The 57,671-nt window shown below is 37.2% G+C and carries 53 protein-coding genes and 1 tRNA gene (1 of these 54 running past the window's edge); 32 read left to right on the forward strand and 22 right to left on the reverse strand.

Annotated elements, in window-relative coordinates; translation table 11 throughout:
- Positions 1-68: 68 nt before the first annotated feature.
- The 5 genes from PN471_RS19855 to PN471_RS19875 form a co-directional block, all read right to left on the reverse strand.
- Positions 69-1,535 (reverse strand): leucine-rich repeat domain-containing protein, encoded by a 1,467-nt coding sequence (locus PN471_RS19855; protein ID WP_271778306.1) that lies wholly within the window; start codon positions 1,533-1,535, stop codon positions 69-71.
- A gap of 773 nt (positions 1,536-2,308) precedes the next feature.
- Positions 2,309-3,109: a hypothetical protein gene (locus tag PN471_RS19860; RefSeq protein WP_271778307.1), complete on the reverse strand. Its 801-nt coding sequence runs from the start codon at positions 3,107-3,109 to the stop codon at positions 2,309-2,311.
- Between the two features lie 452 nt (positions 3,110-3,561).
- Complete coding sequence (locus tag PN471_RS19865; protein WP_271778308.1) at positions 3,562-4,374, reverse strand: S1 family peptidase; 813 nt, start codon at positions 4,372-4,374, stop codon at positions 3,562-3,564.
- Between the two features lie 23 nt (positions 4,375-4,397).
- The gene (locus PN471_RS19870; RefSeq protein WP_271778309.1) at positions 4,398-4,964 is read right to left on the reverse strand and encodes a COP23 domain-containing protein; all 567 of its coding nucleotides are present in this window, start codon (positions 4,962-4,964) and stop codon (positions 4,398-4,400) included.
- A 112-nt stretch (positions 4,965-5,076) separates the two neighbouring features.
- Entirely contained in the window at positions 5,077-6,636 is a 1,560-nt protein-coding gene (locus PN471_RS19875; RefSeq protein ID WP_271778310.1) for a serine/threonine-protein kinase, read from the reverse strand.
- Between the two features lie 190 nt (positions 6,637-6,826).
- Between PN471_RS19875 and PN471_RS19880 the strand changes: the two genes are divergently transcribed.
- The 5 genes from PN471_RS19880 to PN471_RS19900 all read left to right on the forward strand — a co-directional run bounded on the left by PN471_RS19880 (position 6,827) and on the right by PN471_RS19900 (position 10,375).
- Positions 6,827-7,405: a Uma2 family endonuclease gene (locus PN471_RS19880; RefSeq protein WP_271778311.1), complete on the forward strand. Its 579-nt coding sequence runs from the start codon at positions 6,827-6,829 to the stop codon at positions 7,403-7,405.
- Positions 7,406-7,626: 221 nt separating this feature from the next.
- On the forward strand, positions 7,627-8,316 hold the full coding sequence (locus PN471_RS19885) for an ATP-dependent Clp protease proteolytic subunit (protein WP_271778312.1): 690 nt from the start codon (positions 7,627-7,629) through the stop codon (positions 8,314-8,316).
- A gap of 39 nt (positions 8,317-8,355) precedes the next feature.
- Complete coding sequence (locus PN471_RS19890) at positions 8,356-9,009, forward strand: ATP-dependent Clp protease proteolytic subunit (protein WP_271778313.1); 654 nt, start codon at positions 8,356-8,358, stop codon at positions 9,007-9,009.
- 86 nt (positions 9,010-9,095) lie between these two features.
- Positions 9,096-9,689, forward strand: coding sequence for an ATP-dependent Clp protease proteolytic subunit (locus PN471_RS19895; RefSeq protein WP_271778314.1), 594 nt, complete (start codon positions 9,096-9,098; stop codon positions 9,687-9,689).
- A gap of 104 nt (positions 9,690-9,793) precedes the next feature.
- Positions 9,794-10,375: a J domain-containing protein gene (locus PN471_RS19900; protein WP_271778315.1), complete on the forward strand. Its 582-nt coding sequence runs from the start codon at positions 9,794-9,796 to the stop codon at positions 10,373-10,375.
- Positions 10,376-10,450: 75 nt separating this feature from the next.
- Here the strand turns inward: PN471_RS19900 and PN471_RS19905 are convergent, their stop codons facing one another.
- Positions 10,451-11,782, reverse strand: coding sequence for an aromatic ring-hydroxylating dioxygenase subunit alpha (locus tag PN471_RS19905; RefSeq protein WP_271778316.1), 1,332 nt, complete (start codon positions 11,780-11,782; stop codon positions 10,451-10,453).
- A 96-nt stretch (positions 11,783-11,878) separates the two neighbouring features.
- On the opposite strand from PN471_RS19905, the gene PN471_RS19910 reads away from it, so the two are divergent.
- From PN471_RS19910 to PN471_RS19940, 7 genes are all read left to right on the forward strand, one after another.
- Complete coding sequence (locus PN471_RS19910; RefSeq protein WP_271778317.1) at positions 11,879-13,144, forward strand: ATP-binding protein; 1,266 nt, start codon at positions 11,879-11,881, stop codon at positions 13,142-13,144.
- A 94-nt stretch (positions 13,145-13,238) separates the two neighbouring features.
- Positions 13,239-16,391, forward strand: a complete 3,153-nt coding sequence (locus PN471_RS19915) for an ABC transporter substrate-binding protein (protein ID WP_271778318.1) — start codon at positions 13,239-13,241, stop codon at positions 16,389-16,391.
- Between the two features lie 43 nt (positions 16,392-16,434).
- Positions 16,435-19,143: an ABC transporter substrate-binding protein gene (locus PN471_RS19920; RefSeq protein WP_271778319.1), complete on the forward strand. Its 2,709-nt coding sequence runs from the start codon at positions 16,435-16,437 to the stop codon at positions 19,141-19,143.
- Between the two features lie 26 nt (positions 19,144-19,169).
- A complete protein-coding gene (locus PN471_RS19925; RefSeq protein ID WP_271778320.1) occupies positions 19,170-19,427 on the forward strand; it encodes a MoaD/ThiS family protein in 258 nt (85 codons plus the stop codon).
- Positions 19,428-19,464: 37 nt separating this feature from the next.
- Entirely contained in the window at positions 19,465-19,872 is a 408-nt protein-coding gene (locus PN471_RS19930) for a hypothetical protein (protein WP_271778321.1), read from the forward strand.
- A 370-nt stretch (positions 19,873-20,242) separates the two neighbouring features.
- Entirely contained in the window at positions 20,243-20,548 is a 306-nt protein-coding gene (locus PN471_RS19935) for a hypothetical protein (RefSeq protein ID WP_271778322.1), read from the forward strand.
- 183 nt (positions 20,549-20,731) lie between these two features.
- Positions 20,732-21,223, forward strand: coding sequence for a hypothetical protein (locus PN471_RS19940; RefSeq protein ID WP_271778323.1), 492 nt, complete (start codon positions 20,732-20,734; stop codon positions 21,221-21,223).
- A gap of 226 nt (positions 21,224-21,449) precedes the next feature.
- Here the strand turns inward: PN471_RS19940 and PN471_RS19945 are convergent, their stop codons facing one another.
- Together PN471_RS19945 and cysH are read right to left on the reverse strand one after the other, a co-directional pair.
- Positions 21,450-22,697 (reverse strand): exonuclease SbcCD subunit D, encoded by a 1,248-nt coding sequence (locus PN471_RS19945; protein WP_271778324.1) that lies wholly within the window; start codon positions 22,695-22,697, stop codon positions 21,450-21,452.
- 503 nt (positions 22,698-23,200) lie between these two features.
- Positions 23,201-23,905 carry a phosphoadenosine phosphosulfate reductase gene (gene cysH / locus PN471_RS19950; RefSeq protein WP_271778325.1) on the reverse strand — a complete coding sequence of 235 codons (705 nt, stop codon included), beginning with the start codon at positions 23,903-23,905 and terminating at the stop codon, positions 23,201-23,203.
- Positions 23,906-24,085: 180 nt separating this feature from the next.
- On the opposite strand from cysH, the gene psb32 reads away from it, so the two are divergent.
- From psb32 to PN471_RS19985, 7 genes are all read left to right on the forward strand, one after another.
- Positions 24,086-24,829, forward strand: a complete 744-nt coding sequence (psb32, locus tag PN471_RS19955; protein WP_271778326.1) for a photosystem II repair protein Psb32 — start codon at positions 24,086-24,088, stop codon at positions 24,827-24,829.
- 488 nt (positions 24,830-25,317) lie between these two features.
- Positions 25,318-25,491, forward strand: a complete 174-nt coding sequence (locus PN471_RS19960; RefSeq protein WP_193890849.1) for a hypothetical protein — start codon at positions 25,318-25,320, stop codon at positions 25,489-25,491.
- A complete protein-coding gene (locus PN471_RS19965) occupies positions 25,488-27,560 on the forward strand; it encodes an AAA family ATPase (RefSeq protein WP_271778327.1) in 2,073 nt (690 codons plus the stop codon). The genes PN471_RS19960 and PN471_RS19965 overlap by 4 nt, the downstream gene beginning before the upstream one ends.
- A gap of 43 nt (positions 27,561-27,603) precedes the next feature.
- On the forward strand, positions 27,604-28,242 hold the full coding sequence (locus tag PN471_RS19970; protein ID WP_271778328.1) for a Uma2 family endonuclease: 639 nt from the start codon (positions 27,604-27,606) through the stop codon (positions 28,240-28,242).
- A 32-nt stretch (positions 28,243-28,274) separates the two neighbouring features.
- On the forward strand, positions 28,275-28,835 hold the full coding sequence (locus tag PN471_RS19975) for a Uma2 family endonuclease (RefSeq protein ID WP_271778329.1): 561 nt from the start codon (positions 28,275-28,277) through the stop codon (positions 28,833-28,835).
- A gap of 104 nt (positions 28,836-28,939) precedes the next feature.
- On the forward strand, positions 28,940-29,413 hold the full coding sequence (locus PN471_RS19980) for a DNA phosphorothioation-associated protein 4 (RefSeq protein WP_271778330.1): 474 nt from the start codon (positions 28,940-28,942) through the stop codon (positions 29,411-29,413).
- Positions 29,414-29,449: 36 nt separating this feature from the next.
- Complete coding sequence (locus tag PN471_RS19985; RefSeq protein WP_271778331.1) at positions 29,450-30,388, forward strand: HNH endonuclease; 939 nt, start codon at positions 29,450-29,452, stop codon at positions 30,386-30,388.
- Here the strand turns inward: PN471_RS19985 and PN471_RS19990 are convergent, their stop codons facing one another.
- Positions 30,389-31,987 carry a DGQHR domain-containing protein gene (locus tag PN471_RS19990; protein ID WP_271778332.1) on the reverse strand — a complete coding sequence of 533 codons (1,599 nt, stop codon included), beginning with the start codon at positions 31,985-31,987 and terminating at the stop codon, positions 30,389-30,391.
- A 180-nt stretch (positions 31,988-32,167) separates the two neighbouring features.
- Here PN471_RS19990 and dndC point away from each other — a divergent pair, with 180 nt between their 5' ends.
- The 10 genes from dndC to PN471_RS20040 all read left to right on the forward strand — a co-directional run bounded on the left by dndC (position 32,168) and on the right by PN471_RS20040 (position 40,946).
- Positions 32,168-33,784 carry a DNA phosphorothioation system sulfurtransferase DndC gene (gene dndC / locus PN471_RS19995; RefSeq protein ID WP_271778333.1) on the forward strand — a complete coding sequence of 539 codons (1,617 nt, stop codon included), beginning with the start codon at positions 32,168-32,170 and terminating at the stop codon, positions 33,782-33,784.
- A gap of 100 nt (positions 33,785-33,884) precedes the next feature.
- Positions 33,885-34,313, forward strand: a complete 429-nt coding sequence (gene tnpA / locus PN471_RS20000; protein WP_271778334.1) for an IS200/IS605 family transposase — start codon at positions 33,885-33,887, stop codon at positions 34,311-34,313.
- Positions 34,314-34,660: 347 nt separating this feature from the next.
- Positions 34,661-36,649, forward strand: a complete 1,989-nt coding sequence (dndD, locus tag PN471_RS20005) for a DNA sulfur modification protein DndD (RefSeq protein WP_271778335.1) — start codon at positions 34,661-34,663, stop codon at positions 36,647-36,649.
- Between the two features lie 30 nt (positions 36,650-36,679).
- Positions 36,680-36,892 carry a hypothetical protein gene (locus PN471_RS20010; RefSeq protein WP_442867170.1) on the forward strand — a complete coding sequence of 71 codons (213 nt, stop codon included), beginning with the start codon at positions 36,680-36,682 and terminating at the stop codon, positions 36,890-36,892.
- A gap of 134 nt (positions 36,893-37,026) precedes the next feature.
- Positions 37,027-37,422 (forward strand): DNA sulfur modification protein DndE, encoded by a 396-nt coding sequence (gene dndE / locus PN471_RS20015; RefSeq protein ID WP_271778336.1) that lies wholly within the window; start codon positions 37,027-37,029, stop codon positions 37,420-37,422.
- Positions 37,423-37,459: 37 nt separating this feature from the next.
- Positions 37,460-38,965, forward strand: a complete 1,506-nt coding sequence (locus PN471_RS20020; protein ID WP_271778337.1) for an AmpG family muropeptide MFS transporter — start codon at positions 37,460-37,462, stop codon at positions 38,963-38,965.
- Positions 38,950-39,351 carry an ABC transporter permease gene (locus tag PN471_RS20025; protein WP_271778338.1) on the forward strand — a complete coding sequence of 134 codons (402 nt, stop codon included), beginning with the start codon at positions 38,950-38,952 and terminating at the stop codon, positions 39,349-39,351. The genes PN471_RS20020 and PN471_RS20025 overlap by 16 nt, the downstream gene beginning before the upstream one ends.
- 108 nt (positions 39,352-39,459) lie before the next feature.
- Complete coding sequence (locus PN471_RS20030; protein ID WP_168466401.1) at positions 39,460-39,597, forward strand: hypothetical protein; 138 nt, start codon at positions 39,460-39,462, stop codon at positions 39,595-39,597.
- Positions 39,598-39,615: 18 nt separating this feature from the next.
- Positions 39,616-40,152: a GNAT family N-acetyltransferase gene (locus PN471_RS20035; RefSeq protein ID WP_271778339.1), complete on the forward strand. Its 537-nt coding sequence runs from the start codon at positions 39,616-39,618 to the stop codon at positions 40,150-40,152.
- A 35-nt stretch (positions 40,153-40,187) separates the two neighbouring features.
- Entirely contained in the window at positions 40,188-40,946 is a 759-nt protein-coding gene (locus tag PN471_RS20040; RefSeq protein WP_271778340.1) for a HEAT repeat domain-containing protein, read from the forward strand.
- Between the two features lie 75 nt (positions 40,947-41,021).
- Here the strand turns inward: PN471_RS20040 and PN471_RS20045 are convergent, their stop codons facing one another.
- The 6 genes from PN471_RS20045 to PN471_RS20070 form a co-directional block, all read right to left on the reverse strand.
- The gene (locus tag PN471_RS20045; RefSeq protein WP_271778341.1) at positions 41,022-41,450 is read right to left on the reverse strand and encodes a type II toxin-antitoxin system VapC family toxin; all 429 of its coding nucleotides are present in this window, start codon (positions 41,448-41,450) and stop codon (positions 41,022-41,024) included.
- 3 nt (positions 41,451-41,453) lie between these two features.
- Positions 41,454-41,702, reverse strand: coding sequence for a FitA-like ribbon-helix-helix domain-containing protein (locus PN471_RS20050; RefSeq protein ID WP_271778342.1), 249 nt, complete (start codon positions 41,700-41,702; stop codon positions 41,454-41,456).
- A gap of 99 nt (positions 41,703-41,801) precedes the next feature.
- Entirely contained in the window at positions 41,802-42,179 is a 378-nt protein-coding gene (locus PN471_RS20055; RefSeq protein ID WP_271778343.1) for a toxin-antitoxin system TumE family protein, read from the reverse strand.
- Positions 42,176-42,475: a hypothetical protein gene (locus tag PN471_RS20060; protein ID WP_168505039.1), complete on the reverse strand. Its 300-nt coding sequence runs from the start codon at positions 42,473-42,475 to the stop codon at positions 42,176-42,178. The genes PN471_RS20055 and PN471_RS20060 overlap by 4 nt, the downstream gene beginning before the upstream one ends.
- 105 nt (positions 42,476-42,580) lie before the next feature.
- Complete coding sequence (locus PN471_RS20065; RefSeq protein ID WP_271778344.1) at positions 42,581-43,033, reverse strand: HNH endonuclease; 453 nt, start codon at positions 43,031-43,033, stop codon at positions 42,581-42,583.
- Positions 43,030-43,269, reverse strand: coding sequence for a hypothetical protein (locus tag PN471_RS20070; protein WP_026103943.1), 240 nt, complete (start codon positions 43,267-43,269; stop codon positions 43,030-43,032). Before PN471_RS20070 ends, PN471_RS20065 begins: the two co-directional genes overlap by 4 nt.
- A gap of 714 nt (positions 43,270-43,983) precedes the next feature.
- On the opposite strand from PN471_RS20070, the gene PN471_RS20075 reads away from it, so the two are divergent.
- On the forward strand, positions 43,984-45,666 hold the full coding sequence (locus PN471_RS20075; RefSeq protein ID WP_271778345.1) for an ATP-dependent nuclease: 1,683 nt from the start codon (positions 43,984-43,986) through the stop codon (positions 45,664-45,666).
- 121 nt (positions 45,667-45,787) lie between these two features.
- Here the strand turns inward: PN471_RS20075 and gcvP are convergent, their stop codons facing one another.
- On the reverse strand, positions 45,788-48,658 hold the full coding sequence (gcvP, locus tag PN471_RS20080; RefSeq protein ID WP_271778346.1) for an aminomethyl-transferring glycine dehydrogenase: 2,871 nt from the start codon (positions 48,656-48,658) through the stop codon (positions 45,788-45,790).
- A gap of 124 nt (positions 48,659-48,782) precedes the next feature.
- Entirely contained in the window at positions 48,783-49,685 is a 903-nt protein-coding gene (gene trhO / locus PN471_RS20085) for an oxygen-dependent tRNA uridine(34) hydroxylase TrhO (protein ID WP_271778347.1), read from the reverse strand.
- Positions 49,686-49,764: 79 nt separating this feature from the next.
- Here trhO and PN471_RS20090 point away from each other — a divergent pair.
- A tRNA-Ala gene (locus PN471_RS20090) sits at positions 49,765-49,837 on the forward strand.
- 67 nt (positions 49,838-49,904) lie between these two features.
- Here the strand turns inward: PN471_RS20090 and PN471_RS20095 are convergent.
- Entirely contained in the window at positions 49,905-50,537 is a 633-nt protein-coding gene (locus PN471_RS20095) for a DUF938 domain-containing protein (protein ID WP_271778348.1), read from the reverse strand.
- Positions 50,538-50,641: 104 nt separating this feature from the next.
- On the opposite strand from PN471_RS20095, the gene PN471_RS20100 reads away from it, so the two are divergent.
- On the forward strand, positions 50,642-52,051 hold the full coding sequence (locus PN471_RS20100; RefSeq protein ID WP_271778349.1) for a lysophospholipid acyltransferase family protein: 1,410 nt from the start codon (positions 50,642-50,644) through the stop codon (positions 52,049-52,051).
- Positions 52,052-52,098: 47 nt separating this feature from the next.
- Here the strand turns inward: PN471_RS20100 and PN471_RS20105 are convergent, their stop codons facing one another.
- The 4 genes from PN471_RS20105 to PN471_RS20120 all read right to left on the reverse strand — a co-directional run.
- Positions 52,099-52,539 carry a type II toxin-antitoxin system VapC family toxin gene (locus PN471_RS20105; protein WP_271778350.1) on the reverse strand — a complete coding sequence of 147 codons (441 nt, stop codon included), beginning with the start codon at positions 52,537-52,539 and terminating at the stop codon, positions 52,099-52,101.
- Entirely contained in the window at positions 52,536-54,515 is a 1,980-nt protein-coding gene (locus PN471_RS20110; protein ID WP_271778351.1) for a DUF4209 domain-containing protein, read from the reverse strand. The genes PN471_RS20105 and PN471_RS20110 overlap by 4 nt, the downstream gene beginning before the upstream one ends.
- Positions 54,516-54,754: 239 nt before the next feature.
- Positions 54,755-55,174: a hypothetical protein gene (locus PN471_RS20115; protein ID WP_271778352.1), complete on the reverse strand. Its 420-nt coding sequence runs from the start codon at positions 55,172-55,174 to the stop codon at positions 54,755-54,757.
- 187 nt (positions 55,175-55,361) lie between these two features.
- Positions 55,362-57,671: the 3' portion of a valine--tRNA ligase gene (locus PN471_RS20120; protein WP_271778353.1), read on the reverse strand. Its footprint extends 714 nt past the window's final position; 2,310 of the gene's 3,024 nt are visible here — the last part of the coding sequence; its start codon lies beyond the right edge, outside the window; its stop codon occupies positions 55,362-55,364.

Consider the following 57,671-nt stretch of genomic DNA (forward strand, 5'->3'; position numbering starts at 1 on the left):
AACCGTGGGGCGCACGGTCTTAAAGCTCAGTTAATGTCCTCATAGAGGAGTCACTGAGAAGCCCACACTCACCTGAAAGGGAGTGTGTGGAGTACGTCACAGACAAGTGGATTTCCCTCAAGGGAAAGCTCAGTCAAATTAGTCAGATTAGACAAAGGTTTGATATCGCTAATTTGATTTCTCTGAAGCCAAAGCGTAGTCAAATTAGTCAGATTAGACAAAGGTTTGATATCGCTGATTTGATTTTCCTCAAGGTAAAGAGAAGTCAATTTAGTCAGATTAGACAAAGGTTTGATATCGCTGATTTGATTTTCCTGAAGCAAAAGCCTAGTCAATTTAGTCAGATTAGACAAAGGTTTGATATCGCTGATTTGATTTTCCTGAAGTCCTAGGAAAGTCAATTTAGTCAGATTAGACAAAGGTTTGATATCGCTAATTTGATTTCCCTTAAGTCCTAGGAAAGTCAATTTAGTCAGATTAGACAAAGGTTTGATATCGCTAATTTGATTTCCCTCAAGAGAAAGGGTAGTCAAATTAGTCAGATTAGATAAAGGTTTGATATCGCTAATTTGATTTCCCTCAAGGTCAAGCCAAGTCAAATTAGTCAGATTAGACAAAGGTTTGATATCGCTAATTTGAGTTCCGTTAAGGTTAAGCTCAGTCAAATTAGTCAGATTAGACAAAGGTTTGATATCGCTAATTTGATTTCCGTTAAGGTTAAGCTCAGTCAAATTAGTCAGCGTTTGATTAGCTTGATCACAATTTTGGGTTTTAGCAACTTGTAGTAATACTTCTACCGTTCTTCTTCTCTGTTGAGATAAATTGGCTTTTTGTTGACACCATTCTGTAAAAGTTTGAGCAATCAAATAACCTGGCCACTTTTCCGTCGGTATTCCCTGAACACCATCTCTTGCTAACGCTGATTCACTTCTGCCAAATTCAGCCTTACCATAAATACCAATTACTTCCCCCTGGTCGTTTAATATTGGTCCCCCACTCATCCCTGGTCTTGGACTCCCACTCAAAAATAAATCATATCCCAGATTTTCTCCCCTTCCTCTAGCTGTGATTTGGGATGTTAAAAAGAAGTAATTTCGCTGTTGACTATTAGAAATAGAAGGAATAGGAAATCCAGAGTTATATACTGTTGCACCTTCTTTAACTGTGCGAGAATCAGCAATATTAGCAAGGGGATAATTTTTAGAACTGGTAAATCTGACTAGGGCTAAATCTAATTTTCCCAGAATTTGAGCTTTGTTTTCCATCGGGTATTTTTGCCCGTCATGGGTGATAATCTCATAAATACCATATCCCGCTTTTTCAACCACATGATTGGCTGTCAGCACAGTGTAGGTATTACCATTTTTGTCAATAATTACTCCTGAACCTTTTCCATCTAGTCCACCAATCATCACGGTGATTGGTTTAGCGATATCATTAACCTCTACAGCAGTTAAAGCAGATACGGATTGGTATTGTAGTAAAGCTAGGGTTGTTGTCCCTAGAATTACGCCTAATCCCTGGGAAAATTTCATAGTCCTTTGTCTGTTATAATACTATTTTTTATAGTAGTCTTTCTTTGTACTTCACGCAAAGATATAAGACAGCCAGACAGCCAGGGAATAAATTCCCTGTCTGAAAGCTCAAGTCGGTTAAAACCGACTGAGGATTTGATTGGGGAGCGCTTATAGCAAATTGTCATCAAACCCGGAACAAAAACCCCAACCCCCTCCCCGCAAGCCATGAGGGGGCTAAGATGTAACTTGTGTGATTGGAAATTGCTGTAATTATCGCCAATGGGTTTTCAAGAAATATTATACTAGTATCTTCAAATCTGATCAAGGTTGTGGCAGACAAGATGCCCGCACTACAAGAAATAAAAATATTAGGAACATTGGATCTAGCTGCATAAAAGCTTACCTCTGTGTCCTCTGTGTCTCTGTGGTTCGTTAAAAAAACTTATTTTCCTAAGCTGTTGTGCATTTAACTTGTATAATTCTTGCAGACAAGATGCCCGCACTACAAGAAATAAAAATATTAGGAACATTGGATCTAGCTGCATAAAAGCTTACCTCTGTGTCCTCTGTGTCTCTGTGGTTCGTTAAAAAAACTTATTTTCCTAAGCTGTTGTGCATTTAATTTGTATAATTCTTGCAGACAAGATGCCCGCACTACAAGAAAATCCAGTAATCTGAGGGTCTATGTTGGGTTAAGGTAGGAAACCCAACCTACTTCTTCAGATTATTGGATTTTTATTTTCATACCTTGATTTAGCAACCCCGAAATTAGACACCCTGTAAGGGTGTCTCTACCTACGCCACTGCTCACTCCAGGCACCAGTCACCTGAAAACCACCGGGGGTAGGGGTGAATGTCAGAGAACCGTAACCGAAATTATTACAGCTTGGTCCAAAGCCATTTCCACATATATCTCCAGCGCCATACCCATTGTTTCCGCGAGTCCCCAAGTGAGAATAAGGATTCCCATTCCAATTCCCGTTCCCAAACCAGGTTGTATTTGCCTGACCAACTTTAAGCATACAGCGCAGACCTGCTCCGGGACGGCCACCACCCAAATCAGATACCCTGTATTGATCAAAATAGCCACCACAGGTTTGAGGACGGGGTAGGGGTCTATAACTAGTTGAGGAAACTGAACGCCACTCCTCATTCCAGGCACCAGTCACCTGAATCACTGTCCAGTCAGGTGTAGTTTGTCGGACTGTTAGATTACGTGGAAAATTGTTGTTGGTACACTCACCATTACCATGAAAATCCGACGCAGACCCAACCAGCATCCTACCTTCGTAAAATGCGTGTCCCAGATGGCGGTAGGTACACCCTCCCCAGGCACCTTCCCCGTACCACGCCAGACGGGGAATACTAGCGCCGCCTGCTCCTCCTTCACTAAATTTGACGCAGCGAATCCCGGTTCCTGCCCGGTTATCTAGTGAGCGAACTACGTAAGTTTTTAGGTGAGGACCGCAAGTGAAGCTAGTAGCCTGAGTCAGATGAATAGGACTAGTATTAAATTGAGCCAGTGTAGAGGTGGTTGTTGCCAGCACACCTATAGTGCCTAAAGCAACAATCTTAACAGAGTGCATATTCATAACTTTCTCCGAAGATTTGGAAATTATTGTTTGCTTTCTATTTACGCTTTACATAGCAACGGAAAATTTTTGTCTAGTTGAACTTAGCCACCATCAGTAACCTTGGAACTTGCAAAAATTTATTATACTATACGGTATTTTTAGTCACAAATCAACGAATTATATCCCACATTCGGCACCCTGAACTGGCACAAGTCAAAAAAGCCTACCAAGTCCGTAGGGTGTGTTAGCGATAGCGTAACGCACTATTATCAATGATGGGGTGCGTTACGGATTTCATCCTAACGCACCCTACAATACTATATTTTTATATACAGCAGATTTGAGGTAAATGAGGTACACTATCAACAGGCAAGATGCCTGTGTTACAAGGATTTGATCATTAACATTTGTACCTGATAATCACGGAAACTGCTGTATTATATTTTTTGTTTCACCCAAAATTAGAAGCATCAAGGCTTACTTTTGGCAAACAATAACTGCTTGACTGTTTCTAAGGGAATACCCCAGCTATATTGACTTATTTGTTCTCGCTGTGCGTCTGTTGGGTAAGAACCATCTTCAAAAACATAAGGATCACCCCAAATTGGGTTAGCATGAAGTCCATTAATTGCCACTAATTCCCCCGCGCGATTCAATAGGGGTCCGCCACTCATCCCTTTTTCTACGTCATTGGTAGAGCCAATTCGGTATCCTCCCTCTAGGGCTTTATCCAATACCAATTCAATGTTACCGGGTTTAATCACAAACCCCCGATATTTGCTTTGGCTATTTTTGAGGGGAAAACCTGCGGCTATTACTCCATCTCCAATGGCGGCTGGTTGATTTGATTTGGTGGTAATCTTGTATTCTGAGTCAGCTACAAATTCTAATAAGGCTAAATCATTTCCCCTCAGTTGTTTTTTCCGCACCACAGAGTTAGCACGGTGTGTTTTTCCGTCAGGAGTTTGAATAAAATAGGGAGCTTCACCTGCTTGTAAAACATGATTATTGGTAATTACTCCATAGGTTGAGGTGAAGTGATTTTTATGATCTTTATAAAATAGTACACCAGAACCTAATGAGCGATCGCGCTTTTGTTTAGGGATACTTAAAATCCTAACTGTGATTAAACGGGCTGCTTGTTCAAGTTGAATTTGTTCTTGGCCAGACCGCAAATTAACCGTTGAAAAAGGGGGTTTTTGAACTGACGACACTGGAGTTGCCAAAGGCAAAACAGAACCAGTTAGTGCAAAAACAGCGACCATTCCTCTGCGCCAACTCATGATTTCCCCCCATAATTTCCAATTTACCAGATCGGCTCACTCTTACTGTTAATCACTTGATTAATATCAACGCTGGCAGTTCCATCACGGTTGATTGTTGGTTTAATGTGTCCCGCTTGGTCGCCACTGAGGTAAACAGCCCCACCTGCGGACCCCCGGGTATTCAACAGTTGTTCGAGAACCTGCTTGGGGTCACGATCCTTGGTCATGGTCAGTAAAACATTTTTGTTATTACAAGCTCCCTGATTAGTTCCTAAACCACAGATAACAGATTGACCGTTAACTGTTCCCGTTTTCAGGATTTTCAGTTGACCTTGATTGTGTAGTTTCTGGAAACGATCTGATACTTTTTGACAACGTTTTTCAGGTGTCCATGTATCATTAATCTGACTTGTGTTTGTCCACACAATTAAGGCCACACTACCTCTGGCTGGGTGACGAACCACGGTTGCTGGATAGTTATCACTCAAACCACAACTAAATTGACGGCTTTGAGCTTGGCTGGGTTGATTACTGGCTAAAGTGACACTCAAGGCTAAAGCCAGACCAGTTAAGGGTGCTGATAGGTTATTTTTCATAACTAAAGCCATAAGAAATCAGGTTATTAAGAGGGTTACAAAAAGCTGATGAGTTAAATCAATCCTACGTTAATATAACTAGTGTGCAAATGTCAACTGGCAAGGTATATTACCGGGCTGTCCCTCATAAAAATAAAGTAGACTGCAAATGAAAAGACTTAATCATGGTTTGTTCTACATCTTTAAGAAAGGGATCATAGAGTTTTTCTTCGGCTCGATAGGTCAGAATATAAGCTTTTGAGTTACTGATAGTCCAAATTTCCATGACTTTAAACTTAAACCTGAAGTTACCGATTTGCTCTTGATTTCTATAAACTATTTGATATCCCTCTCGATTATCTATTTTTATTGGTTGTTGTTGGAGAATTTGTACGTCTTTAACAGATTTTTGAATTTGTTCGATAGCAGCCAGATTATACTTTGATAGAGACTGGGATTTTTCTATCAATACCACACGGATAAATAACCCTACATCTAGATTCAAACTGGAACTATTAGGAGATATTTTGGCTATAGTTCCCCCGGTTAACGGACTATATTGTTGTTTCTCAGCCTTCCAGTCTTGAGGATATTTGATCTCAATTCCAAATTGTTTATCCTCAAATAGTTGACCGGCAATAGTTGTAATATTCTGTGTATCTGGATTTTGATGGCGGTAAATAGCTATTAAAACCCCAGCAGTCGTCAAAATAATTGCTGTTATCAATAAAACTTGAATAAATCGAGGTTGGGAAGGAGAGATAATTATTGTTTTTTCACCACCACCATTATTTTCATCAGTAGGTGGCTGCAATTCCTTTTGTTCATCATCACGTTTATTTAGAGCTTCCATTACTTCCCGTGCTGACTGGAATCTATAATAAGGATCTTCTTGGAGCATACGCCTTAGTATCTTACCTAAATGTTCACTAATATAGGGATATTTTTCCCAATCCCAAAGATTATTAACATCACGGGAATCCTCTGGAAATTCACCTGTTAATAATTCCACACAAGAAGCAGCCAAAGCATATAAATCACTGGAATAATCAACTTTTTTCTTTTTAATTTGTTCTAAAGGAGCATAAGCAAGAGTTCCAAACACCATAGATATTTCTGTGGTGTAGATATTACCTTCGATTACTTGTTTAACTGCTCCAAAGTCAATTAAATAAAATTTGTTATCTTCTGCTTTTGCTTGGGAGCGCACAATATTACTAGGTTTAATATCCCGGTGAATAACGTTATTTTTATGGATAAATTCCAAAACGGGTAAAATATTATTTAATAGAGCCAAAACCTTGGCTTCCGAGAAACGTCCTTGTTGTTCCAGTTCTTTACTTAGATCCTCACCTTCGATATATTGTTGAACCAAATAATAAAACTCTTGTGAGGTATGGAGTTGAGGGTCAGTTACAGTTAAGGAAAAATAATCATATAAGCAGGGAATGTTACCGCTTCTAACTCCTAAATCTTCCAGAACCTTAGCTTCTTTTTCAAAGGCTTTTTTAATCCCCGCAATAATTTCAGGAGAATGATGACTTTCAATTCGTAATCGCTTAACAACACAATGGCGTTGATTCATCGTATCTAAGTCAATAGCGAGAAAAGTATCTCCAAAACTGCCCTTTCCCAAAGGTTTGAGAAGTTGGTATCTTCCTTTGTTTCCAGCTAAAATCGGGAGTTGCCCTTGATTCTCTGTCATTTTCTTACCCCTGGGTTACCACACGCTTAATCTAACACCTCAAGAATTATAATAGCGGTAATTGTGAACACTTTTACAGTTTAGTACAATAACGGCAATTAGCGATCGCTACTACACAAACAAAGTTCACTTACCTATTGAATGAAGAATAGAACTTCCCTTACCGGAGATTAGTCACGAGGTATGAATCATGACTGCTGTAATTTTACAAATACCAGAATCACTAAAATTCACAGATGATAAATTTGTGGAAATGGTCGCTGCTAATAAAGATTTACGTTTAGAATTATCGGCTCAAGGAGAATTAAGTATCATGTCACCAACAGGAGGAGAAACCGGAAATAGAAATTTTGAAATGTGTCTGGATTTAGGATATTGGAATCGCCAAAAAAGTTTAGGAAAAGCTTTTGATTCTTCCACAGGTTTTAAATTACCTAATGGTGCTACCCGTTCCCCTGATGTGTCTTGGATCAAGATAGAAAGATGGAATACACTCACACCAGAACAAAGAAAAAGGTTTCTGCCTTTATGTCCTGATTTTGTGATTGAATTGGTTTCTGAGAGCGATGATTTAGCTGATACTCAAGCCAAAATGCGAGAATATATGGCCAATGGTTTGCGATTAGGTTGGTTAATTAATCCGAAAAATAAACAAATAGAAATTTATCGTCAAAATCAGGAAACAGAAATTCTAGAATCTCCTACAAGTTTATCTGGAGAAGATGTATTACCAGGATTTATTTTAGATTTGCAACCGATTTTTTCATGAGAGATATAGCGATTATTGGTGGGATACCATACAATTGAGGGCGCAGACCCTGCGCTCCTACCGCTTGAATTGTGCTGTGCTTGGCATAATTGGTACTCAAGACCCAAATATTTTAAACTTTAGCTTTTTTCCCTATCTGGGAGAAATCCGCACCCTAAATTGGGTGAGCATCGCGCTAGGATGTAATACATTAACGGCATAATCTCAGATCATCAGTTGCTATGGAAAATTCCCTCATCAAGTCAGTTCAAGCTTCTTACTACGGCGACAGTTCCTACCGGACACCGCCACCAGATTTAGCTTCTCTACTTTTAAAAGAACGAATTGTCTATCTGGGAATGCCTTTAGTTTCAGCAGATGAATACAAACGGCAAATGGGCGTTGATGTAACCAAGCTAATTATTGCTCAGTTGCTTTATCTAAAGTTTGACAATCCAGACAAGCCAATTTTCTTTTACATCAATTCAACGGGGACATCTTGGTACACAGGGGATGCGATCGGCTACGAAACGGAAGCTTTTGCTATCTGTGATACTATTAACTATATCAAAACACCCGTACATACAATTTGCATTGGTCAGGCATTGGGAACAGCAGCACTGATTCTATCCGCTGGAACTAAGGGTCAGCGAGCTAGTTTACCTCATGCCACTATTGTCCTGAATCAACCTCGCAGTGGGACTAGAGGTCAAGCAACAGATATTCAAATTTACGCCAAGGAAGTCTTGGCTAACAAAACAGCTATCTTGGATATTTTCTCTCAAAACACTGGACAGTCTCCTGAAAAGATTGCCAAGGACACTGAGCGGATGTTTTATTTGACTCCCCAACAAGCCAAGGAATACGGATTAATTGATCGCGTTCTCGAAAGCATGAAGGATCTGCCGAAACCTTTACCAATGATTGCTTAAATTGGTTCTCATCATCTCTAATTTCTTCTAATTATCCCTATGGCTGTTGATTCATCACTAAAAGTTCCTTATAACATTCCTGGTGGTAACCAGTGGCAGTGGGTCAGTATTGATCAACGGATGGCGCAGGAGCGGATTCTTTTCTTGAATCGTCCACTGGATACGACTCTGGCTAATTCCCTGATGTCTGCTATGCTGTATCTGGAGTCGGAGGATCAGAGTAAACCGATCTACCTTTATATCAATTCTTTGGGTGATCCTGTGCTGGCTGGTATGGATGAAACTTTGGGAATGATGTCAATTAGGGCTTGTTTGTCGGTTTATGACACAATCCAGTACATCAAGTCAGAAATTGTCACTATCTGTTTGGGTCAAGCGGTGGGTATGGCAGCATTGATTCTATCATCTGGGGCGAAGGGAAAAAGATTCAGTTTACCTCATGCAAATATTGCCTTGACTCAGTTTAGTGTGGCGACTCAGGGTCAAGCAACAGATATTCAAGTGAATGCGGAAGAGGTGTTGCAGAAAGAAAAGATAATTTTTGATATTTTTTCCCAAAATACAGGACAGACAGCCGAAAAAATCTCGAAAGATAGTCAACGTATTTTCTATATGACTCCCCAGGCAGCGCAGGAATACGGAATAATTGATCGGGTGCTAGAAAGTACCAAGAATTTGCCAAGCTCTATTTGAGTTTGATTTTTATTTTGGATTCTGGCTTCTCAACTTTGACGGAAATGCTCCAGTTCTATTTTCATAGTCTTCACTAAAATTGTCCTATGCCTATTGGTATTCCCAGAGTTCCTTATCGTCTCCCAGGTAGCACCTATGAACAATGGATCGATCTCGAAGATCGGCTATTTCGGGAGCGCATTATTTTTTTGACGGAGGAAGTAGATGATGGTATCGCTAATGCGATTGTCGCTTATTTGCTCTATTTAGATTCCGATGATCAAACTAAGCCAATTTATTTGTATATCAATTCTCCCGGTGGTTCGGTGACGGCGGGATTGGCGATTTACGACACTATGCAACACATTAAGTCTGAGGTGGTGACAATCTGTGTCGGTTTGGCTGCTTCCATGGGATCTTTTCTGTTGGCTGCGGGGACAAAGGGGAAGCGGATGGCTTTACCTCACTCCCGAATTATGATTCATCAACCTTCGGGTGGAACTCGTGGTCAGGCCAGCGATATTGCTATTGAGGCTCAGGAGATCTTGCGGCTTCGTAACCAGTTAAATCAAATTTATGTTGATAATACTGGTCAATCTTTAGAGAAAATTGAGAAGGACATGAATCGTGACTTTTTTATGTCTGCTCAGGAAGCTAAGGAATACGGTTTAATTGATCGGGTGATTGAAGAACGGATTTAAATAGGGGAAGATGATTCAAAATTCAAGATGTAAGGTTCAAAAGTCTGAGTTTCTCGGTTTGAATTTTTAGTTTTGAATTTTGAATTGAAGTCAAACGAAGCAACATGGATCTTGAAGATTATTACCGGATATTGGGTTTAAGGTCGGGAGTTTCTTTTGCTGATGTGAAAGCGTCCTATCGCCGATTGGTTCAGCAATATCATCCTGATATCAACCCAGATGATCTCAGAGCAAAAGATAAGTTTATTGCGGTGACTGAGGCTTATAAGTTTCTGCAAACGGTTTTACCAGCGGAGGAAATTAAGCCAAAGACTAGTGCGACGGAGGTGCAAACTCAACCAGCAGCGCCAAAAACAATGGTTACACCGCATCCACCAAATTTGCAGGAGATTGAACAGCGGTTAAAGTGGAAGACTTATGAGCAATTACAGCGATTTTTGCAGGAAAAAAGGTTTCCCCAAGCGATCGCTCTAGCAGAGGCTTTACTGGCGCGTTTACCGGCGGATGGGGAGGTGCGTCAATGGTTGGCGATCGCCTATCAAATCTGGGGACGAGCCTTAATTGCAGAAAAACAACTACCAAAAGCCAAAATTTATCTAAAAAAAGCCTTAAAAACTGACCCGTACAATAAAGCTTTATGGTCTGAAATTCAGCAAGATTTTCAACGTTTGGAATTGAAGCTTTAGTAATTGGTAATGGGTAATTGGTAATGGGTAATTGGTAAGATATTATTATTGATTCATTCTTTATTCTTGAATTGTTTATTTCTCTGCGTGGATGTAATCTACAAAGTAGAATTTAGGAATGAGCGAAAATTTTAGCCAACTGTAAGCACCTAAACCTAAAAGTGCCGTAATTATTAATGGTAAACCTAGCTGTAACCGCCAATGATCAGGTAATACAGCTACTCCAGATATAATAATTACAAAATATACCAAAAGTCCTATTTGCAACCTTTCTAGATTTTTAACTGCGGTTCGACAACTACTACAATGTCGGGTATGTTGTTTATATCTATCCAACATTTCCCCATGATTATCATTAATAGGTGCAGGTTCACTTGCATCAATTCCTACTTCATGCCAAGGTAATTTACCTTGACAATATTTATCAAACCAGTTGCGAAATTCAATTACTAATTTATCAGCATTTGTCGGTAACTTATAAGCAGTTTTCCAACTTTCATGTAATTGTTTCTTCTGTAACAAATACTCTTGCTGATTTAGTAGCATCATATCCCCATCTAACACTAGATTTCTTTCATGAATATGATTCCACCAACGAGGGATCAAGCGATGTAAAGTCTTAGCAAAATTGCGGGAAAATTGAGCAACGATTCTCGATTTACCAGGAGATACAGGAATAGCATAAACCAGTAAACCTATTTTTTTTCCCGTATTACCAAGATTAATGGCATATTCTAATCTACAAGGTGGTTCAAATGTAATGGTTGTGGGTAAACCTCTTTCGATATTTACTTCAATTAAATTAATGGTTGATTTGACTATATTCAGAGGTATAGGTCTAGCTTTTTCTCGATTACCTTGAACCCCGTGATGAGAAAAAGGAACATGACTAGGATCTGCCACATTTTCTATTAATGTTTGCCAATCGTATTCCAAATCACGAACATAATTCGACCACACAAATCCTTTTTCTGGATCTATTTGGGGTGATAAAGGTAAAGGTGTATTTTCAGCTATTGCTGCTGTTTTTTGATCTGGCCACACCCAAAGTAGTTCCTGTTGTTGACGGACTGGAAAGGAAACAACACAAAAATTTTCTTTATTTTTGGCAATAATTTCTGGGTTTTCTGCTTGGGGAACGCGCTGACAAATGCCATTTTCATTAAATTCCCAACCGTGATAACTACACATTAAGCTACCTGTTTTAGTTTCTATTCTACCTTCGCTTAATGGTGCGAGACGGTGGGGACATTGATCTAAAAATACCCGATAGGTTTCTGAGTTACTGGGTTTCCAAATTACCAAGCGCATTCCCAGTAGAGTTAGGGATGTTGGTCGCTGAGGATTAATATCTTCGATTGGTATGAGAGGATACCAGTGTTGAAAAAAGTTAAATTCAGATTGCATATTGCTTCTAATGAACAAAACAAATACATTACTAATGGTATACTGACATAATCAGTAAAATCTGCTCTTTTCTCCGTCTCCAGAAATAAATTTACTATGTCTCCCAATCCTTTTTTTCCTGGAAAACCAGTTCCCCCAGAAAGTTTCATAGGACGGATATCAGAAATTAACTATGCTTTTGACCAAATCCATAACCGCAGCCATTTCGCCATTTGGGGGGGTCCAGGAATGGGTAAGTCTTCATTTTTGCAGAAATTGGCTTCTGAGGAAACATGGCAAGAATATGAATTAGATCCATCTCAAGGTATCGCTGTCATTCTAGATTGTCAAAGTCTCACTCCCTTCACTCCTAGTAGTTTTTGGCGAGAAGCTTTAAATCTGCTACACAATAAATTAGACAGTGAACCAAGACTACAAGCTGAAATCAAGCCATTACTCGAAAAACCGGCGACAAATGATAGTCTGCGCCAAGCATTACGGAAATTGGGTAAAGAAGATAAGTTTTTAGTATTGTTGGTAGATAATTTTGATGCAGCATTGATAACAAACGAGCAGTACACGGAAACAGAAATGGAAACATTTTTAGCTCAGTGTCGTAGTTTGGCGGTTCATGCGGAAGAAAGTCAATATCTCTCCATGATTGTGGCTTCACTCCAGCGCCTCAGTGAATTAGGTCCCAAACTTAACCCCAATGCTTCTCCCTGGTACAATCACTATTTGTTTCAATCTCTGAAATTGTTTACTACCAAGGATTTAGTTCAACTATTAAATATTATTAGACCACCCACACTGCGGGGTGAAGTCATGAATATTACTGGTGGACATCCAATGTTAGTCCAAACTGCTGGGTTTTTTCTATATAGAGAACTACAGCTTGGGAGTAATGCCGATATTAAATCATTTGCTGAAAATTTTGAAAGAGATACTCAACAGATTTTCAAAACAATTTGGCATAGATGCAATGACAAAGAACAAGTTTTGTTGATGCTGATAGCTTTATTAGATATGGAAGGTCATATCAAAGAGAGGAAATTTAAATTAAGTGGCATTGGCCGCATTCTTACACAACATGAACGATCTTTAATCAAGTTAGAAGAACAGGGTGTAATTACTTCCAATTCTACAGAACCCGAAAAGTTCTACTCTTTCACTTCATTACTTATGAAAAAATGGGTAATTCAGGAGATTTTGCAAACTCCAGAACAATCAATCAGAGATAGAGAAAAAGAATTTATGAATCTGATTAGTCATGAACAGGTAAGCAAAGTTAAGGAAGTAGTTACTTGGTTAAGGAACAATCCAGAAAAAGTAAAATCTTTACTAGATTGGGTTCTAAAGTTAGTACCAGTATTTCCTGGATGAACATTTGGATGGAGAAGTTTATTTTAACTTCTCTACTAAGTTTATAGCTAATGATTGATTGGAAATTAAATTTATAGATTATGAGAAAATGAAAATGCCTAAGCCCAAATTCATTCCAAATCCTTATATGATAGGTGATCCAATTAGTGATTCAAACAGATTTTTTGGGCGCGAAGATTTGTTTGGTGTTATTAATGACGGCCTTCAAAACAATGTACAATTAATTGTATTATATGGTCAAAGACGGATTGGCAAATCATCTGTAATTGCACAAATTCCCAAGAAATTAGGTACAGATGAATTTGTTTTTATCAGTTTCGATTTTCAAAAAACAGTAAACTCATATCATCAAGAAATTATACGTTTGATTGCAATTGGAATTAGAGATAAACTAGAAATAAATGAGGAAACTTTAAACCATTTACCGGAAGATATTTTAAACAATATTGACATTTTTCATCGTGAGTTTCTACCAGCAGTTTATCAACAGTTAGGTAATAAGAAATTGGTTTTGCTGTGGGATGAATTTGATGTTTTGACTGAAAGAGATACTAAATTATCTACAGATAGTGATAATTTTTGTAATTATATTAGACAATTACTAGAAAAAGATCAGAAGTTATTTATTATCCCAATAGTAGGAAGAAATATATCAAAATTGCCAAAATTAGTTTCTTCATTACGACCAGGAGCAAGTAAAGAAATTGGTTTGTTGGATAAAAATCATACTAAAGAGTTAATTATTAAACCTGCTGAGAAATTTTTAAGATATGAAGAAGAAGCAATAGAGAAAATTTTCAATTTATCCGCAGGACATCCTTTTATTGCTCAAGCGATATGTCTTGCTATTCATAATCTAGCACGCACGCGTTATCCAAATAATTTGACAGATGCGTTTCCTTTGAGTATAAATAGTGATGATGTTGAAAGTATCGTAGATAAGGCAATTGAATTAGCTGAAGGTGGTTTAAAGTGGTTTTGGGGGGGATTAACTACTAAGCAGCAGGTTATTTTTACAGCAGCAGCAGAGGCTCAAAATATAGCTATTCAAGAAAATAAAGCTATCCAAACTCCATTAATGCTATTAAGAAGCTATGGAATAGTGTCAGCAGACTATTTGATTAAAGCATACGCAGAATTAGATGAATATGGTTTTTTAGATGACACACAATGCAGGGTTAAAATAGAATTAGTCCGCCGTTGGTTAGTGAAAACGCATAAGCTAAAAGATGAAATTAGTACCTTAGAAAAAGTTGATGAAGAAGTTGTAAATCAACGTTTGTTAGCGGCGGATGGATTAAGACAAGAAAATGATCCACTAGCGTTGCAGATTTATGAAAAAGCGTTACAAAATAATCCCAACAACTTCACAACTGTAATGTCTTTGGCTGAAGAATATTTGAAGATTGGACAACTCAATCAAGCCCATGAGTTGTATAAACGAGCCTACCAGTTCTATTCTATTAATAATAAACAAAAAGATGTTTTACAGCCTTTATTAAATCTAGGCAAAAAATACTCGGACGAAGGAAATTTTGAGCAAGCTTTGGAAATTTACGTACTAGCCTACCAAATTGATAGAGAAATTAGCAAACACCCTCTAATAGAGACAGCAGAAGATTATGGACATCAGTTAATAGTTAAGAGAAAATGGGCTGAGGCTGAAGAACAGTTTGAGTCTGTTTTAGAAATTGATCCTCAGAGAAAAATATCTCGACAAAGACTGGAAGAAATTCAAAGTTATAAGTCTAAAACTAATCTTAACGTTGGAGATACAAATTATGTACCTGTAAGTAAACCTTCTGGAACGATTTCCAGGTGGCTTAATCGTGGTTCAATACTCATAGCATCGTGTGGATTAGCTGGAATCATAGTTCTCGGTGCAGGTATTTCTCAAGTTTTCAAAACTTGTCCAACAGGTGAAAGAAAGGAATCAGGTGTTTTTTGTGTAGTAGATAATAGTAGAATTAGTCGAGGCGATCGCACTTTCTTCCCTGAGATTAATAATATCCCTCGTGACAAAGGTATTCAAGCCTTTAAAAAAGGTAATTATCAAGAAGCAACTGTATTATTTAATCAAGCTGTTACAGCCAATAAAAATGACCCGGAAGTGCTAATTTATTATAATAATGCCTTAGCTCGCCAACAAGGTTCTCCGTTTACCCTAGCAGTAGTTGTGCCATTAGATAAAAACCAAGATGATAGAAATGATGCTCAAGAAATATTACGTGGGGTAGCCCAAGCACAAAACCAATTTAATAGGAATAATGGATTAAACGGCAGATTACTAGAAATTGTGATTGCTAATGATAGCAACACAGAAAATGCTAAAGAAGTAGCACAAGCGTTTATCAAAGATTCTTCAATACTGGGAGTAATTGGTCATAACTCTAGTGATGCTACCAAGGTGGCATTACCAGAATATGCAAAAGCAAAATTGGCAGTTATTTCCCCGACTAGCACTAGCATTTTACTAAATAATCCAGTTTTCTTTAGAGCAGTTTATTCTGATGAAAGTGCGGGAAAAACACTTGCTGAACACACTTATAAAAGTCTGAAATTGAAAAAAGCAGTAGTTTTTGCAAATCCAAACAGTCCATATAGTAACAGCATCAGAGAGGTATTCACAAATCAATTTGAAAAACTAGGAGGTGAGGTAGTTCACAAACCCCTAATTGATTTAACTGCTTCTACATTTGATGCAGAGAAAGAAGTTGCTAAAAGCGTCTATGGTAATAAAGCAGAAGCAGCATTGTTGTTTCCAGATACAAGAAGCACTAATATTTCTCTAAGTATTGCTATGGAAATTACCAGAAGAAACGTAATGCTCAAAACCCAAAAGCCACCAATACCAGACTTAAAAATATTAGCTGGAGATACTCTTTATAAGGATGAAACCTTAACCAGCGGTGGGAAAAATGTAGAGGGTTTAATAATTGCAGTACCCTGGTTTAGAGAAACATTACAAGCTCAATCTTTTGCCAAAAAAGCATGGCAGCAGTGGGGAGGAGGTATTAGTTGGCGAACTGCAACTAGCTTTGATGCAACTTGGGCTTTAATTAAGGCTTTATCTAATAATCCATCTCGTAGTACAGTATTAGGAAGACTGGAAAATGTCAGTCTTTCTGCAAATGAAACATCGGGCTATCCTCTCAAGTTCACACCAGAAAGGGAGCGTGAAGGTAAATCTATTCTTTTACAAATTAAAGGGGGACAATTTGTGCCAATTGATTCAGTAAAGCCATAAATTTTGCCGATGAAATTAACACTGCTAGAGGTATTATGAAAGTATGATTACTTCTTTTAAGTCTCAAAGAAACCCTTATGTGATTGGTCGTCCCATTGACCAACAGTTGTTTTTTGGGAGAGAAAAGCTATTTTCGGCTATTCAAGATGATATTCAACATAATCGCCACATCATCTTGTTACATGGTCAACGACGCATTGGTAAATCATCTGTCATTAGGAATATTCCTCATGGATTGAATGATTTACATGAGTTTGTTTTTGTGACATTTAATTTAGAACATTATAGCCAAAAGTCCCTGAGTGAAATTTTGGTGGATTTGGCTCAAGAAATCCTTAATGATCTTTCGTTGGAAGATCACAATATTAAACTACCGGAAATTACAGAGTTAGAATTAGATCCAGAAATTTTCTATGATGAATTTTTACAGCAAGTATATAAATTATTAGAAAATAAGAATTTGTTATTAGTGCTTGATGAATTTCATGCCTTAATGAATAGTCATGATTCAGAATTTTTGGAGCAGGTTTATAAATATTTATCTTCCTTGATTGATTTTAATAAAAAATTATTTTTAATTTTACTAATAGAACAAAAATCACTAAATAACCACAGGATAAGTAAGATATTTAAGGATGTACCTGTTAGAGAAATTGGCCTATTAGATGAAGATAGTACAAAAAAATTAATTATTAACCCAGCCAAAAATATTCTTAAATATGAAGAAGATGCGATAAAAGCCATTTCTGATCTATCCGCAGGACATCCTTATTTTATCCAAGCGATATGTTTTACCATTTTTGGAAGAGCGCGAGAAGAGGATAAATGGACGGTTAGTAGTGATGATGTCAAACTCATTATTAACAAAGCAATTGAGTTGGCTGAGGCTGGTTTGACATGGTTTTGGGACGGATTTTCGATTCTAGAAAAAGTTGTTTTTGCAGCAATAGCAGAAGCACAAGAAAATTCGGAAGATTACCTTGAATTAATCACAAGATATAGACCTGACACAGAACATAAATTAATTACAGAAACGAACCAACTTTTGAGAAGTAATGGGTTTTTAGATGAAATAAAGGAGAAGGTTAAAATAGAATTTGTCCGGCTGTGGATCATACAACGTCACCCACTAAAAGAAGAGATTAATGAATTAGATAAAATTGAGCAAAAAAAAAATCCTAGTCATATCAGTCATATAATTCTCCATTCAAGCACTCATTCCCAAACTGAAACTGACGTTGTTGATTATCATACTGCTATTAATATGAATTTACCTCAACCAACTGAAAATAAATTAGGTGAAGTTAATACTCCAGATGTTCAAGCAAAATCCAATTTAATTATTTTAACTGCAATAATATCCGCTGTTTTGATTATTTCTAGTATTATAGTGGCTAGTATTGCTCGCGGATCTAAATGTGGAGCAGGTGAAAGAAAGGAATTAGGTGTTTTTTGTGTTGGAGATAATAGTATAATTAATGATAGAATTAGTCGAGGCGATCGCACTTTCTTTCCTGAGATTAATAATATCCCGCGTAACAAAGGTATTCAAGCCTTTCAACAAGGTGATTATCAAGAAGCAACTACGTTATTTCAACAAGCGGTAAAAGCTAATCGCTATGATCCAGAAGTGCTAATTTATTATAATAATTCTCTAGCACGTCAAAAAGGTTCTCCTCTAACATTAGCAGTAGTTGTGCCATTAGACAAAAGCACCATTATTACTCAAGAAGTATTACGTGGAGTAGCTCAAGCACAAAACCAATTTAATAGTAACAATGGCTTAAATGGCAGATTACTAGAAATTGTGATTGCTAATGATAGTAACACAGAAAAAGCCAAAGCAGTAGCTCAAGAACTCATCAACGATTCTTCAATACTGGGGGTGATTGGACATATTTCTAGCGATGCTACTAAGATAGCATTACCAGAATATGAAAAAGCTAAATTGGCAGTGATTTCCCCTACTAGCACTAGCATTTTACTAAACAATCCAGTTTTCTTCAGAGCAGTTTCTTCTGATGAAAGCGCAGGTAAAAAACTTGCTGAATATACTTATAAAAGTCTCAAATTAAAAAAAGTAGTAATTTTTGCTAACCCAACTAACGCATATAGCAATAGTATCAGAGAGATATTTACGAATCAATTTGAGAAACTAGGGGGTAAGGTGGTTCGTAAACCTTTAATTGATTTAACTTCTCCTACATTTGATGCAGGAAAAGAAGTTGCTAAAAGTGTCTATGGTGATCAAGCAGAAGCAGTAATGTTATTTTCTAATACGCAAAAGCTTGATATTACTCTCAAGATTGCCAAAGAAATTACCAAAATAAACGAAACACTCAAAGCTCAAAATCCATCAAGACGAGAATTAAAAATGCTAGGTGGAGATAATCTTTATCAGGGTGAGATATTAACCAGTTGGGGAAAAAATGTCGAGGGTTTAATCATTGCAGTCCCCTGGTTTAGAGAAACATCACAAGCTCAATCTTTTGCCAAAAAAGCAGATAATCAGTGGGGAGGAGCTATTAGTTGGCGAACTGCAACTAGCTTTGATGCAACTCAGGCTTTAATTAAAGCTTTATCTGATAATCCATCTCGTAGTACAGTATTGGCAGGATTGGCAAATGTTAGTCTTTCTGCCAATGAAACATCGGGTTATCCTCTCAAGTTTACACCAGAAAGGGAGCGGGAAGGTCAATCTATTCTTGTGCAAGTTAAGGGGGGTAAATTTGAAATAATTCTCAATGATTAAATGATCAGGTTGTATAGAAAAATTATATGTCCCAATCTATTACTGTAACCGTTAAGTTATTTGCTGTTTATCAAGAAGTTTATGGAGTGAATGAATTAGTGTGGGAGTTTCCCTATGGTACACCTGTGCAAGCTGTGTGCGATCGCCTAATTTCCGAACACCCAAAATTAAGCAAATGGCGAGAAATAACCCGCTTTGGCGTGAATTTACAATTTGTTGAACCAGATACCATTCTCCAAAATGGTGACGAAGTGGTTTTAATTCCCCCAGTCAATGGTGGTTAATGAGAATATATTCAAAGCCATTAAAAAGAAATTAAATATGATTAAGTTAATTTTTACAACAATTTTGATAATTTTCCTCACAGCTTGTACTAGTATGGCCTTATTACCGACACCGGAATTAGTGCAAAAAGCGATCGCACTCCAACTAGAACAAACCCAACAGCAACTTAACCAACAGCTAGATTTAAACTTCCAAAAATTTAATATTCAACGCATATCTATCACTCAACAACAACCCCTTACCATTGAAAACCTACCAGCTTATCGGGTACAGGGAAATTACGACTTTACCGTCAAACTACCAAAACGCAGTTTTAAACAACTAGAAAAACCCTTTGAAGTCTACCTACAAATTCAAAAAGAAGGTAAAAGTTGGCGGTTATTAATACCAGAAAAAAACCATCAAGATCCTCAATCCAAATGGCAGAGTTACTTAATTCTTTAATGGGATGTATAATTATGATAGTTATCTTATCAAAAAGATAAAATAATTTTATAACTTGATATAGCGGTATGCACTTGGATGAGATACAGAATCTACAGTAAAAGTTATATGCTAAGAGACTTCTGACTCCTGACTCCTGCTATGTAACCTCTCTGTACCAAAATAAATGTCCATTAGCTGATATAATCAAAAATCTAACCTCATCAAAAAATATATCAGTCTCAGATTCAACCTGTGATATATGCTAGTTTAAGGTTAGACTCTAAATATATAGGAAAAAAATACTTCTTTCCTTAATTATTGTAAAATTCACTTAACAAACAAAGATTCAGTTTGAACAAGTGTCATCTAATGCAAAGGAGAAATAAAAATGACAGAAAATAATCAGGATAATATCAGTAATACTGAAGAAAGCTCTCAGGCAACAATCATAGTTGCTGGAATGCGTCCCATTACCACCGGGACATTACAAGTAGTTGATACATTTAACTCCATGGGAATTCGTCCCATAGGTGCAAATACATTCCAAGTAGTTGATAGTATTAACTTATCTGGTATTCGTCCCATTGCTTCTAGCACCTTGGTAGTTGCTGACAACTATTCCGTCTTCGGAAATCGGCCAATAGCGCCGAACACCTTCGATGACTCCGAGCTTTTGATGGGTTTTCTAGACTAATTACATTGCCAATATTGTCATTATATCAAATTCAACCTGGTTTTATCAAGAAACTAGGTTGTTTTATTAAAAAAATTATCAAAAGATCCCCGACTTCTTTTATTTATTGTGTCCGCAAATTATAAATTAATATCAGAAGTCGGGGATCTTATCACTGATGTTAAAAAAAGGAGTAGTTTAATTATGCCAAAATCTCCAATTTTATCAACATCTTTAAACTTTCAAGAAAATTATCCATGTCCAGTCTGTCGCGTGGGTAAAATTTCGCAAATGTTGATGATGGAAGCTATGTGTTGTGATTTCTGTAATGAGATTTTTACAGTGAATTTAGAATTACAACAAGTGAAAATGCCTTCTAGAGAACCGCCTCTAGTTTGGAATTGGAACGGATTAAGGTGGACACAAGCACGATTAGGAAATGTGGAATTAGGTTGGGGTTATGGTTTATCCGCAATTGCTTTTATTATTTTACCGACTATCTTAATAGGAGTGACAGCATATTATTTTCCTCCCCATTCTCATGTTCCCCTGTCATGGCTTCCATTTGTTTGGACGGTACTAACTTTTTTATCACATTTAGGAATTATTATTTGGATTTTTCTTGAAGTTTATCAGATTCCTATTATTGCATATTTGCGAGCCATTACCCGTTGGCAAAATAGATTAATTAGGTAAATTTTCCCAATTTCCAGCATTATTAAAAATTCCTAAAAAGCCTACGGCATATTAATTTTGACCTTTGACTTTTGACCTTTGACTTTTGACTTCTAACTTGACCTGAGTTCGACATAAGATAATTTTTGGAAAACTCTCCATGAGTCTCAAACCCTGATGATCTCGTTGAAAAAATCATAACTCCGTTCGCGTAGCGTCTCCGAAGGAGAAACTCCTAACACCGAACTCAGGTAACTTGGGGTACTAACAAAATTCCTTCATCATCTGTTAATAAATTCTGTGCTGCTTCTAACATAGAGGGCATTATTTCTTTTAGATCTTCTCGATTATTTAAGTACGTTTGTAAAGCTGACATTGGGTCAATACTGCTACTCGCGCTTAATTCAGGAATGCGGGGTTTTGCTAATTGACTAACTAATTCGGCTTGAATGGTGTAAGTGTGTGCGATGCTTAAAGCTTGATGTAGAGAAGAGTTATCAATTAAATCTAATTGTTCTGACCGCAGTTTATAAATGAGTCGCACTACATTATCTTGAATATCATATTTAGTAATTCCTTTTAATAATGCTTTTTGTGGATCATCTTGTTTAGATAAATCTATCTCAATAGTCCGAAATGTTCGCACGGGTAAGGGACAAAATTCCCAATTTACTTTCCCTTTTTCCAAATCTATCATTACATAACCTTTGTCTTCCTTCTCTTCACTAAAGTCTACCCGTTCAATACTGCCAGGATAAATTACTGGTGGGTCATTAGATTTATTTAAATTCTGGTGTTTGTGGACATGACCTAAAGCTACATAATCAAAACATGGTCGAGTTAATAAAGATAAGGGTAAAGTAAACCCTTTCCCGACTGCTAATAAACGTTCTGCACCTAAAGTGGCATTATCAGCCATTAAATGGGCTAAAAGCACAGTGGGTAAATTTGGATCAAGACGGCGAATTTCTGCTTCGATAACTACTTCTAAACGGTCTGTGAGGAGTTGATTAACTTCTGCTAGAGAAGAACCCTGAGTTTCTTGACGAGTCATTAAAGTGGAACGAGTTAACCAGGGGAGAGTAATTATTTGTATATCTCCTGTTTGTGTGGAAATGCGATGAGTCGTTAAAGTATCACCAACCACAAACCCTGGTACTCCCAAAGTCCGATAAATATTTAAACTTGCACCCCCTAAACCTTGGGAATGTTGGTCATGATTTCCCACTAATAAGACTGTAGGGATATCTGCATCAACTAAACGGCGAAATTGATTAGCAAAGGCTTCTTGCACATAGGGTGCAGGTGTGGCGTTAGGGAAGGCATCACCACCAAACAAGACTAAATCTACATGATCAGCGATCGCTCGATCAATACACCAAGATAATGTTTTCACAAAATCCTCTAGTCGTGTGTTTAAACCTGTGACTGGATTAACACGCCCATGACAAAAACCGCTACCAATATGGATATCTGAAAGATGGAGAATTTTCATAGGTTGTCAGTTGTCAGTTGTCAGTTGTTCGTTGTTTTTTCTGAAATATTGCCTATGGAGTTAAGATAGGCGTTTAACTTGGGAGACAGTTCATAAATGATTGGTGTTAGCCTATTTACTGCTTCGTTGGTTAACAAATATTTAAAGAACCTCTCGCTATCCTAACAAAACGGCGATTATACTCAACATGGTTGAAATAGGGATTTTTGGAAAATTACCAAAAACATCCATTTGTAGGGGTTTAGCACTGCTCATAGTTGTCAACTTAACGTAAAACGGGCGGTTAGAAACTGCACAGGCAAAACCCACCTGCGTGGGTTTCAACCCTTGATTTTTCCTTAGTCCGCGCAGGCGGACTTTGTTTGTGTAGCCGTGAATTCCATTCGCCAGGGCTTAAGTTGACACTTGCAAATTTTCAAAATTGGATTTCACCATTTCTTCAACTAACAACTGACCACTGACCACTGACAACTGACAACTGACCAATGACCACTGACAATTAACTAAATGTGAATTCCACACTCAGTTTTTTCGCTTCCACGCCAACGTCCAGCCCGTTCGTCTTCACCTTCGCCGACTTTGGTGGTAATAGGTTCGTCACCAATACTGGGATAACCTTGATCATGAAGGGGGTTGTAAATTACTTTATGTTCAGCTACATAGGCCCAGCTTTGCTTACGAGTCCAGGTAGCTAGAGGGTTAATTTTTAATCTTCCTTTACCGTCTAATTCAAATACGGGCATGGTAGCACGAGTAACTGCTTGATCACGACGACGACCAGTAATCCAGGCTACAGTTTTAAGTTCGTCCAAGCCGCGTTGCAGTGGTTCAATTTTGGTAATGTCGTGGAATTTAGTAATATCTGTATCCCAAAGGGCTTCACCGAATTTAGCAGCAAAGGCTTCACGGCTATCTACGTCTGGTGTCTTATAGGTTTTTAAATCTAGGTTATAGAGTTCTTTGGCTTTAGCTACCAATTCTAGGGTTTGAGGGAAATGATAAAGGGTATCCAGGAAAATAACAGGAACGGGACGCTTAAGTTCGCTATAGAAGATGTGTGTCAAGATGATGTCATCAACATTGAAAGCACTAGTTTGTACTAGTCCTGTGGGGATGTTCTGTATAGACCAGGTTAAGATTTCTGTAGGGGTTGCAGTTTCAAATTGCTGATTTAGTGATGTTAAGTCAAAGGCGATAGAAGTTGTCATGATCTTTCTCTAAAACCAAGATTTTTTACTTTTATTAAATTTAATCTTATCGTATCAAGGCACATATCCCCGCCGATGATTGAGGAAATGGGTTTGAGAGAAAATTGATTCCCTGTTCCCTGTTCCCTGTTCCCTAATTATGTAGTATTTTGATTGCAAGTCTGTTTAAGGATTCATCCCATGCAACAGTTACTCAAGCAATTATTTGGTAACCAAAAATACGTTATTCGTCTCATCTTGCCTATATTGGTGATGATGATGGCGACTTCACTGTTTATTTTACCTGCTGCGGCCACTGGTGTATACGAAATACCCAGTTTGACAGCAGACACTTGGATTTTAGATCAAGGTGATGTGATTAGCCGATTGAATGAAGGTCAGATTAGCAAGGCTTTCCAGGATTTGGCGCAAAAAACTGGTAATGAAGCCAGAATTGTCACTATTCACCGCCTCGACTATGGAGAAACACCGGAAAGTTTTGCCAAAGGATTATTTAGTAAGTGGTTTCCAACAGCGGCAGAGCAAGCCAACCAAGTATTATTACTAGTTGATACTGTCACCAATGGAACAGCTTTACTGAGCGGGGATAATGTGAAGTCATTATTAACTGATTCTATTGCTCAGAGTGTGGCTGAAGAAACATTAGGTACGGCATTACGTGAGAGTAATAAATATAACCAAGGATTTTTGGATGTGAGCGATCGCCTGGTTGCTATTTTATCCGGTCAAGCAGATCCCGGTCCACCAGAAATCAAGGAGACAGTCCAGGTAGAAGGAACTTTTACCAAAGCTGAAGAAACAGATCAAGGTAATGCTACTGTTTGGGTTGTCGGGCTATTAATTGCCGCTACTGTCATCCCCATGGCTACATATTACATTTATCTAGTGTTTCAAAAACCACCCTCTCAGGAATCTGAGAAATAGGAGTCCGGGGGGTGGGGAATAGCTTAACGGGTGATAAGGCGGTTGAAGATGAGATGTGGCAATAATTTGAGAAAATAAGGGGGTAAAAAAATAGAAGGATGCCCCCAAAGCAAAAAATGTTACCACAATCATATCAAACAATTTTCCGAAAGCATTTGAGTGAACAGTTACTTTGATATTAGAAATATTGTTCCTATTAATACAAGCTCATCCCCGGGTGAAACTGTCAAAATTAGCCAGCTTATTTCCCCAACCAATTAAATATCAAAGCAGGAAACGTAATCTACAAAGATTTTTAGGAATAGGTAAACTCTGCGTAAAATGGAATTATGGGCTGATTTAGCTCTAAACTTGATTGCTCTCAAGCCTCATAAGCGCCTCTTTTTTAAACGTGGCTTTCAGGCTCTATCCCCTATGAAACAAGCTGTTTTGTCACCTTGTCACTCGTTAAGGGCTAAAATAGAAAATAAATCTATTGCAGTATTGAAATGATATCAGAAACAAATATTGAAGATGTTCAAGAACCAATTACCAGCGCACCACCGGAGGTAAAGCAAATTATTGAAAAAGTATGGAGATTGGAGAAAAGCAGATTAGATAGAAAGAGTAAAGGTCATATAAATGATGATATTCTCACTATTGTGAAGGAAGCGGTGCAATGAAGCTAACTTCGATTAAATTATGTAATTTTCGTTCCTTTTATGGGAAAACTCCAGAGATAACTTTAGCTGCTGGAAATGTTTGCAATACTACTATGGTTTATGGTAGTAATGGTGCTGGTAAAACCAGTTTTTTGAATGCGTTTACTTGGGTTTTATATGAAAAGTTTAGTGCGGCTTTTGCGTCAACTGAACAGTTAGTAAATAAACGCGCGATCGCCGAATCTCAACCAGGAGAACCCGTAGAATGTTCCGTAGAAATTGGTTGGGAACATGAAGGTATTCGCTATCGTGCTAAACGTGGTTGTCGGGTTTATAAAAATCAAAGTGATATTATTGAAGCTGGAAAAACTCAACTAAGAATGTGGTTAGGTGGAGAAGATGGTCAATGGAAAATTCCTAATCAATTACCAGAGGAAATTATCACTCAGATTTTACCAGCAAGTTTACATCAATATTTTTTCTTTGACGGTGAACGGATTGAGGAAATTGTCCGTTCTGATAATAAAGCAGAAATTGCAGAAGCAATTAGAACTTTTTTAGGGGTGGAAGTAATTGAACTTTCTATTAGACACCTAAAAGATGCTAAAAAGTCTTTGGAAACTGAGTTCAAGCATATTGGTGATGCAGAAACGAAACAACTATTAACTCAAAAGGAAAAACAAGAAATAGAAATTGAAACCATTAATCAACGTCAAACAGAAATAAATCAAGAGTTGGAATATCAACAAACGTTTAAAAAAGAAGTTAGTAATAAGTTACGAGAATTGAGTGCTGTTAAGGAATTACAGGAAAGAAAGCAAAGTTTAGACTCCCAAAGAGATAGTTTGCGAGAAGATTTAAAGAAAACACGGCAGAGTTTAAAAAAAGCTATTTCCGCACGGGGTTATACAGTCCTGTTATCGGAAACTACCAATAAGTTTCGGGAAATTTTTACAGATTTAAAACAAAGTGGTGAATTAACAGCAGGAATTTCGCGGGAATTTATCAATGATTTACTTAATACTGGACGTTGTATTTGTGGTGCAGATCTAAGAGAAGGAACTCACACCCATTTTCATGTCAAGAATTTGATGAGAAAAGCAGGTTCTTCAACTGTCGAAGAAACCGCAATTAGAATGAGCGCACAAGTTGATGAAATTGATAAACAAGCAGTTGCTTTTTGGGAAGAAGCAGATAGAGAACAAAACAGAATAAAACAGTTAAAAGACAATCTATCCCAAGTTGAATCTGAATTAGATAGTATTCAAGAACAACTGCGAAAAGATCCCAATGAGGAAATTAGCAATTTACAAAAACGTCTGGATGAAATTGAAGCCAAAAGTGATGAATTAAATCGAGAACAAGGTGCAAATCAACAGGAATTTTCTCACCTTAAAACAACTATTGATGCTTTGATCAAACAAATATCTAAGCAAAAACAAAATGAGGAGAAACAATCTTTAGCACAGCGTCGCATTAATGCTACTCAAGATGCAATTGACAGGTTATCAGAAGTGAAAAACCGTCAAGAAAATCAGTTTCGTCTGCAATTGGAACAGCGGGTACAGGAAATTTTCTCAGATATTTCTTTTACTCCCTATATTCCCAAAATTAGCGAAAAATATGAATTAAGTTTAGTGGAAAATACGACGGGAATTGAATCACCAGTCGCAGCTTCCACAGGAGAAAATCAAATTCTCAGTTTATCTTTTATCGCTAGTATTATTGATAAGGTGCGTGACTGGAGTGAAAGACGAAAAATGATCATGCTTCCTGAAAGTAGCACTTTTCCCATTGTTATGGATTCTCCTTTTGGAAGTTTAGACGCTAATTCCCGTCGTCACATTGCACGAACTATTCCTAAGTTAGCAAATCAGTTGGTTGTGTTGGTGACCAAAACTCAATGGAGGGTGGAAGTTGAGGAGGAAATTGCTGATAAGATTGGGAAGGAATATGTGTTAGTTTATTATTCTTCTAAACCTAATTGTGAACAGGATTTTATTGAGTTGGGGAGAGAAAGATATGCTTTGGTTCGACAGAGTTTGAATGGTTTTGAATATACGGAAATTGTGGAAGTGGAACGAAATTAATATATCTCACGCAGAGTCGCAGAGAACACAGAGGAAGAAAGTTATGGTTATTGGTTCTTTAAGTTTGGTGACAGATAGTTGGGTAAAGGTAAGTTGGGATGAGTTTCTCGAAGTTACTAAACATTCTGATTATCAGCAAGGAAGATTTTATTTTTATCAAAATTATATGAGGGTAGAAATGTTACCAGTTGGTTCAATTCATGGAAATAATAATAATGTTGTTGCAAATGTTGTGAATTTTTATGCGACATTGAAAAACATTAAAATTAAAGGTTGGGTAAATACCAGTTTTCGCAGAACAAATGAAGGAGAATGTCAACCTGATTTAGCTTTTTATATTGGTGAGAAAATCAAATTTCCACCTTTAAATAATTCTCCTGTGGATATTAATGAGTTAGCAGCACCGACTCTAGTGGTAGAAGTGGCTGCTTCTTCTATTAGTGATGATTTGGGTTTTAAGCGGTTACTTTATGAACGGTTGGGGGTCAAGGAATATTGGGTAGTGAATGCTAATAATAATGATATTATTGCTTTTGAAATTATTGATGGTGGAAGTAGGAGAATTGAGGAATCAAAGGTTTTACCAGGTTTGCAAATATCTACTGTTCAGGAAGCTATTCAACGCAGTTTAACTCAAGATGATGGTGAAGTTAATCGCTGGTTGTTGCAAATTTTCGGTTAATTTGTTTTACGGAAAGTCAGGAGGTAAATGTCATGGTCGCTAATTTTGATCCAAGTTATATGAGTCCTTTGGAGTATTTGGAGTGGGAGGAACAGCAAGATATTAAATATGAATATATCAATGGTGAAGTTTTTGCTATGACTGGGGGAACTATTCCTCATACTACTATTGCTTTAAATTTAGCTTCTGGGTTGAAAAATCATTTGCGTGGTGGTAATTGTCGTCCTTTTATGGCAGATGCTAAAGTAGGTATATCGGAAAATGGTCCGTTTACTTATCCTGATGTCATGGTAAGTTGTGATGAACGCGATAAACAAGCGATTAAGTTTATTCAATTTCCTTGTTTAATTGTTGAGGTGCTTTCTCCGAGTACGGAAGCTTATGATAGGGGGGGAAAGTTTCAGCAGTATAGACGGATTGAATCTTTGCAAGAATATGTTTTAATTAGTGCTGATAAAATAGGTTTGGATTGTTTTCGCTTAAATGAGAAGGGTTTATGGGAGTTACATCCTTTCCTTGAGGATGATGAGGTACATTTGGTTAGTGTTGATTTTAGGTTTCCTCTTTCTCTGGTTTATGAGGATGTTTTTTGATTTTTTTCTCACGCAGAGACGCAGAGGCGCGGAGAGGAGTGTAAGTTTGTGGTATTAGTAGGTTAGGTTTGGTTTATGATGTTAAGGGTGTATGTTTTATAATTATGGCGGCAAATAGAATCAAAATTGCTCAAGATAAAGCTGAGTTGGTGAAATCGTTACTAGCGTCTAAGGAAACACCGGGAGTTTTCCAAACTTACGTGGAGGTGATGATATTTGCAGCAGCATTAGGAGTAAAGTATAAAAAAAGTGTTCCTCTAGGAGATACTACAAAAAGAGAGCCTTCTCCAATTCCACAAGAAAATTTTGCTTCACTAGGTTATGACAAAATTATCAAATTATTAGGAATTGTTGAGACAAGTGATATCCAAATACTTGTTTCTAGGGAAGATGAATATGAGGATAAACGTACTCAAATATTGGAAGAGTATGCTAATGGAGGATTAGAAATATTACAAACTGAATTGCGCGGAGTTGTTGATTATGAAATACAATTTCTATTGATTTTAAGAAAAGCAATAGATTATCAGGAAAACAATATAGAAGAAGAATTTAATTTAACTAGATTTTTAAAATAATCCATTTTGTTCGCGTTTTTTACTAAGTAGTGAAATATGAATAATCTTCGCTTTTATTGTGAAAAGTTTTCTAAGTTGAAAGTAAGTAATAGTCGAAAACGTGGTAATGCTCAATATAAACCGATATTACTTTTAACCGTAATTGATTTGATTATGAGAGGAGTTATTACCAATAATCAAATTTTTGTTTCAGATGAATTAATTCAAGCTTTTAATAAATATTGGGATGTTATTGGCTCACAATCTTATCAAGGGGGTTTACACTATCCATTTTTTCATCTGCAAAATGAGGGATTTTGGCACGTACAAATAAAAGCAGGTTTTAATAATTTACAACCAAAAACAACTAATAAATTAAAACAGGCTGTTGAATACGCATATTTAGACAGTGAATTATTTAACTATTTACAAGATGAACTTTCTCGCAAAGAACTAATTGATGCACTGGTAGCTGCTTTTTTCTCGGATAATGAAGATGAAATTGAGGAATTTCTACAAATTAATCAGACTTTTCAAGATTATCCAGAAGTAGAAAAACTAGACGATACTGAAAATTTAGCTAACAACCCTAAATGGAGTTTAAAAAAAACACTAATTAGAAATGCTTTCTTTAGAAAAGCTGTTGTTTCTGTATATGATTGTCAATGCGCTTTTTGTGGGTTGAAAGTTACTAAAACTGGTAATCAAAATATTGTTGACGGCGCACATATAAAGCCATTTTCTGCTTTTTATGACAGTAGAATACATAACGGAATAGCACTTTGTAAAAATCATCATTGGGCTTTTGATAGAGGCTGGTTTGCTGTTGACGATAAATACAAAATAATCGTTAGCAAAGAATTAGAAGAAATATCTCCCCATGCTAGAACAATAACAGAATTTCATGGGGAAATACTCATATTACCAAAAGTGGAAAAATATTTTCCAGATATTGAAGCTTTACAATGGCATCGTGATCATATATTTCAGCCATAATTATAAAATAACAGGAAGTCCTACCTCCTGCGGTTTTACTAACTTACCATCAAAACCGATAGTTTGTTCTTCAATAGTCCTAGCATTAGCTAAGGCTTTACGTAAAGCAGTGACTTCCATTTGTTCAGTCATTCCTCCCAAAATGTAAATTAATAACTTCACAGCTAAATCTTTTCCTACTACCTGTACCCGCTTTTTATTGGGGTCATATAAAACCCCATACCATAAAGATTGAGGATATTCCATACTACTAAAACCCCCTTGGCGGTCAAATTTCTCCAACTTCTTAAAAATATCCGTCAAAGCAAAACCTTTTTTAAATACCAAAGTTCCCAAAGCTTGTGCTAAAGCCACTTGAGAAACTGGACGAAATAACATATTTCCCTCACCTCCGTCTTTTTCAAAATGGAAACGACGCAAAGCAGTTGTATCTTCGTGTTCCAATATTTTATAACTGGGAAGATTAGCTAAATTATCAAAAAGTAGTCTAAAATCGGCAATTCCTTCCTGAATTTCTTCATTTTCTGGACGCATGGGAATTAACCCTTTTTCCAAAGGTTTCCAGTGGGGAAACTTTTGACCCAAATACCTTTCAGACATATCTTGTAAGGCTTGCAAGGTCGTCAAAACCGTAGAATTAGCGGCGACTGTGGCACTATTCCAATTAACACGGGGATTGCGATTGGGTTTTTGTTCTAAAAGTGGATGTGTAACCGCAATTTTTCGCGCTACAATAGCAAAGCCATCATCTTCATTTAATTGTGCTAACTGACCTTTAGTTAAAGGTGCAGCCATTAAATTCACATGAACGAAAATTGATCTGACCCGTCGTTTTGCTTCTGTATAAGTTTCTCCAGTATTCACTGCACAAATAAATTCAATGCCAATTTTCTCTTTAGATAAACTTTGTAAATAAGCAGGTTCTACTTGATATTTATCAATCAAATCAGATAGAGTAATAAAACTTTCATCAGCAGTTTTATCTTTTTTATAACGTTGGAGTTTACCAGATTTAATTAATTCCATTAAACCTTGGACACCCATTAATCTATGCTGACCATCTAAAGCATAAATTGTCACATTTTCTTCAGAAATATTCAGTAAACCGACTTTACCATCTTTATCTAAAGGTATAAAATCAGTTGTCGCTTTTTTAGCCCGTCCTTGACTATCCCACTCCGCTGCTTTGGGGTTATCTACCCAAGGTTGATTAATTACTACCAACACAGCCGGAAATTTATGGTTTTTTCTCGCTGCTAAATACTGTACTAACGGTGCTTGACGCGACCAGTCAACAGGACGTTGTTGAATGTCATCAATACTATCAGCGTCAATTTCAATATTCTCTGTCTCTGGGTTGTACTTTTTTTGTAGTAGGGGTAAACCAGACGCAAAATGTACCCGTCCCGCGAACCATTCCAATGTCACAGAACCTACATAGGCCTCAGTACCACCCATTTCTGTCTTTTGAACAAGAATTTGGTCTTTTTTCTCTAAAAACCTGTCTAGCAGCAAAGCTAATACCTGTTTATCCTGATTTTCCCGTTCTAGATACTCGTTAGCGAGTTGATTATTTAGTGTATCTGTATTATCATTCATGTTAATTTTTGAAAACTTAGTGACTAAATCTTGCTTTATTGTCCAAAAAAATGGATACTAGGGATGCAATTTTTAAAAATATGTTGCACGCATAGCTTAAGTTTATTTATATACTAGATGATTCCATTCCCACAAAGGGAAGTATTGATTCTATGTTTATATACCCATAGGTAAGGAAACATGACTACAGCACAACAGCCAGAAAATAAAAATCAGCCGAATCGTACTGTACCAGAATTAGTGGAGTATATCCAAGCTTTGACGACAGAAATTCAAGAATTGTATTGTTTAGATGAGATACCTTGGGTAGTAGGCTATTCAGGAGGAAAAGATAGCACTGCTACTTTACAGCTTATTTGGAATGCGATTTCTGGACTTCCACCGGAAAAAAGAACTAAGGCAATTCATGTAATTACAACAGATACAGGGGTAGAAAATCCCTATGTTTCTGCTTGGGTAAAAAGCTCATTAAAACAAATGGAAGTAGCGGCTGAAGAGCAAAAAATGCCAATACAACCTCATTTGCTGCAACCAGAAACAAAACACACATATTGGGCAGGTTTAATTGGTAAAGGCTACCCAGCACCGCGCAATAAATTCCGCTGGTGTACCGGACGACTAAAAATTGAACCGTCTAATCTTTTTATTCGTGACGTTGTGAGAGCTAATGGTGAAACAATTGTTATTTTAGGAACTCGCAAAACTGAAAGTATAACTCGCGGTTTGATAATGATAAAACGTGAAGCAGGTAGAGTTAGAGAGCGCCTTTGTCCTCATCCTAATTTAATAAATTCTCTGCTTTATACACCTATTGAAGATTGGCGAACTGATGAAGTTTGGATGTATTTAATGCAGTTTTCAAACCCTTGGGGATATAGTAATAAAGATTTATTTTCTATGTATAGAGGTGCAACAACAGATAATGAATGTCCTTTAGTTGTTGATACTTCTACTCCTAGTTGTGGTAGTTCTCGCTTTGGTTGCTGGGTTTGCACATTGGTTAATAGTGATAAATCTATGCAAGCAATGATTCAAAATGATGAAGAAAAAGAATGGTTACAACCATTAGTTGATTTTCGTGCTGAATTAGATGTTGACCGTGACCGCGAAAAAAGAGATTTTCGTCGTATCTGGGGAGAAGTTCAATTATTTGAACGTAATGTAAATGGTGAAACATCTGTTGAACCAATACATGGTCCCTATACAAAATATTGGCGAGAATATTGGTTAAGAAAATTATTAACAGCGCAAAAAGAAATGCGTCAAACAGCACCAGAAAATATGCGGGATATTACCCTGATTTCTCAAGCGGAATTAAGTGAAATTCGCCGAATATGGTTAGAAGAAAAACACGAATTTGATGATAGCTTACCCCGAATATATGAAGAAGTTACAGGAGAAGTATTTAAAGATCCTCGTCCTGGTGCAGATCAAAGTATACTTGGTAGTGATGAATGGGGAGTATTAGAAGAAATCTGTGAAGGTGATGGAATGCACCTAGAATTAATGGCCAGACTATTAGATACAGAAAGACAATTTAAGAAAAAAACTCGCCGTGTGGGTATCTACGAAAGCCTAGAAAAATGCTTTGATACAAGTTCCCGTTCACCAGAAAAAGCGATCGCCAATGCCCATTTAAAACGGGATTTACGACAAGCAGCATTAGAAGGTGATGTTGCCACAATTCGGGAAAAATTCAAGCAATTAAGTTTAGGAGATACCGCCGACAAACAAGAGAGTAAACCACAGACTTGGGCTAACTTCAAATACGCACAAAAGGATAATAATGGGGAATAAAGGGCGAATGGAATAACGGGCGAATAGAATTCGCATCTACACAGGCAAAACCCGCCTTCGCGGGTTCAGAAAATATCAAGTTTTACAGATTAGAAAATATATGAGGGAAAATTTCACGCAATTGTATTTACATTATGTTTGGGGGACATGGGATAGAGTGCCGTTAATTACACCAGAAATTCAGCAATTAGTTTATGCAGCAATTATTAAAGAGTGTGAGGAATTAAAATGTACAGTAATTGCCATTGGGGGAATTGAGGATCATGTTCATCTTTTAACAGGATTTCCCACAACTGTCAGCGTATCGGAAGTTATCAAACAGGTAAAAGGTAGTTCTTCTCATTTTATTAATCATGAAATTAAACCCAAAGAATTTTTTAAATGGCAAGGAAGTTATGGTGCATTCACAGTCAGTTATGATGCTATAGATAGTGTAGCCAATTACATCAAAAACCAACAAACACACCATCAACAAAAATCACTTATTTCTACATGGGAACTTAAAACCGAAAAAAGCCCCGGCGATTAGAAATCACGGTGATACAAACAATAAAGACCCGGCGATTGGAAATCGCGGCTACACAAACAAAGTCCACCTTCGTGGACTAAGAAAAACCAATAAATTGAACCCACGAAGGTGGGTTTCGCTTGTGTAGATGCGAATTCTATTCGCCCCGTATCTCTACACAAACAATAAAGCCCCGGCGATTAGAAATCGCGGCTACACAAACAAAGTCCACCTTCGTGGACTAAGAAAAACCAATGAATTGAACCCACGAAGGTGGGTTTCGCCTGTGTAGACGCGAATTCCATTCGCCGGGTATCATTCGCTATATCATTCACCCCATATTCTATAAACCAACATTATTAAAAACCATGATCTTCCTAGAATTAGTCCTGCAAAACTTCGGTCCTTACGCTGGAAAACAAATCATCAACCTCAACCCCCACGTTGACGAAGATAACGCCCGCCCAATTATCCTATTAGGAGGAATGAACGGCGGCGGAAAAACTACCTTAATGGATGCCATTCGCCTCGCATTATATGGACAACGTGCCCAATGTTCAACCAGGGGAAATCTGAGTTATAGTGATTTTTTAACCCAATGCGTAAACAGTAAAAGTACCCCCACAGAAAAAACCAGAATTGAATTAGTTTTTGAACATATTGAAGACGATAGACCTATCAAATATCGGGTTGTAAGAACTTGGGAAAAAAATCCTAAAGACGGAAAAGACCATTTAGGAATATTAGGAGATGATGAAACATGGCCAATTGATTCATTGGTAAATATTTGGGATGAATATATAGAAAATATCTTACCTATAGGCATTTCCAATTTATTTCTGTTTGACGGTGAACAAGTTAAAGAACTTGCAGAACAGGAAATCCCACCGCCCATAGTTGTTGATGCTATTAACGGACTTTTGGGTTTAGAATTAGCTGATAAATTGGCAATTGATTTAGAAATATTAGTAAATCGCAAAAAACGAGAATTTGCAGATAGTAAAGATCTAGCTAAATTAGAAGAAATTGAAACCCGACTCCATAAGAAACAGAAAGAATACGAAAATAATCAGATAAAACTTGTAAATCTGAATGTTGAAGTTAAGGAATTAGCCAAAATTCATGAAGAAGCTTTAGATAGATTTGTGAATGAAGGTGGGAAAATTGCCGCTGAACGTAGTCAATTAGAACAACAAAGGGAAGCAAAAATTAAAGTTGCTAATAATCTCCGTGAATCCTTATGTGAATTAGCTGCTGATGTTTTACCTTTAGCCTTAATTAGTCCTTTATTATCGCAAGTGCAAAGACAGGGAGAAAAAGAACTGAAAACTCAACAAATCCAATTAGCTAAAGATGTCTTAATTGCGAGAGATGAAAGATTACTAAATTGGCTACAACAATTAAATCTAGAAACTAATAAAGTTACTAATATTCAATCTTTTTTAGCAGAAGATATCAATAACTTATATACTAATAATTTATCAACAGAAAATAATTGGTTAAATGGAGATGAAGAAAGTTTAAGTTTACTTGACAATATAACCTATCGGTTACAAATTTCCCAAAATATCGCCCAAAAGCAATTAGATGAATTAACTAATTATGAAGAAGAAATTCTCACCTTAGAAAGACAAGTCCAAACTGCGGCTGCACCGGAAGAATATACAAAACTACAAACAGCAGTAAAAGAATCCCAAACTGAATTTAATAAACTTAAATCTCAGTCGGATATAATGACTCAAAAACTGATAGAATTAGATACAGAAATTAAAAGATTGAGACAGGAATTAAATGAATATACAGTAGACAATCTCAAATATCAAAATAGTGAACATATTATTGATTCGGCGTTAAAAGTTCAACAAACATTAAAGGTGTTTCGAGAAAGATTAACCTTGAGAAAATTGAATAAATTAGAAGAAGAAGTAAAAAATTGTTTTCTATATTTATTACATAAATCAGACTTAGTACATCGTATAGCTATTGATAGCAAAACCTTCGGATTATCATTATATGATTTGAATGGAAAACCAGTCCCTAAACACCGACTTTCCGCCGGTGAAAAACAACTATTAGCGATCGCATTTTTATGGGGACTAGCCAAAGTATCAGGAAGACGCTTACCAGTCGCCATAGACACCCCACTAGGAAGACTAGACTCCTCCCACCGTAACAACCTAGTAGAAAGATACTTTCCCTCAGCCAGTCATCAAGTAATCCTCCTTTCCACCGACACCGAAATCGGCAAAAAAGAATATCAAACCCTGCAAGAAACCGAAGCCATAGCCCGTGAATACCTACTCCAATACAACTCCGGTAAAAGAGAAACCACAATTAAAGATGGTTATTTTTGGTAAAATATTATTTAGTATTTCACAGAGTTAAATATGACAATTCCCTTACTACCAACCTTACATAATTTACCTGCCACCTTACCCTTAGAAGGTGCTGTCACAATCGAGTTACAAGAAAGAACACCTATCTTTCGTGCTTCTAGTAATGTCCAGAATCGTATTGAAACATTACTCTTGCAACAACAAGATTCTCAACTTACACCAGAAGAAGAACAAGAATTAGATAGTTATGAAGAAAATAGATGATTATCTCAGTTTTCTAAATCGCATAGTCCGTAATTTTGCCCACAATCAAAATAACCGAATTTTATAGAAAAACTCAAAATCCTCAACTCTTCCTCTCTGCGTGAAATAAAATCATATTCTTAATTACCAAAATCATGGAATCACCAATAGAAAGAATCAAACTTTCCCAAACAGCCAAAGAACAACTTCTCAAACTCAAACGCAGCACCAAAATTGAACAATGGAACATATTATGTCGGTGGGCGTTTTGTCGTTCCCTCGCAGAACCCGCAGCACCCTCACCCGTACCTATCCCCCAAGATAGTAACGTCGAAATGACATGGCGGGTTTTTGGGGGAGAAATGTCCGATATATTACTTTTAGCCCTCAAACAACGCTGCTACAACGACGGCTTAGATACAGATAGAGAAACCCTAATTACGCAATTTCGCTTACATTTACATCGGGGTATTGGTTACTTAGCCGGAGATCAGAATATTAAGAAAGTTGAAGATCTAATTGAACAGGCTACAAAGAACGTAAAATCCTGATTTTGCACCGTCTAGTAGAAATGACAAGATAACTCTTATGAAAGAAATTCAAGCACTCCGACAGGCGTTCCAAAGCCAGAAAATGGGTGCTTTATTATTACTAGGTTTTGCATCAGGTTTACCCCTATTTCTGACCAGTAGAACCCTACAACTATGGATGCAAGATGCCAAAGTTGATATTGCCAAAATCACCTTATTTGGGTTATTAAGTTTACCTTATTCCTTAAAGTTCCTGTGGTCGCCCCTATTAGATAGATTTACACCACCATTACTAGATGGCAGAAGAGGGTGGTTAATTATTACCCAAATTGGGTTAGTATTAGCGATCGCTGCCCTGGCAATTCAACAACCCGCCCAAAATGACCAAATATTACAAATCCTCGCCATCAACTGCCTAATTATTACCTTCCTCAGTGCCACCCAGGACATCGCCGGGGATGCCTACCGGACAGACATTTTAAACCCCCTAGAGGCACAGCCAGGGGCATCTGTGTGGGTATTAGGCTACCGGATTGCCCTATTTATTACCAGTTCCCTCGCCTTAGTCTTAGCAGATTACTTGCCTTGGAATGTCGTATATTTACTCATGGCAGTAATTATGGCAGGAAGTATATTTACCACCTTGTGGTCGCCCAGAGAACACAAGTTGCAAGACAAAACACAACTAGCGCCCATTTCTAGGCAAGACGTGATTTTCATAGTCCTGATCACCTTACTAGTAGCAGGGTTAATTGCCGGCGTTTTTGTCGGGTTCATTCCCCAACCTGTATTTTATTGGTTACTAGCAGGATTATTAGTGGCTTGGATCACTACATCCGTATTATTACCAAACTCCCTCCTCAACGAAATTACGGAAGATAGTCCCCCTCAAAACTTACAAACAGCTATTTTTCTACCTTTCAAAGAATTTTTTCACCGCTTTGGCATCAAACAAGCCAGTTTAACACTAGGTTTTATATTACTTTATAAACTAGGTGATTCCCTCGTCGGCATTACAGCCAACCTATTTTTACGAGAAATAGACTTTACCAAAACCGAAATCGGCGCAATCCAAGCCGGAATGGGATTTATTGCCACCACCGTCGGTGTATTAGCTGGGGGTGTAATCATGACCAAAATTAACTTAAATCGCAGTTTGTGGGTATTTGGAGCGCTGCAATTACTGAGTAACTTAGGTTATTATGCCCTAGCTATGGCTAATAAAAAAGATTATTCCCTACTAGTCATCGCCGTTAACATCGAAAACTTCTCCGCTGGATTAGTCACAGTGGCTACAGTCGCCTTTTTAATGAGTCTCTGTAACCACCGATTCACAACCACCCAGTTTGCTTTATTCTCCAGCCTCATGGCCATTAGTCGAGACGTACTTTCCGCCCCCGCCGGTAGTTGGGCGACAGCCACAGGTTGGCCGACATTTTTCTTACTTTCTCTTGTGGCGGCGTTACCTGGTTTGCTACTATTACCTATTGTCGCCCCTTGGCATCCCAAGGTATTAGCAGCCACCAGACCAGGACTAGAAAAAGATATATGGGAACACAAGTAGTTATTATTATCGGTACGTTTGTTCTAATAGTCACAGGTCTATTACTGGGCTATGTCCTCTCACAATTAGTGCTGCAAAATCTGCCTTTTAACCCCGTCACACTACTAGGAACTATCAGCCTGATCCTAATTTTTGGAACACTTTATTACGTCCTATTTTGGCAACTGCGACGCGAACCCCTGCAAGCACTCAATCCCAGCATCCCCAACCAACCAGATGAAGAAGTGACCGGCAACTACCTCAAAAATCGCCTCATCGCTAGATTATCTGGAGACGTAGCGGCGGCGGAAAGACTAATTGAACAAGCCAAACAAAACGTTCCGGGAATGCCCGAAAATTGGTACTGTGAAAAGGTCTTAAATGAATTAGACCAGGATCAGCCTTAATATTAGGGCAGAAAAAGACAAATTCATTTTGCTTAGTGCAAGTTGGCTAATTTATTCTTGAGAATTCGCTAGAATTAATACTGTTGCTATTTATTCATAAACAAAAACATGGCTATTTTTCGTCAATATATTGCCCCTTTGATTGCAGTGTTGATATTTACCCTGGCTTTGGTAGCAGTCAGCGCTCGCATCTTTTTACCCTCGGATATGGTAGCTCCCGCTCCCATTGGCATGATCATTAGGTAATTAGGGAATAAGTCTATTTTGAATTTCATCGCCGGCTATTCTCTTCGCCAAGGTTCTACCCTCGATAAAGCCCTCTTGGTCAAGTTCATGCAGCGCACTTACCAAGAACAATTCCCTGATCAAGACTTTTCCCATTTGGCACATACAGTTGAGCAATACTTCTGTCGTGATACCCCCCTCTGGTGGGTGTATGAAGAGGTAGGGGAGGTAGGGGAGAAAATTCCTCACCAATTACCAATCACCGATTACCAATCACCCGTAGCTTGTTTATGGGTGGGGAATGCTATAGATCAGGTTAGTGGCGATCGCCATCCGCACATCTTTCTCCTCTACGTCATCCCAGAATATAGGCGCAAAGGCATTGGTAAAGCATTAATGGCTTATATAGAAAATTGGGCTACACAAAAAGGCGATGTCTCCGGTAAGCCCAACTATCGCCAAATTGGACTACAAGTATTTCTCTCCAATACACCCGCATTAAATCTTTATCATCAACTTGGTTATCAAGAACAATCCCTCTGGATGATAAAATCACTTGAGTTAGGGAACTCTTAACAGGGAACGGGGAATAGGGTTACAGTAAAATAATTATGTACGACGAATACGAACTAAGCCTACTCGACACCGAAGGGGAGCTTATTACCCCACTAGACCACATAGAACCACTGAATGATGAATCAGAAGTGGAAAAGCCTGATGTGGAATTAATGCTGGTACTCCTAGCCAATCCCCAACCCCAACAACGGATGTTAGCAGCGCGTGCTTTTTGTGATATTCAAGATGAACGGGCAACACCTCATCTCATCCATCTGTTGATAGATAACTGTCCCCTCGTCCGAGTCAGTGCTGCCTACGGTATCGGTCGTAATCCTGCCCAAGAAGCCGTAGAACCCTTAATTAGGCAACTCAACCGCGATTTTAATGGTTATGTTCGCAAAGGCATAGTCTGGGCTTTAGGTAATTGCCGCGATCGCCGTTCCCTAGCACCCCTCACCAATGCCCTCAGAACCGACATTCCCGCCGTCCGTCTCTGGGCAGCCAGCGCCCTAGCACAGATGACAGAAGTAGGTTATGAAGCCATCGTCGGCGCAATTCCTGCCCTAATCGAAGCCTTGGTTAAAGACCCTGTAGCTGCTGTGCGTAGTAACTCCGCTTGGACAATCGGCCAGCTTTGCAAAGAACTACCTTCCAATGTCGTCTATGCTACAGCCATAGACGCACTAATTCAAGCTTTTGCTGAAGACAAAGACTTAGGAGTAAGAGAAGACACCAAAGCTTCGCTACTGGGAGTCGGCGATCCTCGCGGACTACAATTAATCGAGACCCTCGAACAAGAAGGATGGTTTTAGACCATGGATATTTAGGTGGATTATGTGTATAGATATGTGTATTATACACTATTTTGTCTGAATCAGATATTTTCATTATATTGATTCAGGTTTCCAAGGATTAATAATAGAAATACCACATCCTTCAAAATCAGTAACATTGCGCGTTACTATAGTTGCTTTATGAGTGTAACAAATAGCAGCAATTTGAGCATCGGGTTGAGAAATTGGAGTACCATTTTGTCGTCGTCCAGATGCAATATAAGCAAATGCTACAGCAGCATTTTGATCAAAAGCTAGAACTCGTCCAGCGAAATCTTCAGAAAACATTAGTTGTGCTGTTTGACTAAGTTCTTCTCGTCGTTTTCCTTCAGGAAGTAAAGCAATACCATAGAGAATTTCTGCTTGAGTAATTGTTGTAGTAAACAAACTCATTAAAGGTTGTGCTGCTACCCATTCACGAACTATTGCTGACTTTTGAGTTTTCATCAGTTCAGAAATGACGTTTGTATCCAAAATAATCATTTTTTAATCGGCAAATATTGACACTGTGCGAATTGCGTCTCTCTCTATTTCCGGTAATTCCAAATCTTCAAAATTAGCAAAACGCTTTTCAATTAGAGTAACTAAATTGATAGGATTTTTAGTATTTCCTGTGAGAACAAGACGGAGAATTTCTGTAATTTCTTGTTCTAAGGAATGTCCATGTTTTTCGGCTCTTTTTTGTAACTGATTTTTCAGATCATCATCAAGGTTAGAGATTGTGATATTAGTCATAATCAATTTAAAGTTAAAAGATATGTTTATTATACACTATCAATTTTATTTTTTGTCTGATAGCGAAGCGTGGCGAAAGCCATATCAGGATATCCAGCATTAAAGGAGTTTAAAAATCTCTTCAATATCAACAGGTAAATAGGGAAAAACAGAGTCTTCAGCACCATCATGTACATGATGAGGATAGGTGGCAATTTCGGGGTGATGGGGTGCGTTATCCCAACGTTTTATTAGTTCTCTATTTTCAGTTTGCCAATGGAAACTATATTTAATTATTTCTACTTGTCCAAATTCTATTTTAAAAAACTCAAACATTTCTAAAAAACTACCATCTTTTAATATCACACGATAACGCCATAAACCTTTATCAGTTTGTGCTTCTTCTCTAAGAATCGTAAAATTTACGACTTCTGGACAAAGTGTAATTATAGATTTGATCCAAGCTAAATAATCATCAGCGTTTTTAACATTTTTCATAAAGCTTGTTCTAGTTTATTTATTTTTGTTAAAATATCTTTGCGAAGTTCGCATAAACCAAACCATTCAAAAAAATCCATTTCATCCCCTAAACTTCCTGAGTTAAATTGTTCTACAAATTGTTCAGAAGTGAGTTGATATTTTTTCTCAAATTTATCTATATCTAAGTTATATGTGGCTAGTTTTTGACGATGACGAGTTAAAATTACATTTAGTAGTTGCCCAATAATTCTTTCTAATTCTGTGTTGTCGCTACAGTTTTCACTCAGCAATTCTAATTTTTCTAATGTATTCATAATTATATATACCTTTGGTGAGGTTTATCTTTATTATACACTATTAATTTTATTTTTTGTCTGATAGCGAAGCCATATCAGAATAACCAGAATTATTGGTTTTTCTCAGCTTTCTCGCGGATCTTCATCTGGTGGATGCCAACCACCTTTTACCCAGAAACGACGCGCTTTGATAATAGAACCTTCATTATGCCTTTCATCATTGAGGTCTAAGCGATTACAAGTAGCCCTTCCTGTAGGAGTAATACCAATAATTTTTAAACCATCTGCTGACCAAAGAAAATGATCTGACCATTTCTGTTTTCGAGGATTAAATATAGGAATTAAATCTCCAGTTTCCGGGTCAATACCAGTTGTAAAATTGTAGCGATATCCGTTACAACGTTGACAAGCTAAAGCTAAATTCTCAGGGTCATCTGATGAACCAGGAAGAGACTGAGGAATAATATGATCAATAGCAAATAACGCTGCACTTGCTTCTTCTAAAGAATGACAGTATTCACAAAGGAATTTTGCTCTTTCCCTGACTAATTTTTTGGTTGTCTCGTTAACTGTCATGATTCAGCAATTATTTTTGCATTCAATAAAGTAAAAATCCTGTCCAGTTCTAATATTCCTGCTAGTTCAGCTTCTTCTGTTGTAGTTAACATTCCTGCTTTATTTTTATCAGCAAGTTCTTCTAACCTAGATTGTAATTCTGGAGTGAATTTAAACAAGTTCAAATTTCTGACTTTGCTGATTTCAATTCCAGATTCTATCCAGTATGAGGGTTGAATCATTACTTGAGTCATCATAGAATTATTTTAATAATTTTGATAACTTTTATATTATAACATATTCAATTTTATAATTATTGATATTTGAAAATATTTTTTGTCTGAATCAGGATAACCAGGATTACAGGATTTTCAGGATGTGATTGTTTATTTGAGGTGGGGATTTTTGTGGATTTTTTTGTCTGATAGCGAAGCGTGGCGTAGCCATATCAGGATAACCAGGATTACAGGATTTTCAGGATGTTGTTGTTTATTTACAGTGGGGATTTTGAGCATTTTTTTGTCTGAATCAGGATTTTCAGGATTATAGGATTTTCAGGATGTTTTTGTTTTATTGTCTATGAGAAATAGAGACTTTGGGATGATTGATAAGATAAATTATATGTTAAATTATTAAATTATCTGCTGTTACTTCTTGACTATTACTGTAACTGTATTTCCTCATTTTTTAATATTCACAGACAATTCATCAATCACAATCCTGTAAATCCTAAAATCCTGGACATCCTGATTCTGACAATTACAATTTCAGCATCTCACCAATAACTTACAAATCACAATCCTGTAAATCCTAAAATCCTGGATATCCTGATTCAGACAAAAAATATGAATCAGATATTTTCATTATGTTGGGTTGCGTTCCTTAATCTAAGCTAGAAGATGAGCGATCACAATGACCCCACAATGAGTTATACTAGGCTAAACCCGGATATTTAAAATAAGGATTTTATTATGGTAAGAGAACACTCTATTGCTGACGAAACTTTAAATAAACTTTTGTATGAACTGCAAAATAACAATATTTTTGCTTTAGTTGGTGAAAATATGAGTGGCAAGACGGAGTTAATGAGAAGATTTAGAAACTCTAAAAAATACCTTCGAGAGAACATTGAATTTTTAACATTGCATATAGAATTACCTTTAAACCAATATCTTATTAGTCATAATGATAAACCCTCAGAAACTATTCGTTCTGATGAAGTTATCAAAATAGTAGATAAGATTCAAAACATTAATTCAATATCACCTAATAACGATATTTTAAAAGAAATAATAGCTAATGTGAATACATCACTAAAGGTATTTCATGAAAATTCAGAAGTAGTAATAAGAGAAATAGCAACTAAAACAGAACGAACTGAACCCCCATTAAATAAAGTTATTAGAACTACTTTAGGTATTGGAGTTGACGAGTTGAATAATATAAATAAAGAAGATTTAAAATATTTACATGAATGTATTATTGATTTGATCCAAAATTCTAATTTTAAACCTGATAAACTAAATAATGAGCAAATAAATCAGTTACAAAAATGTATCAAAGTAGTATTCGATGGTAGAAGTGAGGTGAGTTTAACACAAGCAAGCGCAGGATTAGGGGTTTTAGTTTCATTAATTTTTGTGATAGAAGCTATTTCATATTTTCAAAATATCAACTGTCTTTTGTTAATAGATGAACTAGAAGCATATTTACATCCGGCTTGGCAGAAAAAATTAATCAAATATTTACAACAGAAATCCAATGAAAGAATAAATATTATATTTTCAACCCATTCTCAACATTTAATACTGACAGATAGATTAGACTCTATAGGTTTAGTAAAGTATAGTGATAAAAAAATTGATTTTGAAAAACTTTTTGATAATATTCCTTTTATAAACCCACAAAAGGATAGGGAATTAAATATATTAAAACCTATTGAAGATGCTCTTGGTCTTGAATTAAATATTTTCTCTACTCCGTTTATAACTGTAGAAGGTGAAGAAGAAATGATGTTATTTTCATATCTTTTTCCGAAATTTACATCTCAAATTCCGCCCAGAATTATTAATCTACATGGGAAAGATAATCTGATACCATATATCCTTCTTTCCAAAATATATGAAGAGCAAAATAAAAGTGTTTTTGTATTAGATGCTGATGTAAATTTCGGTTTAGTTAAGCACATAGAAAAACGTAAAGAAGCAATCATTAAATTACAAAATCGCTTTATTTTTATTGGAAAAAAACTATATGATTTCCAAGAACTATATCCTAACAATGATCTGACAAAACATACAGGTAACGAGGAATGTTTAGAGGATTTCTTTGCAGTAAAAATTCTAGGACAAAACAATCAAGATGGATATGAAGAAATAAGACAAATTACAAAAGATTTAGTTAACCAAATAGAAGATGAAAGTTTAGTAAATAAATTGATACCTATTATAGAAAATAACCATATAACTAAATTTAAGGATATAAAAAGTAGAATAGGTAAGTTTTCTTCCAGTGATCCCAAAATATCCAATCAAGATAAATTAATACAAAAAATAAAAAATTCAATATTAAATAAGGTTTTAGCAAAAGAAGATAAATTAGAGAATATTAGATGTCTCATAAATCAAATTCATCAAAAAATTACTCAGCTTTAAAAATTGATAATAAAACAGTCAATCACAAAAACTCAAAAATTCAGATCCCCGACTTCTTTTTTCAACCTTGTTAATCAATGATAAATTGATATCAGAAGTCGGGGATCTTAGAGACTACAAATTAACTATAAGCCTCCATCGGTAAACAAGAACAAACAAAATTCCTATCCCCAAAAGCAGCATCAATTCTCCCCACACTTGGCCAGAACTTATATTCCTTATTCCAAGGTGCAGGATAAGCAGCTTGTTCACGGGAATAGGGATGATTCCACTCACCAATGATCAAACTTTCCGCAGTGTGAGGGGCATTTTTCAAAAGATTATCGTGAATGTCCATTTTACCAGATTCAATTGCCGCAACTTCCTCACGAATCGCAATCAAAGCATCACAAAATCTATCTAATTCCTGTTTAGATTCACTTTCCGTTGGTTCTACCATAATTGTCCCAGCAACAGGCCAAGAAACAGTAGGTGCATGAAAACCATAATCCATTAACCGCTTCGCAACATCATCAATTTCAATCTGCGCTGATTTCTTCAAACTTCGCAAATCTAAAATACATTCATGTGCCACTAAACCATTTTTTCCCTGATACAAAACCGGATAATATGACTCTAATTTCTTAGCGATGTAATTAGTATTCAGAATCGCAATTTTGGTTGCTTCCGTCAACCCATCTGCACCCATCATGATAATATACATCCAAGAAATCACTAAGATACTTGCACTACCCCAAGGTGCAGCAGAAACAGCACCCAAATCACCACCCATTCTCACTACAGAATGTCCAGGAAGGAACGGTACAAGGTGGGAAGCGACACCAATGGGACCCATACCGGGACCACCACCACCATGAGGAATACAGAAAGTTTTGTGTAAGTTCAAATGACAAACATCAGCACCAATATCACCAGGACGACAAATACCCACTTGGGCGTTCATATTAGCGCCGTCCATGTAAACTTGTCCACCGTGACTATGAATTACCGCACAAATTTCTTGAATTGCTTCTTCAAATACCCCATGAGTTGATGGATATGTCACCATTAATGCTGCTAATTCATGACTATGTTTTTCAGCTTTGGCTTTTAAATCAGCAACATCAATATTACCTTGATCATCACAAGCAACTCCTACTACTTTCATTCCGCACATTACCGCACTCGCGGGATTTGTTCCATGGGCAGATTGCGGAATTAAACAAATATTTCGATGTCCTTCTCCGCGACTTTGATGATATTCGTGAATTACCAAAAGTCCCGCATATTCACCTTGAGAACCTGCATTTGGTTGTAAGGAAATTCCTGCAAAACCTGTAATTTCTCCTAACCATGCTTCTAGTTGTTGGAAGAGGATTTGATAACCTCTAGTTTGGGAAATTGGCGCAAAAGGATGGATTTTCCCAAATTCTGCCCAAGTGACGGGAATCATTTCCGAAGTTGCGTTTAACTTCATAGTACAAGAACCCAAGGGAATCATTGAAGTTGTTAATGATAAATCCTTGCTTTCTAGTTGATGTAAATAACGTAATAACTCAGTTTCTGAATGGTAACGGTTAAAAACTGGATGAGTGAGATATTTACTTTGACGTGATAATTGAGAATGAGAAATTGGTAATTCTTCCACAGTAAAAGGTAATTGATCTTTTAATGCGAAAATTTGCCAAATGTCAATTAAATCTGTTTCGGTGGTCGTTTCATCTAAGGAAATACCCACTGTGGAATTATCAAAAATTCTCAAATTGATATTTCTCTCATTTGCAGCGTCAAGAATTGCTTCTAATCTGGTATTTCCTAATTCTACCCGCAAGGTATCAAAGAAGTTTTCAGAAGTGATTTTATAACCTAACTTTTTCAATCCTGCGGCTAAAGTTGCGGTAAGTTCATGGATATTTTGAGCAATTTGTTTCAATCCATCTGGTCCATGATAAACTGCATACATACTCGCCATCACTGCCAATAATACCTGTGCTGTGCAAATATTACTGGTGGCTTTATCTCTGCGGATATGCTGTTCACGGGTTTGTAAGGCTAAACGGTACGCAGGTTGACCGTGAATATCTTTTGATACCCCCACAATGCGCCCTGGAACGAGCCGTTTATACTCTTCCTTCGTGGCAAAATAGGCAGCGTGTGGTCCCCCAAATCCCAAGGGAATACCGAAGCGTTGGGTACTACCTACAGCAATATCAGCCCCTAATTCACCAGGGGGTGTAAGTAATGTTAAACTCAAAGGATCTGCGGCTACAGTCACCAATGCACCCTGAGCATGGGACTTTGTGATAAAATCGCAGTAGTCGTAAATTGTCCCGTCGGTTGCGGGATATTGCAGAACTGCACCAAAGATAGTTTCGGAAAAATCAAAGGTTTGATGATCACCGATAATGATGTTTATACCCAAAGGTTTGGCGCGTGTTTGCAATACATCAATGGTTTGCGGATGACATTCACTAGAAACAAAATAGTTATGGGATTTGTTTTTGCACACACCATAACTCATGCTCATTGCTTCTGCGGCTGCTGTCCCTTCGTCAAGTAAAGAAGCGTTAGCAATTTCCAACCCCGTTAAGTCAATAATCATGGTTTGGAAATTTAACAACGCTTCCAAACGTCCTTGGGCAATTTCTGGCTGATAAGGGGTGTATGCTGTATACCAACCGGGATTTTCTAAGATGTTGCGTTGAATGACGGTAGGGGTGATACAGTCATAATACCCCATGCCGATAAATGAGCGATAAACTTGATTTTTATCGGCTATTTGCTTTAATTTTGCCAATGCTGCAAATTCGCTTTGTGCTGCTGGTAGATTGAGGGTTTGATGAAAGCGGATTGCCTGTGGTACTGTTTTATCAATGAGGTCATCAAGGTGGGAAAGACCTAATATATCAAGCATTTGCTTGACATCATCAGGGTTTGCTCCAATGTGTCTTTGTGCAAAGTTGCCTAATTTTTCACCGGTGTGAGGTTGAATGCGCGGGAGATTAGCTACCACAAATCGTTCTCCAAAGGTTTCTGTATTAATATATTGTAATGATCACTTTTGGATATTAGGGTTTTTTCTATATCTTGATTTTTTTCTCGCAGAGGCGCAGAGGCGCAGAGAGGAAAGGAAGAAATTAAGGATTGGTGGAATTTATTGATTGGTAATGTTTCCATTTTTGCTGTAGTCGCTTTCTTTTTTCGGGTGTTAAGGTGTGGAAACAGTGAGGACAGGAAATACTTTTTTCATATTCTGGGGAGGTTTTATCTTTTTCGGAAATGGGATATCCACAAGCAAAGCATAATTCTTGATTTCCTGTTTCTAAGTCATGACTAACTGTGACTCTTTGATCAAAGATAAAACATTCTCCTTGCCATAAACTTTCTGCTGGGGGAATTTCTTCTAGATATTTGAGAATGCCTCCTTTGAGGTGATACACTTCTTCAAAACCTTGAGAGAGTAAGTAGGAAGAAGCTTTTTCGCAACGAATTCCTCCGGTACAAAACATGGCTACTTTTTTATGTTTTTTGGGGTCAAGATGTTTTTGTACATATTCGGGAAAGTTTCTAAATATTTGAGTTTGGGGATTTTCTGCACCTTTAAAAGTCCCAATGCTGACTTCATAATCATTGCGGGTATCAATGACTGTGACTTCTGGATTAGAAATTAAATCATTCCAATCTTTAGGTTTGACATAAGTTCCTACTTTTTCCGCTGGGTTTACTTCTGGTAATCCTAAAGTGACAATTTCTTTTTTTAACCGAATTTTTAACCGCTCAAATGGGGGAATTTCTGTGTAGGATTCTTTATGTTCTAAATCTGCAAACCGCGAGTCACTGCGAAGAAAGGCTAGAACTGTGTCAATTTGCTGACGAGAACCAGCAATTGTGCCGTTAATTCCTTCCTGTGCTAGTAAGATAGTTCCTTTTATTCCTTGTAACTCACAAAGGGATAATAAGGCTGCTTGTAGTTCTCTACAATCAGGTAGATTCACGAATTTATATAGTGCAGCAACAACTGTCTGATTTTCTTGGTTCATGGTCTTGGCAAATTAATAATAATAGTTTATGATGATATAGTTATGTAAAATCAACCCTTTTTACATAAAAAACAGACTTGGGGGTTTAGCTCAGTTGGTAGAGCGCCTGCTTTGCAAGCAGGATGTCAGCGGTTCGAGTCCGCTAACCTCCATTGATTTACGAAATACGTCTCACGCAAAGGCGCAAAGAATAAAAGCCGCATTTCAATCCAGCAAGCCCTAATTATGTTTAAATACTAAGGAAAGGTTATTTGCTGGCATGGGGTAAGTTTGGTGCAATATTAAATTTTGGGCTTGGGCAGCTTTTACTACATCTTCTAGGTTACGCACTCCCCAGTCTGGATTTTGCGCTTGTAAAGATTCATCAAAGGCAGCGTTACTGGGTGCTGTATGTTCGCCATTTTCTTTGTATGGTCCATACAAGTAAAGTATACCATTGCGTGGGAGTATCCGTCCAGCCCCTGCCATGAGTCCTAAACAGCTTGACCAAGGGGAAATATGAATCATGTTAATATTAACAATAGCAGAAATAGGAGGCTCTGGTAATGGTTCTGTTTCTACCGGCCATATTGGTGAACTAGCATCTAAATCTATGGGTGGTTGCATGGCTTCACAGGGAAAAAATTCAGCCCATGCGTTAATACTAGCACGCAGTTCGGGGTCAGGGTCGGAAGGTAGCCATTGCCGAGGTGCGAGGTGGTAGGAGAAAAATGTAGCGTGTTCACCTGTGCCACTGGCGATTTCTAAAATAGTCCCATGTTGAGGCAATATTTGTAAAAGTAATTCTAGAATGGGTTCGCGGTTGCGCTGGGTTGCGGGGGCAAATTTTCGCTGGTCTGGTGGTGTGTTCATATTGGGTGACCATTCACTATCATAATTAAATTAGCAGCGATTCCTGCGGAGCGCTTCGCTATCGCTCAATTTTAGCTTTTTTTGCCTCACCACAGGAGAACAACTTGCCTAAATCTATTCATTCTACCCAACCTCCCCTAAAATTTATTCCTCAACGTCATAATCCCTTTGTGGTTAAAGTTGTGTCTTGGTTTTTGCCTTTGATTTTGCGGGTGAGAACTAGACCTTGGCTACCTGCGGGTATTGTCAAGGTTGAAGCCAAAAATGCGGAAGTCTTGGCTAAATTATACCACGAATTTCAAGCAGGTAAAGTCCGATTTTTAATTGCTTTCCGTCACCCAGAGGTGGAAGATCCTCTATCTATGTTATACCTACTATCACGGATTGTCCCCCAGGTAGCAAGAGAAAAAGGTATTAATCTTAAATACCCTGTTCACAGTCATTTTATGTATGAACGAGGAATGACTTTATGGGCAGGAAATTGGTTAGGATGGTTATTTTCCAGACTTGGTGGTGTACCAATTCGTAGGGGGAAACGCGTAGATAAAAATGCTATCCAAATGGCACGGGAATTATTTGCTAATGCTGAAATGCCGATAGCGATCGCTCCTGAAGGTGGTACAAATGGACATAGTAGTATAGTCAGTCCCTTAGAACCTGGTGTGGCACAATTGGGTTTTTGGTGTGTGGAAGATTTAAAAAAGGCTAACCGCGAAGAACAGGTTTTTATTATTCCTATTGGTATTAAATATAGTTATGTTAATCCCCCTTGGCAAAAAATAGATTGGCTGTTATCTAAATTGGAAGCTGATAGCGGTTTACCTGGGACGGAACTTAGTACAAATGGAAAGGAACGGGAAGGAATTTTATATCAGCGGGTTTTACGTTTAGCTGCATATCTAATTTCGGAAATGGAGGAATTTTATCGCCGTTTCTATCATCAAGATTTTCCAGAAATTATCAGTTCAGAAGTTACTATAAATGAAGTGTTAATTACTAGATTACACCGTTTGATGGACACGGCTTTGAAAATCACAGAAAAGTATTTTAATCTCCAGTCTCAAGGTAATTTTATTGATAGATGTCGTCGTTTAGAAGATGCTGGTTGGAATTATATTTATCGAGATGATATTGCCGATATTCCCAGTTTACCACCTTTTAAACGTGGTCTGGCTGATTGGATAGCCCAAGAAGCCGATTTGAAAATGCAGCACATGAGAATTGCTGAAAGTTTTGTGGCGGTTACTGCTGATTATATTCTCGAAAAACCCACGCCGGAAAGATTTGCAGAAACCCTTTTATTAATGTTTGATATGTTGTCTCGTATTCAGGATTCTACTTTACCAGGAAGGCCACGTTTAGGTTTAAAACAATCCATGATTTTGGTTGGTGAACCGATTAATGTGAATACAAGATGGGAAAACTGTCAAGGGAGTAAACAAGCTTTGCGTAAGGGTGTGAGTGAGTTGACGCAGGATTTACAGGTGATGTTGGAGGGGTTAATTAAGGATTAAGTTCACGCAGAGGCGCAAAGAGGGTTTTTGTGTCTCTGGGTGAGGTTTTATAAGAAATATTCTACAGTCCAATCTTCAATGGTTAAATCAGGAACTTTGATAAAGTCTTTATAATTTTGAGTAACTACAATTGCTCGATTAACTAAAGCTATTGCAGCAATTCTTAAATCTTGTGAACCGCTGTTAATTTTTTGCTGTCGTAACTTTTTATAACATTCACAAGCTGCTTCATTGAACTCCAATAAATTGAGATTACAAAAGAAATTTTGAGTCAGTTTTAGATTTCGATGAGCAGATGCTAATCCTTGTAGATTTTGATTGCTATTACATTTATTGATAATAGCTAGTCTACCTTTTAATTGTTCTTCAAGCGTGATAGTTGTCACAAATATGCTAGAACTGTCAACGGCTCTAATACGTTGAATGATTTGATTATTTTCATGTTGTAAAAGAGTCACAATATTAGTATCAAGAATATAGATACTCACGCTGCATGATTCTCCTCAATAGAAGCTTCATAAGCAGCTATTTCTTCATCTAATTTACGCCGATTTTCTGCCATTTCTTCGACAAATTCATCAAAAAATGGATCATCTTTGAACATACCAGCAAATTTGACTAAAGGGTTAGACTCTTCTACAATTTCTTCAGGTATTAATATTCCTGCACCAAAGCATAGACGTAATGTCACCCACCATAAGTAAGAAAAAATAGGACTGGAAAAGTCATTATCATTAATTAAACCATGAGCCATACGATTTCTTAAATTTGACCCAGATTTCTCTATTAATAAACCTTGAAGATCAAAAAGTGTATCTTCATCAAAAATTGAAGTAATTTGTGGATACTTACTGGGGAAAAGAGTTGCATTTAAATTGTCTTCTTTTTGAATACCATTATTTTTGTTGTCAATTCCCGAAGTTATTGCTCCTCTATTAGAGAGTAGATAACGAACGGAGTTTTCAATTTGGGGAATTAAGATATGAGTAGAAGTAATAAAATCTCCGATTAATCCAGCATAAAGACCTTTGATAAATAACTTTTCTCTTCCTGGTGGTACAAAAGGGTTATTTATAACCAATGGAAGTAAGTCGGTTTCTTTGATTTTGTTTTCTTCCGATTTTTGTATTATATGTTCCGAAAAGATTTGATATCTAGCTGGTTCAATAAAAGCCTGAGCATAAATTTTTTGATATTCAGCAGCTTTTACATACATTTCAAACTTAATTGCTTCTTCCCAGTCATTAGAGTTAGTAATTTGACGCGCTATAACTTTACCCATCTCATTCATTTTCACTATTGGCAAAAAATGGGATAAACTAGCTGTTTCCTCCACGATTTGTCGCAGTTCTGAAACTTTAGGTGGAGTTGCTAAAGAAGCCAAAGATAATAGTGCTTCTGGAAATTCTTTCCCTCTAACCTGTGATCTAGCTAATTCTACTTCTTCACTAATATTAAACTCAGAAGAAATTGTTATTAACTCATTAGATGATTTCTGTTGACACTCAAGAAGACGTTTGTGAATTTCTTCTAATTTAGTGTTTATCGCTGCTTTTTCTTCTTCTGTACCTTGGCTTTTTAATTTTTCAAATGCTTCAAAAGCTTTCTGTAAATCGTGTGATGCTTTTAGGTAAGGAAGTGGATGTTTAGTTAAAGAATCTTCAGCTTCCTTGATGTAAGTTTCAGCAACAAGCATTCTCTCTGTATATGCCTTTGCTACATTTTTTTCAATACGATGCCATTCTGCCTTAATTTCCCAGTAGTTTCGTGCTTTATCCCATTCTTTACTAGATTCTTGAAAAATTGCCCCTTTCTCAGCTAGAGCAGCGTATTTAGCAGTATTTAAAAGTTGCTTTTTCCGCAAAAAATTGATGTTTTTTTCCCCTTGTAAAAGCTCATGGAGCTTTATTGATAGCCATAATGGATCTTCTCCTTGGTAACGATTTAAAACCTCGTCTATATATTCAATAACAATTTCTTGTTTATAATTAATTTTGTGTGCTAACCTAAGCGATCTTTCTATCCTATCAACACAATGACTCCATTTTTGAGGATCTTCTAGTTGTTTAGCAGATTCTAAATAAGCCTCAACTGCTAACTGCGCCATTTGGTAGTTACCATTTTTCACCCACAGAATATCAGCTACTCGTGCCTGAAGTTCTGGATCTGATATTTCAGGTGCAATTTCAGTTAAAAAGTTTAAATATTCTTCCGCGAGGTTACTAAAAACTTCACCAAAAAACTTATCGTTTAATTCTGGCTTGATTGCAGCACCGGTGACAAAGGCCAAAATTTCAAAAACAATCTGTTCTCTAATATTGACTGCTGCTTCTGCTTGCTTTGCCTTATTCCAGAAAGTCATGTGATAGCTAAGACATTCTTTTCTCTCGCTGCTATTAACCACTTCTTTCCAGCCAGAGTTAATAAAATCTTGTTTGGTGAGAGGGGGGTTTAGAGATAACATAATTTAAATTTACTAATAAGTCTATGATGGAAAATATAGGATAACTTAGGCGATTTAACGGTTATCCATATATTAACCCAATTTGCCAAAAATCGCTCACGACCTTAATCAATAGTTGGTGATAAATATTACTTTTATAGCTTAGGAATAAATTAGTATCATAATAGTGATATACTAACTCAGAGCGATCGCTACACTTGACGATTGATTAAGGATTAGTGGGGCGCAAATGTATAAACTTAATCATGTAAATCATAGTTCTGATATTTTTCTTCTAAAGCTTCAATTTGTTCACGTCGTGCTTCTAATTCTAAACTACGACGGGCTAAATCTTGATTTTGTAAGGTTAAACTTTGCTGCCAATTCTCCATTTTTACCGCTTCTTGTTTGAGAAACTCAGGAGTAATTCCCTTAGAAAGATAGATTTCTACTAGATTAATCACCCAGTCGGTAGCATCTTCAATTGTTTCAATTTCACCGGTAGGAGATAGTTTAACTAAGACTAATAAGTTATTACTTGTGGTATTTCCCTTTCCTAAAATAATTAAAGTTTCTTCCGAAATTGTTAACCAAAAGTTTTCTGATTCTTGTCGTGCTAATAAACGTAATTGATATTGATCTAAAAAATCATTTTTATGTACTTGGGCAAGATATAACATAGTTTTTAGGGAATAGGTAATGGGTAATGGGTAATGGGTAATAGCGAATTTTCCCAACTAATTACTAATTACCAATCACCCATTAAAGCAATATCTACGATATAGCGGTATGCACTTGAATGAGATACAGAATCTAGAGTAAAAGCCTTATGATAAGAGACTCTTAACTCCTGACTCCTGACTCCTCCTATAATGTCTCCAGACGTATGCGTAAAATTTCTGCTTGTTTTTGTGCTTCTGCTAAAGTCTCTCTTGCAGTCTGTACAACGTCTGCGGGGGCTTTATCTACAAACTTAGAATTGCTTAATCTGGCACTTAAAGATTGGGCTTCCGCTTCGGCTTTTTGTAAGCTTTTCTCTAGTTTTGCACGGACAACTTCAATATCTACAACTCCTTTTAAGGGAATAACTACCTGTACAGTCCCGACAACACCAGCAATGGAATTTTCTTTTTCTTGGGGTGCGGTTGGTGGTAATTCTGGTTCAGTTGGTGTTTCACTGGGTGGAAAGTATTTTGCAAATAACTCTTCTCTTGCTTCCCCATTGAGTAAATAACGAAAAGCAAACCAACTAACATAACCTAAACCAACTATTTCAAAGCTAGTACCAAAGAAGGGAATATCTAATGCCGTATTAGCCACAAATACAGCTACTTTCAAGCCGATAAGGGCGACAATTGTTAAACCAATTATCTTTAATCCACCCCCATATTTATTATCTTCAACTTGTGCAATCTCTTGGGGAACAACAACAGAATTAGCATCAACAATTGTTAAATTTTCTACCTTGGCTAAATCTTGAATATAAGCTTGTCCCGCAGTAAGAATAAATCTTTCACCTTCGCTTTCAGTTTGCAAATTAGCAGTAATTTTTACCCCTGGTTTAATATCTGCTTCTGCTCGTAAATTGCGAATTGTCCGAATTGTGCCAATTAACAAATCAAACTGTGTTTCCAAAGCTGAATCAATCAGATAATTATCGGCTTCAGGATATGCTTGCAAAGGTAAAAATTGGGGATTTTCGGTGGGTTGTTGGGTGAGAGTTTGCCAAATTTCCTCTGTAATGTGAGGCATAAAGGGATGGAGTAATTTTAAAATCCCTTCTAAAATATAGGCAATAATTTGTTGGGCAACTTTACGAGATGCGGGTTCTGCATCTTTCTGTAATCTGGATTTGACTAATTCAATATACCAATCACAGAAATCACCCCAGATAAATTCATAAAGTCCCTTTGCTGCTTCACCTAAACCATAATTTTCAATATCATGATTTGTTTGTTTAACAACTTGGTTGAACCGGGAAACAATCCACTTATCACTTAATTCCGTGGGAACTGGTTGACCTAATTGGGCTGGGGTTTGTCCATCCAAATTCATCATTACAAATCGGGCTGCATTCCACAACTTATTGGCAAAATTGCGAGAAGCTTCAACAGACATAGATTCATCTTTTTTGCGATCATATTCTAAACGAATATCTTGACCAGCACCCGCAACTTCCTTAATTAAGGTATAGCGTAAAGCATCAGTTCCATATTTAGCAATCAACAATAATGGGTCAATCCCATTATTTGCTGATTTCGACATTTTCTTATTATTTTCATCCCTGACCAAACCATGAATGTATACAGTTTTAAACGGCATTTTTCCGGTAAAATGTGTTCCCATCATCGTCATTCTAGCTACCCAGAAAAAGATAATATCAAATCCAGCTACTAGGGTCGCTGTGGGGTAATATGCCGCTAAATCTGGTGTTTCCTCAGGCCAACCTAAAGTGGAAAATGGCCACAGTCCAGAGGAAAACCAAGTATCTAAAACATCGGGGTCTTGTGTTAATTTTACATCTTCCCCAAATTGGGCTTTGGCTTTTTGTAGCGCTTCCTCTTCATTACGGGCGACAAAATAAGGTGTAGAATCGGTAATTTCTCCTTCGGTTTCGCTGACAGCATACCAAGCGGGAATTTGATGACCCCACCACAACTGGCGAGAAATACACCAATCACGCAGATTTACTAACCAATCACGATAAACTTTAGACCAACGTTGGGGGACAATTTCGGGGGAGTCTTGATTATCGAAAAAATCTAGGGTTTTATCAGCTAGGGGGCGGATTTTCACAAACCATTGAGTAGAAAGCAGAGGTTCAACGGGGACTTTGCCGCGATCGCTATAGGGTACTGTATGTTTATAATCCTCAACTTTGACTAAAACACCTTCAGCATCTAAACGGGCTACTAAATTTTTCCGCGCCACAAAGCGGTCTTGACCTTGAAAATCACCGGCATTTTCATTTAATGTGCCGTCCTTGTTCATAATATTAATCAACGGCAAATCATGACGTTGACCCATTTCAAAGTCATTGGGGTCATGGGCGGGTGTCACCTTCACGCAACCTGTCCCGAAAGTCGCGTCCACCAATTCATCACCAATAATCGGGATTTCCCGGTTCATAATTGGTAAAGTTACGGTTTTCCCAATCAGGTGTTTATATCTGTCGTC

The organism is Aphanizomenon sp. CS-733/32 (assembly GCF_028330045.1).
Classification (GTDB): domain Bacteria; phylum Cyanobacteriota; class Cyanobacteriia; order Cyanobacteriales; family Nostocaceae; genus Dolichospermum; species Dolichospermum gracile.

Excerpts from the sequence above, each read along its gene's own strand:
- PN471_RS19855 (WP_271778306.1), bottom strand. The coding sequence starts at position 1,535 with ATGAAATTTTCCCAGGGATTAGGCGTAATTCTAGGGACAACAACCCTA.
- PN471_RS19860 (WP_271778307.1), bottom strand. The coding sequence starts at position 3,109 with ATGAATATGCACTCTGTTAAGATTGTTGCTTTAGGCACTATAGGTGTG.
- PN471_RS19865 (WP_271778308.1), bottom strand. The coding sequence starts at position 4,374 with ATGAGTTGGCGCAGAGGAATGGTCGCTGTTTTTGCACTAACTGGTTCT.
- PN471_RS19870 (WP_271778309.1), bottom strand. The coding sequence starts at position 4,964 with ATGGCTTTAGTTATGAAAAATAACCTATCAGCACCCTTAACTGGTCTG.
- PN471_RS19875 (WP_271778310.1), bottom strand. The coding sequence starts at position 6,636 with ATGACAGAGAATCAAGGGCAACTCCCGATTTTAGCTGGAAACAAAGGA.
- PN471_RS19880 (WP_271778311.1), top strand. The coding sequence starts at position 6,827 with ATGACTGCTGTAATTTTACAAATACCAGAATCACTAAAATTCACAGAT.
- PN471_RS19885 (WP_271778312.1), top strand. The coding sequence starts at position 7,627 with ATGGAAAATTCCCTCATCAAGTCAGTTCAAGCTTCTTACTACGGCGAC.
- PN471_RS19890 (WP_271778313.1), top strand. The coding sequence starts at position 8,356 with ATGGCTGTTGATTCATCACTAAAAGTTCCTTATAACATTCCTGGTGGT.
- PN471_RS19895 (WP_271778314.1), top strand. The coding sequence starts at position 9,096 with ATGCCTATTGGTATTCCCAGAGTTCCTTATCGTCTCCCAGGTAGCACC.
- PN471_RS19900 (WP_271778315.1), top strand. The coding sequence starts at position 9,794 with ATGGATCTTGAAGATTATTACCGGATATTGGGTTTAAGGTCGGGAGTT.
- PN471_RS19905 (WP_271778316.1), bottom strand. The coding sequence starts at position 11,782 with ATGCAATCTGAATTTAACTTTTTTCAACACTGGTATCCTCTCATACCA.
- PN471_RS19910 (WP_271778317.1), top strand. The coding sequence starts at position 11,879 with ATGTCTCCCAATCCTTTTTTTCCTGGAAAACCAGTTCCCCCAGAAAGT.
- PN471_RS19915 (WP_271778318.1), top strand. The coding sequence starts at position 13,239 with ATGCCTAAGCCCAAATTCATTCCAAATCCTTATATGATAGGTGATCCA.
- PN471_RS19920 (WP_271778319.1), top strand. The coding sequence starts at position 16,435 with ATGATTACTTCTTTTAAGTCTCAAAGAAACCCTTATGTGATTGGTCGT.
- PN471_RS19925 (WP_271778320.1), top strand. The coding sequence starts at position 19,170 with ATGTCCCAATCTATTACTGTAACCGTTAAGTTATTTGCTGTTTATCAA.
- PN471_RS19930 (WP_271778321.1), top strand. The coding sequence starts at position 19,465 with ATGATTAAGTTAATTTTTACAACAATTTTGATAATTTTCCTCACAGCT.
- PN471_RS19935 (WP_271778322.1), top strand. The coding sequence starts at position 20,243 with ATGACAGAAAATAATCAGGATAATATCAGTAATACTGAAGAAAGCTCT.
- PN471_RS19940 (WP_271778323.1), top strand. The coding sequence starts at position 20,732 with ATGCCAAAATCTCCAATTTTATCAACATCTTTAAACTTTCAAGAAAAT.
- PN471_RS19945 (WP_271778324.1), bottom strand. The coding sequence starts at position 22,697 with ATGAAAATTCTCCATCTTTCAGATATCCATATTGGTAGCGGTTTTTGT.
- cysH (WP_271778325.1), bottom strand. The coding sequence starts at position 23,905 with ATGACAACTTCTATCGCCTTTGACTTAACATCACTAAATCAGCAATTT.
- psb32 (WP_271778326.1), top strand. The coding sequence starts at position 24,086 with ATGCAACAGTTACTCAAGCAATTATTTGGTAACCAAAAATACGTTATT.
- PN471_RS19960 (WP_193890849.1), top strand. The coding sequence starts at position 25,318 with ATGATATCAGAAACAAATATTGAAGATGTTCAAGAACCAATTACCAGC.
- PN471_RS19965 (WP_271778327.1), top strand. The coding sequence starts at position 25,488 with ATGAAGCTAACTTCGATTAAATTATGTAATTTTCGTTCCTTTTATGGG.
- PN471_RS19970 (WP_271778328.1), top strand. The coding sequence starts at position 27,604 with ATGGTTATTGGTTCTTTAAGTTTGGTGACAGATAGTTGGGTAAAGGTA.
- PN471_RS19975 (WP_271778329.1), top strand. The coding sequence starts at position 28,275 with ATGGTCGCTAATTTTGATCCAAGTTATATGAGTCCTTTGGAGTATTTG.
- PN471_RS19980 (WP_271778330.1), top strand. The coding sequence starts at position 28,940 with ATGGCGGCAAATAGAATCAAAATTGCTCAAGATAAAGCTGAGTTGGTG.
- PN471_RS19985 (WP_271778331.1), top strand. The coding sequence starts at position 29,450 with ATGAATAATCTTCGCTTTTATTGTGAAAAGTTTTCTAAGTTGAAAGTA.
- PN471_RS19990 (WP_271778332.1), bottom strand. The coding sequence starts at position 31,987 with ATGAATGATAATACAGATACACTAAATAATCAACTCGCTAACGAGTAT.
- dndC (WP_271778333.1), top strand. The coding sequence starts at position 32,168 with ATGACTACAGCACAACAGCCAGAAAATAAAAATCAGCCGAATCGTACT.
- tnpA (WP_271778334.1), top strand. The coding sequence starts at position 33,885 with ATGAGGGAAAATTTCACGCAATTGTATTTACATTATGTTTGGGGGACA.
- dndD (WP_271778335.1), top strand. The coding sequence starts at position 34,661 with ATGATCTTCCTAGAATTAGTCCTGCAAAACTTCGGTCCTTACGCTGGA.
- PN471_RS20010 (WP_442867170.1), top strand. The coding sequence starts at position 36,680 with ATGACAATTCCCTTACTACCAACCTTACATAATTTACCTGCCACCTTA.
- dndE (WP_271778336.1), top strand. The coding sequence starts at position 37,027 with ATGGAATCACCAATAGAAAGAATCAAACTTTCCCAAACAGCCAAAGAA.
- PN471_RS20020 (WP_271778337.1), top strand. The coding sequence starts at position 37,460 with ATGAAAGAAATTCAAGCACTCCGACAGGCGTTCCAAAGCCAGAAAATG.
- PN471_RS20025 (WP_271778338.1), top strand. The coding sequence starts at position 38,950 with ATGGGAACACAAGTAGTTATTATTATCGGTACGTTTGTTCTAATAGTC.
- PN471_RS20030 (WP_168466401.1), top strand. The coding sequence starts at position 39,460 with ATGGCTATTTTTCGTCAATATATTGCCCCTTTGATTGCAGTGTTGATA.
- PN471_RS20040 (WP_271778340.1), top strand. The coding sequence starts at position 40,188 with ATGTACGACGAATACGAACTAAGCCTACTCGACACCGAAGGGGAGCTT.
- PN471_RS20045 (WP_271778341.1), bottom strand. The coding sequence starts at position 41,450 with ATGATTATTTTGGATACAAACGTCATTTCTGAACTGATGAAAACTCAA.
- PN471_RS20050 (WP_271778342.1), bottom strand. The coding sequence starts at position 41,702 with ATGACTAATATCACAATCTCTAACCTTGATGATGATCTGAAAAATCAG.
- PN471_RS20055 (WP_271778343.1), bottom strand. The coding sequence starts at position 42,179 with ATGAAAAATGTTAAAAACGCTGATGATTATTTAGCTTGGATCAAATCT.
- PN471_RS20060 (WP_168505039.1), bottom strand. The coding sequence starts at position 42,475 with ATGAATACATTAGAAAAATTAGAATTGCTGAGTGAAAACTGTAGCGAC.
- PN471_RS20065 (WP_271778344.1), bottom strand. The coding sequence starts at position 43,033 with ATGACAGTTAACGAGACAACCAAAAAATTAGTCAGGGAAAGAGCAAAA.
- PN471_RS20070 (WP_026103943.1), bottom strand. The coding sequence starts at position 43,269 with ATGATGACTCAAGTAATGATTCAACCCTCATACTGGATAGAATCTGGA.
- PN471_RS20075 (WP_271778345.1), top strand. The coding sequence starts at position 43,984 with ATGGTAAGAGAACACTCTATTGCTGACGAAACTTTAAATAAACTTTTG.
- trhO (WP_271778347.1), bottom strand. The coding sequence starts at position 49,685 with ATGAACCAAGAAAATCAGACAGTTGTTGCTGCACTATATAAATTCGTG.
- PN471_RS20095 (WP_271778348.1), bottom strand. The coding sequence starts at position 50,537 with ATGAACACACCACCAGACCAGCGAAAATTTGCCCCCGCAACCCAGCGC.
- PN471_RS20110 (WP_271778351.1), bottom strand. The coding sequence starts at position 54,515 with ATGTTATCTCTAAACCCCCCTCTCACCAAACAAGATTTTATTAACTCT.
- PN471_RS20115 (WP_271778352.1), bottom strand. The coding sequence starts at position 55,174 with ATGTTATATCTTGCCCAAGTACATAAAAATGATTTTTTAGATCAATAT.